The sequence below is a fragment of the Pseudomonas sp. Sample_22 genome (assembly GCF_004307635.1).
Classification (GTDB): domain Bacteria; phylum Pseudomonadota; class Gammaproteobacteria; order Pseudomonadales; family Pseudomonadaceae; genus Aquipseudomonas.
The window spans coordinates 1-55848 of record NZ_RCNY01000060.1 but is presented as its reverse complement, the minus strand read 5'-3'; the positions used below and the strand labels follow the sequence as shown (position 1 = coordinate 55848).

General features: G+C 60.0%; 53 protein-coding genes and 2 pseudogenes (1 of these 55 only partly in view). 35 read left to right on the top strand and 20 right to left on the bottom strand.

Features of this window, described 5'->3' with window-relative positions; all coding sequences use genetic code 11:
• The 10 genes from D8U73_RS15510 to D8U73_RS15465 all read left to right on the top strand — a co-directional run.
• Window positions 1-1078: the 3' portion of an MATE family efflux transporter gene (locus tag D8U73_RS15510; protein WP_130905008.1), read on the top strand. The gene continues 281 nt to the left of window position 1, outside the view; the window shows 1078 of its 1359 coding nt (coding positions 282-1359); its start codon lies beyond the left edge, outside the window; its stop codon occupies window positions 1076-1078.
• A 138-nt stretch (window positions 1079-1216) separates the two neighbouring features.
• A complete protein-coding gene (locus D8U73_RS15505) occupies window positions 1217-2182 on the top strand; it encodes an alpha/beta hydrolase (protein WP_130905007.1) in 966 nt (321 codons plus the stop codon).
• 161 nt (window positions 2183-2343) lie between these two features.
• Window positions 2344-3030: a phosphoribosyltransferase family protein gene (locus D8U73_RS15500; RefSeq protein WP_130905006.1), complete on the top strand. Its 687-nt coding sequence runs from the start codon at window positions 2344-2346 to the stop codon at window positions 3028-3030.
• 83 nt (window positions 3031-3113) lie between these two features.
• A complete protein-coding gene (locus tag D8U73_RS15495) occupies window positions 3114-3659 on the top strand; it encodes a sigma-70 family RNA polymerase sigma factor (RefSeq protein ID WP_056856766.1) in 546 nt (181 codons plus the stop codon).
• Entirely contained in the window at window positions 3656-4615 is a 960-nt protein-coding gene (locus D8U73_RS15490) for a FecR family protein (protein WP_130905005.1), read from the top strand. Before D8U73_RS15495 ends, D8U73_RS15490 begins: the two co-directional genes overlap by 4 nt.
• 192 nt (window positions 4616-4807) lie before the next feature.
• Complete coding sequence (locus tag D8U73_RS15485) at window positions 4808-7303, top strand: TonB-dependent siderophore receptor (RefSeq protein WP_130905004.1); 2496 nt, start codon at window positions 4808-4810, stop codon at window positions 7301-7303.
• 122 nt (window positions 7304-7425) lie between these two features.
• Window positions 7426-7995, top strand: coding sequence for a YceI family protein (locus D8U73_RS15480; RefSeq protein WP_130905003.1), 570 nt, complete (start codon window positions 7426-7428; stop codon window positions 7993-7995).
• A 101-nt stretch (window positions 7996-8096) separates the two neighbouring features.
• A complete protein-coding gene (locus tag D8U73_RS15475; RefSeq protein ID WP_056856914.1) occupies window positions 8097-8606 on the top strand; it encodes a sigma-70 family RNA polymerase sigma factor in 510 nt (169 codons plus the stop codon).
• A 3-nt stretch (window positions 8607-8609) separates the two neighbouring features.
• Complete coding sequence (locus D8U73_RS15470) at window positions 8610-9563, top strand: FecR domain-containing protein (RefSeq protein WP_130905002.1); 954 nt, start codon at window positions 8610-8612, stop codon at window positions 9561-9563.
• A gap of 117 nt (window positions 9564-9680) precedes the next feature.
• Complete coding sequence (locus D8U73_RS15465; RefSeq protein ID WP_130905001.1) at window positions 9681-12167, top strand: TonB-dependent siderophore receptor; 2487 nt, start codon at window positions 9681-9683, stop codon at window positions 12165-12167.
• 156 nt (window positions 12168-12323) lie between these two features.
• Here D8U73_RS15465 and paoC read toward each other — a convergent pair whose 3' ends face one another.
• From paoC to paoA, 3 genes are read right to left on the bottom strand one after another with little or no spacing between them, the layout of a single operon-like run.
• Window positions 12324-14519, bottom strand: a complete 2196-nt coding sequence (paoC, locus tag D8U73_RS15460) for an aldehyde oxidoreductase molybdenum-binding subunit PaoC (protein WP_130905000.1) — start codon at window positions 14517-14519, stop codon at window positions 12324-12326.
• Window positions 14516-15472 carry a xanthine dehydrogenase family protein subunit M gene (locus D8U73_RS15455; RefSeq protein WP_130904999.1) on the bottom strand — a complete coding sequence of 319 codons (957 nt, stop codon included), beginning with the start codon at window positions 15470-15472 and terminating at the stop codon, window positions 14516-14518. The genes paoC and D8U73_RS15455 overlap by 4 nt, the downstream gene beginning before the upstream one ends.
• Complete coding sequence (gene paoA, locus D8U73_RS15450; RefSeq protein WP_130904998.1) at window positions 15469-16092, bottom strand: aldehyde dehydrogenase iron-sulfur subunit PaoA; 624 nt, start codon at window positions 16090-16092, stop codon at window positions 15469-15471. Before paoA ends, D8U73_RS15455 begins: the two co-directional genes overlap by 4 nt.
• A gap of 215 nt (window positions 16093-16307) precedes the next feature.
• Here paoA and D8U73_RS15445 point away from each other — a divergent pair, with 215 nt between their 5' ends.
• On the top strand, window positions 16308-17030 hold the full coding sequence (locus D8U73_RS15445) for a GNAT family N-acetyltransferase (protein ID WP_130904997.1): 723 nt from the start codon (window positions 16308-16310) through the stop codon (window positions 17028-17030).
• A 428-nt stretch (window positions 17031-17458) separates the two neighbouring features.
• Here D8U73_RS15445 and D8U73_RS15435 read toward each other — a convergent pair whose 3' ends face one another.
• Together D8U73_RS15435 and D8U73_RS15430 are read right to left on the bottom strand one after the other, a co-directional pair.
• Window positions 17459-18589, bottom strand: a complete 1131-nt coding sequence (locus D8U73_RS15435; protein WP_130904996.1) for a P1 family peptidase — start codon at window positions 18587-18589, stop codon at window positions 17459-17461.
• Window positions 18590-18636: 47 nt separating this feature from the next.
• Complete coding sequence (locus D8U73_RS15430; protein ID WP_130904995.1) at window positions 18637-19740, bottom strand: extracellular solute-binding protein; 1104 nt, start codon at window positions 19738-19740, stop codon at window positions 18637-18639.
• Between the two features lie 110 nt (window positions 19741-19850).
• Between D8U73_RS15430 and D8U73_RS15425 the strand changes: the two genes are divergently transcribed.
• Window positions 19851-20642, top strand: coding sequence for a helix-turn-helix transcriptional regulator (locus D8U73_RS15425; RefSeq protein ID WP_130904994.1), 792 nt, complete (start codon window positions 19851-19853; stop codon window positions 20640-20642).
• On the opposite strand, the gene D8U73_RS15420 is transcribed toward D8U73_RS15425, so the two are convergent.
• The gene (locus tag D8U73_RS15420; RefSeq protein ID WP_130904993.1) at window positions 20639-21574 is read right to left on the bottom strand and encodes a class I SAM-dependent methyltransferase; all 936 of its coding nucleotides are present in this window, start codon (window positions 21572-21574) and stop codon (window positions 20639-20641) included. The genes D8U73_RS15425 and D8U73_RS15420 overlap by 4 nt on opposite strands.
• A 281-nt stretch (window positions 21575-21855) precedes the next feature.
• Here D8U73_RS15420 and D8U73_RS15415 point away from each other — a divergent pair, with 281 nt between their 5' ends.
• The 5 genes from D8U73_RS15415 to D8U73_RS15395 all read left to right on the top strand — a co-directional run bounded on the left by D8U73_RS15415 (window position 21856) and on the right by D8U73_RS15395 (window position 25004).
• Window positions 21856-22473 (top strand): cytochrome b/b6 domain-containing protein, encoded by a 618-nt coding sequence (locus tag D8U73_RS15415; RefSeq protein WP_056856751.1) that lies wholly within the window; start codon window positions 21856-21858, stop codon window positions 22471-22473.
• Window positions 22470-23255 carry a molybdopterin-dependent oxidoreductase gene (locus D8U73_RS15410; RefSeq protein WP_130904992.1) on the top strand — a complete coding sequence of 262 codons (786 nt, stop codon included), beginning with the start codon at window positions 22470-22472 and terminating at the stop codon, window positions 23253-23255. The genes D8U73_RS15415 and D8U73_RS15410 overlap by 4 nt, the downstream gene beginning before the upstream one ends.
• A gap of 49 nt (window positions 23256-23304) precedes the next feature.
• Window positions 23305-23571, top strand: a complete 267-nt coding sequence (locus tag D8U73_RS15405; protein WP_130904991.1) for a pentapeptide MXKDX repeat protein — start codon at window positions 23305-23307, stop codon at window positions 23569-23571.
• Between the two features lie 233 nt (window positions 23572-23804).
• Window positions 23805-24212: a response regulator gene (locus D8U73_RS15400; protein WP_056856748.1), complete on the top strand. Its 408-nt coding sequence runs from the start codon at window positions 23805-23807 to the stop codon at window positions 24210-24212.
• A gap of 123 nt (window positions 24213-24335) precedes the next feature.
• The gene (locus tag D8U73_RS15395; protein ID WP_056856747.1) at window positions 24336-25004 is read left to right on the top strand and encodes an HAD-IA family hydrolase; all 669 of its coding nucleotides are present in this window, start codon (window positions 24336-24338) and stop codon (window positions 25002-25004) included.
• A 211-nt stretch (window positions 25005-25215) separates the two neighbouring features.
• Here D8U73_RS15395 and D8U73_RS15390 read toward each other — a convergent pair whose 3' ends face one another.
• Window positions 25216-26163, bottom strand: a complete 948-nt coding sequence (locus D8U73_RS15390; RefSeq protein ID WP_056856746.1) for a GlxA family transcriptional regulator — start codon at window positions 26161-26163, stop codon at window positions 25216-25218.
• A gap of 124 nt (window positions 26164-26287) precedes the next feature.
• Between D8U73_RS15390 and D8U73_RS15385 the strand changes: the two genes are divergently transcribed.
• Window positions 26288-27079 carry an SDR family oxidoreductase gene (locus tag D8U73_RS15385; protein WP_056856745.1) on the top strand — a complete coding sequence of 264 codons (792 nt, stop codon included), beginning with the start codon at window positions 26288-26290 and terminating at the stop codon, window positions 27077-27079.
• Between the two features lie 103 nt (window positions 27080-27182).
• On the opposite strand, the gene D8U73_RS15380 is transcribed toward D8U73_RS15385, so the two are convergent.
• The 4 genes from D8U73_RS15380 to D8U73_RS15365 form a co-directional block, all read right to left on the bottom strand.
• Complete coding sequence (locus D8U73_RS15380) at window positions 27183-27500, bottom strand: DUF2388 domain-containing protein (RefSeq protein ID WP_130904990.1); 318 nt, start codon at window positions 27498-27500, stop codon at window positions 27183-27185.
• A 99-nt stretch (window positions 27501-27599) separates the two neighbouring features.
• Window positions 27600-27950: a RidA family protein gene (locus D8U73_RS15375; protein WP_130904989.1), complete on the bottom strand. Its 351-nt coding sequence runs from the start codon at window positions 27948-27950 to the stop codon at window positions 27600-27602.
• 28 nt (window positions 27951-27978) lie between these two features.
• The gene (locus tag D8U73_RS15370) at window positions 27979-29223 is read right to left on the bottom strand and encodes an FAD-dependent oxidoreductase (RefSeq protein ID WP_130904988.1); all 1245 of its coding nucleotides are present in this window, start codon (window positions 29221-29223) and stop codon (window positions 27979-27981) included.
• Between the two features lie 4 nt (window positions 29224-29227).
• Window positions 29228-30646, bottom strand: coding sequence for a PLP-dependent aminotransferase family protein (locus tag D8U73_RS15365; protein WP_130904987.1), 1419 nt, complete (start codon window positions 30644-30646; stop codon window positions 29228-29230).
• Window positions 30647-31010: 364 nt separating this feature from the next.
• Between D8U73_RS15365 and D8U73_RS15360 the strand changes: the two genes are divergently transcribed.
• The 5 genes from D8U73_RS15360 to D8U73_RS15340 all read left to right on the top strand — a co-directional run bounded on the left by D8U73_RS15360 (window position 31011) and on the right by D8U73_RS15340 (window position 35609).
• Window positions 31011-32426, top strand: coding sequence for an amino acid permease (locus D8U73_RS15360; RefSeq protein WP_206663023.1), 1416 nt, complete (start codon window positions 31011-31013; stop codon window positions 32424-32426).
• Between the two features lie 91 nt (window positions 32427-32517).
• Window positions 32518-33483 (top strand): transporter substrate-binding domain-containing protein, encoded by a 966-nt coding sequence (locus tag D8U73_RS15355; protein ID WP_130904985.1) that lies wholly within the window; start codon window positions 32518-32520, stop codon window positions 33481-33483.
• 16 nt (window positions 33484-33499) lie between these two features.
• Window positions 33500-34276 carry an amino acid ABC transporter ATP-binding protein gene (locus D8U73_RS15350; RefSeq protein WP_130904984.1) on the top strand — a complete coding sequence of 259 codons (777 nt, stop codon included), beginning with the start codon at window positions 33500-33502 and terminating at the stop codon, window positions 34274-34276.
• A gap of 3 nt (window positions 34277-34279) precedes the next feature.
• The gene (locus D8U73_RS15345; protein WP_130904983.1) at window positions 34280-34960 is read left to right on the top strand and encodes an amino acid ABC transporter permease; all 681 of its coding nucleotides are present in this window, start codon (window positions 34280-34282) and stop codon (window positions 34958-34960) included.
• A 1-nt stretch (window position 34961) separates the two neighbouring features.
• Window positions 34962-35609, top strand: a complete 648-nt coding sequence (locus tag D8U73_RS15340; RefSeq protein ID WP_130904982.1) for an amino acid ABC transporter permease — start codon at window positions 34962-34964, stop codon at window positions 35607-35609.
• 25 nt (window positions 35610-35634) lie between these two features.
• On the opposite strand, the gene D8U73_RS15335 is transcribed toward D8U73_RS15340, so the two are convergent.
• The gene (locus D8U73_RS15335; RefSeq protein WP_130904981.1) at window positions 35635-36651 is read right to left on the bottom strand and encodes a helix-turn-helix domain-containing protein; all 1017 of its coding nucleotides are present in this window, start codon (window positions 36649-36651) and stop codon (window positions 35635-35637) included.
• 258 nt (window positions 36652-36909) lie between these two features.
• On the opposite strand from D8U73_RS15335, the gene D8U73_RS15330 reads away from it, so the two are divergent.
• From D8U73_RS15330 to D8U73_RS15320, 3 genes are all read left to right on the top strand, one after another.
• Window positions 36910-37848, top strand: coding sequence for a cyclase family protein (locus tag D8U73_RS15330; protein WP_130904980.1), 939 nt, complete (start codon window positions 36910-36912; stop codon window positions 37846-37848).
• Between the two features lie 158 nt (window positions 37849-38006).
• On the top strand, window positions 38007-39590 hold the full coding sequence (locus tag D8U73_RS15325; RefSeq protein WP_130904979.1) for an aldehyde dehydrogenase (NADP(+)): 1584 nt from the start codon (window positions 38007-38009) through the stop codon (window positions 39588-39590).
• A 72-nt stretch (window positions 39591-39662) separates the two neighbouring features.
• Window positions 39663-40592: a LysR family transcriptional regulator gene (locus tag D8U73_RS15320; protein ID WP_056856740.1), complete on the top strand. Its 930-nt coding sequence runs from the start codon at window positions 39663-39665 to the stop codon at window positions 40590-40592.
• Here D8U73_RS15320 and D8U73_RS15315 read toward each other — a convergent pair.
• The 3 genes from D8U73_RS15315 to D8U73_RS15305 form a co-directional block, all read right to left on the bottom strand.
• The gene (locus D8U73_RS15315) at window positions 40585-41568 is read right to left on the bottom strand and encodes a cyclase family protein (protein ID WP_056856739.1); all 984 of its coding nucleotides are present in this window, start codon (window positions 41566-41568) and stop codon (window positions 40585-40587) included. The two genes, D8U73_RS15320 and D8U73_RS15315, sit on opposite strands and share 8 nt — an antisense overlap.
• A 171-nt stretch (window positions 41569-41739) precedes the next feature.
• Entirely contained in the window at window positions 41740-42054 is a 315-nt protein-coding gene (locus D8U73_RS15310; RefSeq protein WP_130904978.1) for an NIPSNAP family protein, read from the bottom strand.
• A 12-nt stretch (window positions 42055-42066) separates the two neighbouring features.
• The gene (locus D8U73_RS15305; RefSeq protein ID WP_130904977.1) at window positions 42067-43233 is read right to left on the bottom strand and encodes an iron-containing alcohol dehydrogenase; all 1167 of its coding nucleotides are present in this window, start codon (window positions 43231-43233) and stop codon (window positions 42067-42069) included.
• A gap of 155 nt (window positions 43234-43388) precedes the next feature.
• Between D8U73_RS15305 and D8U73_RS15300 the strand changes: the two genes are divergently transcribed.
• The 4 genes from D8U73_RS15300 to D8U73_RS15280 all read left to right on the top strand — a co-directional run bounded on the left by D8U73_RS15300 (window position 43389) and on the right by D8U73_RS15280 (window position 47561).
• Window positions 43389-44177, top strand: coding sequence for an SDR family oxidoreductase (locus D8U73_RS15300; RefSeq protein ID WP_130904976.1), 789 nt, complete (start codon window positions 43389-43391; stop codon window positions 44175-44177).
• A gap of 266 nt (window positions 44178-44443) precedes the next feature.
• The gene (locus tag D8U73_RS15290) at window positions 44444-45757 is read left to right on the top strand and encodes an MFS transporter (RefSeq protein WP_056856735.1); all 1314 of its coding nucleotides are present in this window, start codon (window positions 44444-44446) and stop codon (window positions 45755-45757) included.
• A 1-nt stretch (window position 45758) separates the two neighbouring features.
• Window positions 45759-46880: an NAD(P)/FAD-dependent oxidoreductase gene (locus D8U73_RS15285; RefSeq protein ID WP_130904974.1), complete on the top strand. Its 1122-nt coding sequence runs from the start codon at window positions 45759-45761 to the stop codon at window positions 46878-46880.
• Window positions 46881-46967: 87 nt separating this feature from the next.
• Window positions 46968-47561 carry a DinB family protein gene (locus D8U73_RS15280; protein ID WP_130904973.1) on the top strand — a complete coding sequence of 198 codons (594 nt, stop codon included), beginning with the start codon at window positions 46968-46970 and terminating at the stop codon, window positions 47559-47561.
• On the opposite strand, the gene D8U73_RS15275 is transcribed toward D8U73_RS15280, so the two are convergent.
• The 5 genes from D8U73_RS15275 to D8U73_RS15255 all read right to left on the bottom strand — a co-directional run bounded on the left by D8U73_RS15275 (window position 47482) and on the right by D8U73_RS15255 (window position 53025).
• Window positions 47482-48402 (bottom strand): LysR family transcriptional regulator, encoded by a 921-nt coding sequence (locus D8U73_RS15275; RefSeq protein ID WP_056856732.1) that lies wholly within the window; start codon window positions 48400-48402, stop codon window positions 47482-47484. The genes D8U73_RS15280 and D8U73_RS15275 overlap by 80 nt on opposite strands.
• A gap of 198 nt (window positions 48403-48600) precedes the next feature.
• Window positions 48601-49668: an RHS repeat-associated core domain-containing protein gene (locus D8U73_RS15270; RefSeq protein ID WP_130904972.1), complete on the bottom strand. Its 1068-nt coding sequence runs from the start codon at window positions 49666-49668 to the stop codon at window positions 48601-48603.
• A 311-nt stretch (window positions 49669-49979) separates the two neighbouring features.
• A complete protein-coding gene (locus tag D8U73_RS15265; RefSeq protein ID WP_130904971.1) occupies window positions 49980-51026 on the bottom strand; it encodes an RHS repeat-associated core domain-containing protein in 1047 nt (348 codons plus the stop codon).
• 258 nt (window positions 51027-51284) lie between these two features.
• On the bottom strand, window positions 51285-51647 hold the full coding sequence (locus D8U73_RS15260; protein ID WP_130904970.1) for a DUF6124 family protein: 363 nt from the start codon (window positions 51645-51647) through the stop codon (window positions 51285-51287).
• A gap of 484 nt (window positions 51648-52131) precedes the next feature.
• A complete protein-coding gene (locus tag D8U73_RS15255; RefSeq protein ID WP_130904969.1) occupies window positions 52132-53025 on the bottom strand; it encodes a LysR substrate-binding domain-containing protein in 894 nt (297 codons plus the stop codon).
• 115 nt (window positions 53026-53140) lie between these two features.
• Here D8U73_RS15255 and D8U73_RS15250 point away from each other — a divergent pair, with 115 nt between their 5' ends.
• From D8U73_RS15250 to D8U73_RS15220, 5 genes and pseudogenes are all read left to right on the top strand, one after another.
• Window positions 53141-54157, top strand: a complete 1017-nt coding sequence (locus D8U73_RS15250; RefSeq protein WP_130904968.1) for an aldo/keto reductase — start codon at window positions 53141-53143, stop codon at window positions 54155-54157.
• A 2-nt stretch (window positions 54158-54159) separates the two neighbouring features.
• A complete protein-coding gene (locus tag D8U73_RS15245) occupies window positions 54160-54957 on the top strand; it encodes an SDR family oxidoreductase (RefSeq protein WP_130904967.1) in 798 nt (265 codons plus the stop codon).
• A 27-nt stretch (window positions 54958-54984) separates the two neighbouring features.
• Complete coding sequence (locus D8U73_RS15240; protein ID WP_130904966.1) at window positions 54985-55395, top strand: SRPBCC family protein; 411 nt, start codon at window positions 54985-54987, stop codon at window positions 55393-55395.
• 121 nt (window positions 55396-55516) lie between these two features.
• Window positions 55517-55642, top strand: a pseudogene (locus D8U73_RS15230) (SRPBCC family protein); the annotation flags it as partial.
• 121 nt (window positions 55643-55763) lie between these two features.
• Window positions 55764-55848 (top strand): annotated as a pseudogene (locus tag D8U73_RS15220) (SRPBCC family protein); the annotation flags it as partial.

The following is a 55848-nucleotide window of genomic DNA, read 5'->3' as shown; positions in this document are numbered from 1 at the left end:
GGCGACGTTGATGTTGGGGGTGTTGATCGGCTTGGTGGCGGCGGTGGTGGGGAGTGTGTTTGCGCGGTCTTCGCTGGGGTTGGGGACGCCGGCGGACGTGCTGGACGATGCGGTGGCGTATGCCCATGTGATGTTGTGGTTCATGCCGACGCTGCTGGTGTTTGTGTTGTTCACGCAGTTGTTGCGCGGGGTGAGCGATACGATGTCGCCGTTGTTGGCGCTGGTGGTGTCGACCGTTATTGGCCTGGCGCTGACGCCGGCGTTGATTCGCGGCTGGCTGGGGTTGCCGCCGCTGGGGATTCAAAGTGCGGCGTTTGCCGGGTTGGCGGGCAACCTGGCGGCGATGGGGTGGCTGGCATGGCGCTTGATTCGTCGGGGGCATCCGTTGGCGCCGGACCGCGAGTTTTTTGCGTCGATGAAGCTCGATTGGGGGATTCTCGGCAAGGTGTTGCGCATCGGTTTGCCCACCGGGTTGCAGATGGTGGTGTTGTCGCTGTCGGAGCTGGTGATCCTGGCGCTGGTGAACCAGCACGGTTCCCAGGCGACGGCGGCTTATGGCGCGGTGACGCAGATCGTCAATTACGTGCAGTTCCCGGCGCTGTCGATTGCGATCACGGCGTCGATCCTTGGCGCGCAGGCGATCGGGGCAGGGCGCATCGAACGCATCGGGCCAATTCTGAAGACCGGATTGATGATCAATGTATGCCTGACGGGGGGCTTGATCGTGCTCGGGTACGTGTTGTCGAGTTGGTTGCTGGCGTCGTTCCTCACCGAAGAAACGACGCTGAATATGGCTGAACACCTGTTGCACATCATGCTCTGGAGCCTGTTGGTGTTCGGCTTCCAAGCGATCATCGGCGGCATCATGCGCGCCAGCGGCACGGTAATGGTGCCGGTGGCGATTTCGATTGTGTGCGTGGTGGGCGTGCAACTGCCGGTGGCGTATTTGCTGGACGCGCGGTTCGGCTTGCCAGGGGTTTGGATGGCGTTTCCGGTGGCGTATCTGGGGATGCTGGCGTTGCAAACGCTGTATTACAAATTGGTGTGGCAGCATCAGAAGATTGAACGGTTGGTGTAGCAGGGCGGCAGGGCTTGTGTATCGCTATGTAAGATCGGCGGTGAAAATACAGGTCATTACAAATCCGGTACGGGGTGGATACATCGAGGTGGCACTGTTTACCCAGGTCACTTTTGCACCTTGAATCGGAGTTTTCTCATGAACAAATGGTTGCCTGCCCTGGCCCTCGGTTGTGCCATGGGCCTGTCGCTTTCCAATGCCGCCCACGCTGCCGAACCGGCCAGCCCTTCGGTGGAGCATATGACGGTTGCCTACCGCAGTATCAAGGTTGATGACCTGTCGATTTTCTATCGTGAAGCCGGGCGGCCGGATGCGCCAACTTTGTTGCTGCTGCACGGCTTTCCCAGTTCTTCGCGTATGTATGACCCGCTGCTGTCACGCTTGGCGCAGCACTACCACCTGGTGGCGCCGGACTATCCTGGGTTTGGTCACAGCGATGCCCCGGATGCGAAGTTGTTTGTTTATACCTTCGATCATCTGGCCAGTGTTATGGAGCATTTCACCGAAGCACTGGGCCTGAACAAATATGCGCTGTATGTGCAGGACTACGGCGGCCCGGTTGGATTCCGAATGATGCTCGCCCATCCCGAACGCCTGCAGGCACTGATTATCCAGAATGCGGTTGCACACGAGGATGGGCTCGGGCCGCTGTGGCAGAAACGGCGTGAGTTCTGGGCCAATCGAGCCCCGAACGAGGCGGGGTTGCGAGCGAGCTTTTTCTCGTTGGCGACCACCCGGCAGCGGCACGTCGGTGCCAATCCTGCGATAGAAGTTTTCAACCCGGATTTGTGGACCGACGAATACAACTTCCTGAATCAACCAGGACAAGCGGATATCCAAAGTGATCTGTTCTATGACTACCGCAACAATGTGGCCAGCTATCCGAAGTGGCAAGCCTGGCTACGCGAGCACCAACCACCGACGCTGGTAGTGTGGGGCAAGTTTGATCCGTCTTTTGACGTTGCCGAAACCGAGGCCTATCGACGGGATCTCCCGGCCGCGGACATTCATGTGCTGGAGGCCGGTCATTTTGCACTGGATGAAAAACCCGGGGAAATTGCGCGGTTGGTCGGGGATTTTCTTGCCAGGCATGTAGGGAAATAACCCTCAAGCGTCACGGTTGACTGGGCTGGCCCCATCGTGAGGAGGCTCGCCTGCAGGGGATCGGCGGTACGCAGGGAGGTCTTGATGACGGCCACCATCGCACCGACAATCAGGGGTGGGGGAAGTCACCGGCAGGCGCGATCGCCTGGGGAGGTTTTCCAATGAGCCCCTTGTCCCATTCCATCCTGCAGGATCGAGCAGCCGCAGGGCGGCGGTTGGTGGAGCCGTTGCTGCATTACGCCCATCGGCCTGATGTCATCATTCTCGCCTTGCCCCGTGGCGGTGTGCCAGTGGCCTATGAAGTGGCCAGGGCACTGGGTGTTCGCCTCGACTTGATGCTGGTGCGCAAACTCGGCGTGCCGTCCCGTCCCGAGTACGCCATGGGCGCGATTGCCAGTGGCGGCATTCAGATTCGCAATGAAGAAGCACTGCACTTTCATCCCATCGACAGGGCTGCTTTCCAGGCCGTGGTCGACCGCGAGAGCCGCGAGCTAAGGCGTCGAGAACAGGTCTATCGGGGATCGCGTGCGCCGGTGCAACTCAAGGACCAGGTGGTGATCCTGATCGACGACGGCCTGGCGACTGGCGCTTCGATGCGGGCGGCGGTGCAGGCGGTTCGATTGCAGGCGCCGTCGCGCATTGTGGTGGCCGTTCCGGTGGCGCCGGTTGAAACGGCCGAGGCGCTGCGCAGGGAAGTGGATGAACTGGTGTGCCCATTGTTTCCGGACTGGTTCACATCGATTGGGCACTGGTACGTGGATTTTTCCCAGACGTCGGACGCGGAGGTCATCGAGTTGTTGCAACGGGCGTGGGTGCAGGAGGCCGACTCGCCTGACGCCAAAGGTTGATCACCACGTCGCTTGCTCTGGTGAAGATTTGCTGTCATCGTTCGCGCTATTGGTAATCTTTCTTATTTGAGAAATTTTTTCGTATGCGCGATTTTTCCGTGGCCGGCGACGATCTTGCGCGTCGTCAGCAGACTTTCACTGAGCTCTACAGCAATCATCATTCATGGTTGCATGGCTGGCTGCGGAAAAAACTGGGCTGCTCGCAACGGGCGGCGGACCTCGCGCACGATGCCTTCATTCGGGTGCTGACCCTTGCCGAACCGCAGTCCATCAAGGAACCCCGGGCCTTTCTGGCGACGATGGCGGGGCGCTTGCTGATCGATGGCGCGCGGCGCCGACGGATCGAGCAGGCGTACCTTGAGGCGTTGGCGTTGCAGGCACAAGACGCCGGCATGCCCGATCCGGCGGCGGTGCACGCGGCGCTTGATGCGCTGGAAAAAATTTCCGCCATGCTCGCCGGGTTGCCGACCAAGACCCGCGAAGCTTTTCTGCTTAGCCGCCTGGACGGCCTGACCTACAGCGAAATCGCCATCGAACTGAAGGTGTCGGCCAGTACCGTGAAAAATTACGTCGCGAGTGTGTTGGTGCATTGCTACAACGCCTTGTACACCGAGGATTCGCCCGCGTGACGAGCCTCGATAAACCTACCGAGAAAATGATCGCCGAGGCCGCGCACTGGCTTGCGTTGCTGCACGACGAAGCAGTCACTGATCGCGACTGCGTGGCGTTCGATGCCTGGTGCAAGGCCGACCCGCGCCACGAACTGGCGCACACACGCATGCGGGCATTGTGGTCGAGCCTGGATGAGTTGCCGGCGGCACCGGCGCGGGTTGCACTCAAGCAGGCCTTTGCGCAACCGCGTCCGAAAGCCACAACCCGTGGCGCTCAGGTGTTCGGTCTGTTGAGCATGCTGTTCTGTGGGTGGTTCAGCCTGGAGAACTGGCCCCTGTGGTTTGCCGACCAGCGCACCGACGTAGGTGAACGGCGGGAGGTGGCGTTGGCCGACGGCAGCCGGGTGCAACTCAACAGCCATTCGGCGCTGGACGTGAAATTCGACGGCCAGCAACGGGTGGTCGAGTTGCTCACCGGGGAGATGTGGGTGGAGGTGGCCAAGGACGCCAAACGGCCGTTCGTGGTGCGCACCGAACAAGGCACGGCGACCGCGCTGGGTACGCGTTACCTGGTTCGTCGCACGGACGATGGCGCCACCGTGGTCACGGTTCTGGAGTCGGTGGTCGCAGCCAAAGCCAATGGTGCCGAGGCGATCAAGGTCATGGCGGGGCAGCAGACGCGGCTCAAGGACGGGCAGGCGCAAGCACCACAAGCCATTGGCAACGCTGAGCCGGATGCCTGGACTCGCGGTTTGCTCAAGGTCGACGATCGGCCGGTGAGCGAGGTGCTTCAGGCCCTCGCCGGTTACCGTCGCGGACTGGTGCGTTTCGATACGCAAGCGTTGCAGGGCATGCGCGTTTCCGGGGTGTTCCGCCTCGACGATACCGACGCGGCACTGGCGACATTGGCGGACAACCTGCCGATCAAGGTGGAGTACTTCACGGATCTGTTAGTGGTGGTCAAGCCGCTGTAGTTCGCCAAAATCAATGCAGGAGCGAGCCTGCTCGCGATTGTGGAGTGTCAGCAATCATCCTTTTGGCTGACACGGCTCTCATCGCGAGCAGGCTCGCTCTTACATTTTTAATGCAAATCAATCGTATTCGTTGTCCGTTTTCTCGACATGGCCGTCATGGATAGTAACGCTCCCCATTTCACAGGACTTTCCATGTCACGCTTTGCTCGTCCCTTGCATCCCTTGGCGCTGTCGGTCGCGATGGCTTTTGTCGCGGTGCCCCTGCACGCCGCTGAACCAACATCGCCCGAAACCGCAACCAGCGCAGTGCGCAGTTTCGCCATCCCGGCCGGGGATTTGGGCCAGGCGCTGAACAGTTTCGCCGAGCAAGCCGACCTGACGCTGGCGTTCGACCCGGCGTTGACGCGCGGTAAAACCAGCGCTGGCCTGAGCGGTCAATTCAGTGCGCCGCAGGCGCTTAGCCGATTGCTGCAGGGCAGCGGCCTGAGCGCCATCGCGCTGTCGGCCACGCGTTATCGCATCGAGCCGACCCCCGAGCCAGTGGCCGGTACGCTGATGTTGGGCGCCACCGATATCAACGGTGCCTGGCAAAGTGAAAGCCCTACCGGCCCGGTGGCAGGCTACGTCGCAACCCGCGCGCTGTCAGGGACCAAAACCGACACGGCGTTGATCGAGACACCGCAATCGATTTCCGTGGTGACCAAGGATCAAATGCGCGCGCAAGGCGCCGAGAGCCTCAATCAGATTTTGCGCTACACCGCTGCGGTGGTGCCGGAAACCCGCGGCTCCACGGCTTCGCGTCTGGATCAGATGACCATTCGTGGCTTCTCCCCGGCCACTTATCTGGACGGCTTGCGCATGCCCGGTAGCCGGGATGCTTCACCGCAAAAGGATGCCTTCGATCTGGAGCGGGTAGAGGTGCTGCGCGGTCCTTCTTCGGTGCTCTATGGGCAGGCCAGCCCCAGCGGCGTGCTCAACATGGTGAGCAAGCGTCCGCTGGATACGCCGTTCCACGAGATCGGCATCGAGTACGGCACCTTCAACAAAAAACGTACGACCTTCGACACCACCGGCCCGCTGGATGATCAGGGCGTTTACTCCTATCGCGTTGCCGGCCTGTACGACGAGGCCGACGGCCAGCTCGAACACACTGAGACCCAGCGTCAGGCGCTGTCGTCGGCTTTCACCTGGCGTCCAAGCGATGACACTTCGCTGACGTTGCTCGGGCACTTCCAGAAAGATCCGAAAGCCGCCTCGTACGGCTCGGTGCCGGCCTGGGGCTCGGTGTTGCACAGCCCGTTGGGGCGCAGCATCGACGTCGATTTCTACGACGGTGAAGAGGATTTCGAGAAGAGTGACCGGGAGTATTTCTCTCTTGGCTACCTGTTCGAACACCACATCAACGACGTGTGGACCGTGCGCCAGAATCTGCGTTACCTGCAAAGCGAAGGCGATTACCGCAGCATCTACAACAGCAATCTGCGGGCCGATTACCGCACGTCCAATCGCTCGACCATTGCCACAGATGTGAACCTCGATTCCTGGACCGTGGACAACCAGTTGCAGGCCAGATTCGACACCGGCGCGGTGCAGCACACGGTGCTGTTCGGCGCCGATTACCAGAACACCAGCACCCACACCAAGTCCGGTTTCGGCACCGGGCCGACCCTGGATATTTTTGACCCGGTGTACGGTGCGCCAGTCACCACACCGGCGTTCACCTCTGACGCCACGCAACGCAACGAGCAAAAAGGCCTGTACCTGCAAGAGCAGTTGAAGTGGGACAAATGGGTGTTGCTGTTGGGCGGTCGCTACGACTGGGCCGACAATAACAACAGCACCACCAACCTGCGTACCAACGGCAAGACCAAGACCTCGCTGCAAAGCGAAGCCTTCACCGGTCGCCTGGGCGTGGTGTACCTGTTCGACAATGGCATCTCGCCATATGCCAGCTACTCGGAATCGTTCGAGCCGCAATCAGGCACCGGCTACGGCGGTTCGGTGTTCGAACCCACCGAAGGCAAGCAGTACGAAGTGGGCATCAAGTACCAGCCGCCGGGCAGCAACAGTTTCATCACCGCTTCGGTCTTCGACCTGCGCCAGAGCAACGTGCCGACACTTGACCCGGACCCGACCCACATCTGCGGAACCGGTCGCTGTCAGGAACAGACCGGTGAAGTGCGCTCCCGTGGTTTCGAACTCGAAGGCAAGGCCAGCCTCAACGACAACCTGGACATCACGGCCGCCTACGCCTATCTGGATAACCGGATTACCCAGTCCAACAGTACCGTCAGCTACGCACCGTTGACCGACATCGCCGTCGGCCCGGCCGTGCCCGCCAAAGGCACCACGACCTATGGCGTACCGCGTCACACGGCTTCGGCCTGGGCTGATTACACCTTCCACGATGGCGTCGCCAAAGGTTTCGGCGTCGGCGCCGGTGCCCGTTACGTCGGTTCATCCTGGGGTGACACGGCCAACACCTTGAAGGTGCCGGGCTACACGCTGTTCGATGCTTCGTTGCACTACGACATCCCGCACCTCAACAGCCTCAAGGACAATCTGCGCCTGGCCTTGAACGCCAGCAACCTTGCCAACAAAGAGTATGTGGCGTCCTGCTATTCCTACTCCTGGTGCTGGTATGGGGCACAACGCACAGTGCAGGCGAGCGCGACTTATCAGTGGTAAACGTTTGACTGGCACACTGAAACGGGCTGCCCATGAGGTAGCCCGTTTTTTGCGGTGGCATAAACGGTGGTTCTTTGCTTTAGTCCACCTACTGTCAGCTTACCCGCACACCGGAGAGTCCCATGAGCTCTCGAGCATCACGTTTTATTGCATTGGCCTCCGTGCTTTTGTTCGGTGCGTTTCCTTGCGCCTATGCAGTCGAATACACCGACGTGAATCCCACGGCCAGTACCCTCAGTTTCACTTACAACCAAATGGGGTCACGGGTGTATGGCACCTTCAGCAAGTTCGTCGGGGTCCTCGATTTCGATACAACTCATCCCCAGGATGCACATGCGAAGTTGACCATTGACCTCGACAGTATTGAAGTGGATGACAGTGATGCCAGGACTGAACTTCCAAAGCCTGCCTGGTTCGACACGGCGACTTATCCGAAGGCAATCTTTGAGTCGACTCGGGTCAAAGACCTTGGCAGCAACCGTTATTTGATCACCGGCAGACTTACTCTACGGGGGCTCACTCGGGAGGTGGAAGTGCCGGTGCTGCTGAAAGCGGGAAGTGCCGTTGGCATTTTTGATGGCGAGTTAACGCTCAAACGCAGTGACTTCAAGATCGGTGCGGGTGAATGGGCAGACAGCGTTGTTTCCAATGACATTTACATTCGTTTCCGGATAGTTGCCCCCGAGCGCTGAAGTGGGGTGAGTTTCACCAAACGTGGGAGGTCTTGCCAAAGCGTGTCGGCCTGGAAGAAAATGAGAGTCATTATCAAATAAATCTGTATCGGGCCTTTTTCATGTCCTCCGCCGACCACTCGCTGCAACACGCCGTGCATACGCTTTATGAGGATCACCACAGTTGGTTGTGTGGCTGGTTGCGCAAGCGGCTCGGCTGCAACCACAGCGCGGCAGATCTGGCCCAGGACACCTTCATTCGTGTGCTCACCCAACGCAAGACCCAGGAGCTACGCGAGCCGCGCGCCTACCTGAGCACCATCGCCCGTAGCCTGATGATCGACATGTTCCGTCGCCGGGCGCTGGAGCAGGCATATCTTGAAACCCTGGCCAACATCCCGGAGCCGGTGGCGGTTTCCCCGGAAACCCGTTCGCTGATCATCGAAACCCTGATGGAAATCGACCGTTTGCTCGACGGTCTGGGTGAGCGCACTCGAGAGATTTTCCTGCTGGCCCAGCTCGATGGCCTGAGCTATGTCGAGATCGGTCGACGTCTTAATGTCTCGGTGACCACGGTGAAGAAACACGCAGTCCGCGCCCTGACGCATTGCCTGTTGCTGATCGAGGACTGAACCGTGGCCCGTGCACAACCGCTGGATTTCGCCACCCTCGAAGCCGCTGCGCGCTGGTATGTCGACTTACGCGGCGAGGGGCCGGACGATGGCTTGCGCGAAGCGCATCGGCGCTGGCTCGAGCGTGATCCTCGTCATGTGCAGGCGTGGGAGCGCCTCGCACGATTGCAGGACAAGCTCGGGCAGCTATCTCCCGCCGTCGCTCGCCCGACCCTGGCCAGCGCCCGGGCCAAACGCCGGGACGTGCTCAAGGTGTTGTCGATTCTGTTGATGGCGGGCGCCGCCGGGACACTGGCCTGGAATACCACGCCGCTGCCAACCTTGATGGCCGACCAGCGCACCGGTACCGGTGAACGTCGTCGGGTGCGACTGGACGATGGCAGCCAGCTGCAACTCAACACGGCGACGGCCGTGGACATCCGCTACAGCGCCCACTTGCGTGAAGTCCGTTTGCTGCAAGGCGAAATCCAGATCGAGACAGCGCGTGACGCATCGGCGCGGCCTTTTGTGGTTCATACCGCCGAAGGCAGCATCCGCGCACTGGGCACCCGTTTTGTCGTGCGGCATGACACAGAGCAAACACTGGTCAGTGTGCAGGAACATGCGGTCGAAGTGCGCAGCGCGGTTTTGTCCGGCCCGGCGGTACGCGTCGACGCCGGTCAGCAGGTGAGCTTTCGCCGCGATGCCGTCGACGCCGTGCAGCGAGCTAGCGCGCAATCCGATGCCTGGACCCGCGACATGCTAGTCGTCAATGACTGGCGCCTGGAAGACTTCGTCCGCGAACTGCAGCGCTATCGTCCGGGCCACTTGGGATGTGATCCGGCGGTGGCGGCACTGCGTATCTCTGGCGCTTTTCATCTGACCAGTACCGATACCATTCTGGACAACCTGACGTCGACCTTGCCCGTGCGCATTCGCCGGTTCAGCCGTTACTGGGCCAGTGTGGAGCCGGTCTGAGTGATTAACCGAAAAAACTTGCCGGAGGGGTTATTGATTTTGATTCTCGTTCGACTTGGTAGTTAGAGGCGCATTTAGACGCTGCCATTGACTGCCACACGGGCGAAAGGAAACTGCATGACCCCTCGCAATTCCCCATTGAGCATTTCTGCAATTGAGCCAACTGTCAGACCCTTGAGTCGCGCCGTGCATGTCGCATTGCTCGGTATGGCGCTGGTCGTCCCGTTGGGCATGACGGTGGTGACTCAACCGGCGTGGGCGCAAACCAGCACTGAAGCCGAATTCGATATCCCGCCAGGTCCGCTGGGCGCGGCATTGACCCAGTTTGCCGGCACCGCCGGGGTGACCGTGTCGTTCGAGCCGGCCTCTGCCAATGGTCAGAGCACCGCGGGGCTGCAAGGGCGTTATTCGGTGGAGGCGGGGCTGCGTCAGTTGCTCGCCGGGAGCAAATTGCAGGCTGTGCGTCACGACAACGGCAGCTATTCGCTATTGCCGTTGGTGGGTGATGGCGCAGCGCTGCAACTGGGGGCCACCAGCATTTCCGGCGCTGTGGTGGAGTCCGCTTACGGCCCGGTGGACGGCTTCGTCGCGACCCGCAGTGCCACGGGCACCAAGACGGACACGCCGATTCTGGAAATCCCGCAGACCATCAACGTGGTCACCGCCGACCAGGTCGAAGCCCAGGGCGCCCGCAACTTGACCCAGGCATTGCGCTACACGCCGGGGGTGAACACGGGCGGTTACACCGACCGCAACTCGATTGCCGATGAAATCACCAGCCGGGGTTTCGCACCGACGCCGCTGTACTTCGATGGCGCATACATCCCTTACGCCGGCAGCCTCGGCGGCGCGCCGCAGATCGATCCTTATACCCTGGAGCGCATCGAAGTGCTCAAGGGGCCGTCGTCGGTACTCTATGGGCAGAACCAGCCCGGCGGGCTGATCAACATGGTCTCCAAGCGTCCGACCACCGAGCAACGCAGCCAGATCAAACTGGGCGCAGGCAGCTACGACCGGGTCAACGGTGCCTTCGACACCAGCGGACCGATCGACGAACAGAAGCAGTTCACTTATCGCCTGATCGGTGTCGCTAACAAGGGTGGCGAACAAGTCGAGCACAACAGCAGTGAACGCATGCTGCTGGCGCCGAGCCTGACCTGGGCGCCAACCGAGGACACCTTCCTGACGGTGCTGGCGCAGGTCCAGCGCGATGACGGCGTGCCCGATTATCAGTCGCTGCCACGGATCGGTTCGCTCAACCGCGGCCCTGACGGCGAGAAAATCAATCGCGACTTTTTCTCCGGTGACACTGACTTCAACGATTACAAACGTGACCAGTACATCTTCGGATATGACTTCAGCCACAACTTCAGCGAAGACCTGAAATACCGCTCCACGGCGCGTTACACCGACGTGCGCGACCGCTACAAGGGCTTTTACCTGCGCAGTTTCGTCACTGATGCCGGCGTGACCGATTACACCCGGGCCAACCGCGCCAAGGTCGACTGGCACCAGCACAACATCGCCTGGACCGTCGATAACAACCTCGAATACACATTCAACACCGGTGCCTTGGAGCACACTACGCTGGCGGGGGTGGACTATCGGCATTTCACCCGCAAGTACGACGGCTACAACGCCAACAACGTGTTGCCGGTCAACCTGTATGGCAAGAACAACTACGACACCAGCAGCGTGACGCCAACGCTCACCACCCAATGGGACAACACCTTGCGCCAGACGGGTGTGTATCTGCAGGACCAGATCAAACTGGACCAGTGGATCCTGACCATCGGTGGCCGCCAGGACTGGGCGGAAATCGACAACAAGGATTTGCTGGCGTCGACCCGTGAATCCAAGCGCGACAACAAGTTCACCGGGCGTGTCGGCCTGACCTATGTCACTGATTTCGGCCTGGCGCCCTATGTCAGCTATTCCGAGTCGTTCCTGCCGACAATAGGCACCGGGGCGCCTGAGCGTGGCGGCAAGGCCTTCGAGCCGACCGAGGGTCAGCAATACGAAGTGGGTGTGAAGTACCAGCCGTTCGAGAAGACCCTGATCACCGCTTCGGTGTATGAGATCAAACAGAAGAACGTGCTGACCGGCGATGATGACTATCCGGAGTACATGTCCCAGGGCGGAGAGATGCGTTCGCGCGGTGTCGAGCTGGAAGTCAAATCCAGCATCGACAACGTCGATATCCTGGCCGCCGTCAGCTACATGGACTCGTTCTACACCAAGGACACCTGGGGCAACGAAGGCCACCGCAACGAAGCCCAATCGCCGGTTTCAGCGTCGATGTGGATCGACTATCACTTCACCCAGGCCACCCTCAATGGCCTGACCTTTGGCGCCGGCGCGCGCTACACCGGACGCAAGCCGGGGGATGCGGCCAACTCGTTCGACGTACCGTCCTGGGTCGTCTATGACGCTACCGTCAGCTATGACATGGGCAAACTCGACCCAAGCCTGCGTGGTTTGCAAACTCGCCTGAACGTGCAGAACATCTTCGACCGCGAGTACGTGTCGGACTGCAACTACTCGTTCGGTTGCTATTACGGGCAGGAGCGGGTGGCGTCGGTGGAGATGACTTACGACTTCTGATGTTCTTCGCTGCAACTGACTGTGGGAGTGTAGGAGCCGGCTTGCTGGCGATGGCGGTGTATCAGTCAACACAGATGTTGAATGTCAAGCCGCTATCGCCAGCAAGCCGGCTCCTACAGGAAAGGTGACCGCTGCGTTATTGTAAAAATGCAGCGCTCATATCATCGGCGGCAGTTTGTCGAGCATCTTGTCGAGGGTGATCGGGTAGTCCCGGACGCGAATCCCCGTCGCGTTGTACACCGCATTGGCGATGGCTGCGCTGACTCCGCAGATGCCCAGTTCACCCACGCCCTTGGCTTTCATCGGCGATGAAACCGGATCGTCCTCCTCGAGGAAAATCACTTCCTGATGCGGGATGTCGGCGTGCACCGGCACTTCGTATCCGGCCAGGTCATGGTTGACGAAAAAGCCCAGGCGCTTGTCGACCGCCAGTTCTTCCATCAATGCCGCACCGACGCCCATGGTCATCGCACCGATCACCTGGCTGCGTGCCGAGGTCGGATTGAGGATGCGCCCGGCGGCACAGACCGCGAGCATTCGCCGCACGCGGGTTTCCCCGGTAGCACTGTCGACGGCGACTTCAACGAAGTGCGCGCCGAACGTCGACTGCTGGAATATTTTACTCAGCTCGGCAAATTCGATCGAATCCTCGGCCACCAGTTCTCCGCCTCGCGCGGCCTCTTGAAGCGGCACACGTCTATCGCCGGTACTGACTTCGCCATCGGCGAATGTCGCCTCGTCCTGTTTCATGCCCAGGCGTTGCGCAACGGCTGCGCGAAGTTTTACGCACGCCGCATAGACCCCTGACGTCGAACAGTTGCCACCGAACTGGCCACCGGACCCGGCCGACACCGGAAAGCTCGAATCGCCGAGGCGCACCAGCACTTTGTCGAGGGTGACACCCATCATTTCTGCCGCGGTCTGGGCAATGATCGTGTAGCTGCCGGTGCCGATATCGGTCATGTCGGTTTCGACGGTGACGATGCCTTGATCATTCAGGCGAACCCGGGCTCCGGACTTCACCAGCAGGTTGTTGCGAAAGGCGACGGCCATGCCCTGGCCGATCAACCAACGGCCCTCGCGTTGCGCGCCCGGCTGCGCCTGACGACTGCTCCAGCCGAAACGCTCGGTCCCCGTACGCAGGCATTCGATCAAGCGGCGCTGCGAGAAGGACCGTTGCGTGTTCACCGGGTCGACCTGGGTATCATTGAATATGCGAAATTCGACCGGGTCGATCTTGAGCTTTTCCGCCATTTCGTCCATGGCGATTTCCAGCGCCATCATTCCCGGCGCTTCGCCGGGTGCGCGCATGGCGTTGCCCTCCGGCAGGTTGAGGGTCGACAAACGCATGGACACCCGGCGGTTTTCCCCGGCATACAGCAATTGACTCGGCTGCGAAGCGCGCTCGACCTTGCCACCCGGCAGGTCACCGGACCAGCCTTCGTGGGCTATGGCCGTGATCTTGCCGTCAGCCGTGGCGCCAATGCGGATGCGCTGAATGGTGGCGGGGCGGTGCGTGGAATTGTTGAACATCAGTGGCCGCGCGAGCGCGACTTTCACCGGCCGGCCGGCCAGTCGCGCACCGAGCGCCGCCAACACCGCGTCGCAGCGGATAAACAGCTTGCCGCCGAAACCGCCGCCGATGTACGGCGAGATCAACCGTACATTTTTTTTCGGTATGCCGAGGGTGGTGGCCAGATCGGTCACGGACCAGTCAATCATCTGATTGGAGGTCCAAACGGTCAGTTTGTCGCCGTCCCACGCAGCCATCGAGGCGAACGGTTCCATCATGGCGTGGGCCTGATCGGGGGTGGTGTAAGTGGCGTCCAGTTGCACCGGCGCGGCGGCGAAAGCCCCCTCGAAATCGCCATGCACGGTATCGGGCATTTCCTTGGTCTGTTTGGCCGAATCGCGGGTTGCCGCAAGATCGAACACGCCCTTGGCTCGCACATAGTCGACCTTGACCAATTCGGCGGCAGCCCGGGCCTGTTCAAAGGTCTGCGCTACGACCAACGCGACGGCCTGGTGGTAGTGCTCGATTTCAGGCCCACCGAGTAATTTGGCAGTGTTGTATTTGCCTTTGCCGAGCTTGCCGGCGTTGGCCGCCGTGACAATGGCCAACACTCCCGGCGCCGCTTGGGCAACCTCGAGGTCCATCGAGGCGATACGGCCCTTGGCGATGGCCGAACCGACCACCACGCCATACGCCTGATTCGGCACGGCGGTGTGATGCTCGTAGGCGTAGGGTGCCTGGCCAGTGGTTTTCAGTGGGCCTTCGATGCGCGTAGTGGCTTTGCCGATGACCTTCATCTGGTCGATCGGGTTGCTGGTGGCGGGCGTGTCGAATTTCATGCGTGCTCCTTCGCTTGGGCCATCACCGCAGCGAGCGTGCGCTCGACCAGGGTCAGCTTGAAGGCGTTTTCGTGGGTGGGTGTGGCGCCGGCGAGCAGCTTTTCGGTGAATGCTTTCGCGCCTTGGGGCATGACCGACTCCGCGCTCTCGACACGCCACGGCTTGTGCGCCACGCCACCCAGGGCGACGCGTCCGCTGCCGTTGCTCTGGATGATCGCGCCGACAGAAACGAGCGCAAACGCGTAGGACGACCGGTCCCTAACCTTGTGATAAATGTGGGTACCGCCGATCGGCGCTGGCAGGGTGACAGCGGTGATCAATTCATTGGCCATCAGCGTGGTTTCGATGTTCGGTGTGGTGCCGGGCAATCGATGCAAATCGGCCAGGGGAATGACGCGGATAGTGCCGTCGGGTCTCACCGTCTCGACCTCGGCATCGAGCGCGCGCATGGCCACGGCCATGTCGCTGGGATGGGTGGCGATGCAGGCCTTGCTGACTCCAATGATGCCCAGTTGCCGGCTGAAGCCGTCGATGGCCGAGCAGCCGCTGCCGGGCTGGCGCTTGTTGCAGGCCTGATGCGTGTCGTAGAAGTACGGACAGCGTGTGCGTTGCAACAGGTTGCCGCCAGTGGTGGCGACATTGCGCAGTTGCCCCGAGGCGCCGGCGAGCAGGGCGCGGGCAAGCAAGCCGTAATCTTCGCGCACCCGCGGATGGGCGGCGAGATCGGTGTTCCTCACCAGTGCTCCGATGCGCAAGCCACCCTCTGCCGTGACTTCGATGCGGTCGAGGCCGACATCGTTGACGTCGATCAGATGCGCGGGGGTTTCGATGTCCAGTTTCATCAGATCCAGCAGATTGGTGCCACCGGCGATGAACCGCGCGTTGCTGACCTGGGCTGCCAGCAACGCCGCTTGAGCCGGGGATTTGGCGCGCAAGTAGGTAAAGGGTCTCATGCGCTGGCCTCCGCGACTTCCGTGATCGCCTCGATGATGTTGGAGTACGCCCCGCAGCGACAGATGTTGCCGCTCATGCGTTCCTGAATTTCACTGGCGATCAGTTGGGGTGGTTTGGTGAGGCTGGGGCTGGCGTGACTGGGAATGCCATCACGAATTTCTCCCAGCACCGCGACGGCGGAACAGATCTGCCCCGGCGTGCAGTATCCGCATTGGTAGCCGTCGTGCTTGATGAACGCGGCTTGCATGGGGTGCAGCTTTTGCGGCGTGCCGAGGCCTTCGATGGTGGTGATCTTCGAGCCTTCGTGCATGACCGCCAATGTCAGGCACGAATTGATCCGCCGGCCATCGGCGATCACCGTGCAGGCGCCACATTGGCCGTGGTCGCAGCCTTTTTTGCTGCCGGTCAGTTGCAGGTTTTCCCGCAGGGCATCGAGCAGGGTCGTACGGGTGTCCAGGTCGAGGTTGCGTTGTTGGTCATTGACCCAGAACTTCACGGAGGCTTTGACCGGCCGCGCGGCATTGGCGGCGGATGCCTGCGCAGAAATGAACGGCGGCAGTGCCACGCTCGCCGCCGTCACTGCACCCACAATCAGAAATGTACGTCGGGAAATCGTCATCAGGTCTATTCCTTTGCGTAATTTGCGAGTGCAGTGCACTGCGGTACTTTTGCAGTTCACATCAACAAGAGTGACCATCGGATCGAGAAAAAGGTTTATGCGGTTTTCGGCTATAGACTCATGCGCTTAGTTCATGAATCCAGAAATGGCGCGGAACGGGTTAAGATGTCCGCCCGCATCGAACGCTGCACACCGCCCCGGAGCCACCCCCCGCAATGCCCCAGATCACGCACTTCAAAACGTCGTGCCCCGAGCACATCAACAGCCAGATCCTGCAGATGGTGGTCGACAACCTGACCGACATCAGCATGGTCGCGATACCGCCGAGCAACCTGCTGTACAACGTCTATCAGTACGCGATTGGCTACGAGGTGCACCTTTATCTGGAAGCGTTGAACGGCGCGAAGGGCATTGATGTGGAGTTGATCGTCGCCACCGATCCTGACGATCCGGACCAGATCATCGGCTTCTTGCTGTACTTGCCGGTCAAGGATGATCCCGACGCCTGCGGCGTGGCGTACATGGCGGTCCAGGCCGAACATCGGCGCCAGGGCATTGCGCGCCGGATGCTGCGGGAAATGGTCGGCCGTTATCCGCACGCCGAACTGACCTGCGCGGTGGCCAAGGTGCCGTACTTCGAAGCGATGGGTTTTCAGGTGATAGGCGTGCGCGCGACCCAGGTACTGATGAACACCCGTGACCATGGCAGCGACGGCTTGATGGCGCTGCTGGATGTGGCACCGATCTACAGCTCGCTGGAGGTGCGGCAGATTCATACGTATTTGCTGCAAAAACACGGCAAGCGGGCGATGGTCGATGCGGAAAAACAGCGCGACCGGCACCTCGATCAGTTGACGTTCAAGGCCCATGCGTTCGTGCGTGAGCGGTTGGGCGACGACGCAGTGCCGACCAGCGGTCCACGGCTGCGCCTGGTCTGATCGAGCTCTCCAGGCATGACATAGCACTCTGTGGGAGCTGGCTTGCCAGCGATGGCGTCCTTGAGATCGCCATCGCGAGCAAGCTTTGCTCTACAGGGGATCTTTATTGGTCAAAAATCCCGATCACACCGGGATCCACAGTGGGAGCTGGCTTGCCAGCGATGACTGAGTATCGGCCGACACATTCATTGACTGACTCACCGCCATCGCTGGCAAGCCAGCTCCCACAGGGTAAAGTGGTGATTCTGGAGGTAAAAAAAGAGCCTCAAAGCTCTTTGATGGGGAGGAAGTAGAGCCATTGAGGCTCAAGATGCGCATGAAGCAAGCGGTGAGCTTGTAGGGGTTCAGTGCACTCACCGCTTACGCAACGGCTTGTTGAGCAAACAAGCGGCTGCGTAAGTTCATCCTAGAAAGACCAAGTGTTTCACTCAAGTACCACTAGTCGCGTCCCCCGGCCACCCGGCCCGACGCAGTGCTTGCAGCAACGTTTCGGCATCCAGCCCCGGCACCGCGTGACCATTGCCTTCGGCGGTTTCAGCGGCCAGTACGGCATTGATGATGGCCTCTTCCACGGCTTCGGTTGCGGCCAGGAACAGCTCGCTGATGTGGTCATTGTTGACCATGCACAGACCATCAGTGGTGGCGGCTTTTTTACGCTCGTACGCCGCCGGGGGAACGTGCAGGTTGCCGGTGGCGAAGGCGATGAAGATGTCGCCACTGTGGTCTTCATTGCCGCCGCCGGTGCGGGCAAGGCCGAGGCTGGCACGCTGCGCCAGCCGAGTGCACTGGTGCGGCAGCAACGGCGCATCGGTGGCCAGGCAGACGACGATGGAACCCATGCCCGGATGCGGCAACGCGGCCTTGAGAAACGGCGAGTCGACCTGATCCATGTAGCGCCCGACCGGGTAGCCATCGACGCGCAATTCCTGCCGGATGCCGTGGTTGGCCTGCACGATGGCACCCACCGTCCAGCCACCCTGGGCATCGCTCAAGCGCCGCGAGGCGGTGCCGATGCCCCCCTTGAATTCGTGGCAGATCATGCCGCTGCCACCGCCGACATTGCCTTCTGTCACAGGGCCGCTCTTGGCACTGCGCACGGCTTCGGCGACGTGCTCGGGTTTCACGTGAAAGCCGTTGATGTCGTTGAGCAAACCGTCATAGGTTTCCAGCACCACCGGCATGTTCCAGTAGAGCCTGCCGTCGTCCGGTTGCTGCTCACGGTCCACGGCGATCAGCGCATCGCGCACCACGCCCAGGCTATGGGTGTTGGTGAAGGCGATCGGGCTGGTCAGCAAACCGGCCTCGCGGATCCATTCAAGCCCCGTGGCGTCGCCATTGCCATTGAGCACATGGACCCCGGCGAAACACGGTTGCTGGCTGGTGGAACCGGCACGCGGTTCAATCACGGTTACCCCGGTGAGGATGTCGCGACCCTTGGCGGTGCGTCCTCGCACATTGCTGTGGCCGACCCGTACACCGGGCACGTCGGTAATGGCGTTGAGCGGGCCGGGTTGCAGTTGGCCGAATCGAATGTTCAGGTCGCGGGCACGTGGTTTCATCGGTTTTCTCATCTTCAGAAGTCGCGGGTGGAAAGGTGGGGCGTGGGTTATTGACCGTTCTTGACCTTGCTCCAGATCCGCGTCCGTACCCGTTCGGTAGCCGGCGGCAAAGGTTGCAGAGTGAACAAAGTGGCCAGGGCTGCGGCTGACGGGTAGACCGCAGGGTTGTTGCGGGTCGCCTCAGCCACCAGCGCCGTGGCATTGCGGTTGCCATTGGGGTAGTTGAGGTGATTGCTGACCGGGGCGATGACCTCGGCGCGCATCAGGTAATCGATGAAAGCCAACCCTTGTTGGGGATGCGGCGCGTCCTTGAGCAACACCAGCGTGTCGAACCACACCGGCGCGCCTTCCTTGGGCAAGCTGTAGGCGATCTTCACGCCGTTGCCGGCTTGCTCGGCGGTCGCCTTGGCTTCCAGCATCGCGCCGGACCAACCGACCGCCACACAGATGTTGCCGTTGGACAGATCACTGATGAATTTCGACGAGTTGAAATAGGCGATATGCGGGCGCAGCTTAAGCAGCAGCGCTTCGGCCTTCTTGTAATCCTCGGGGTTGGTGCTGTTGGGCGGCAGGCCAAGGTAGTGCAGGGCGACCGGGAGCATTTCCGACGGCGAGTCGAGCATCGCCACGCCGCATTCGCCGAGTTTGGCCAGGTTTTCTTCCTTGAACACCAGGTCCCAGGAATCCACCGGCGCTTTGTCGCCAAGTACCGCCCGCACTTTGTCGATGTTGTAGCCGATGCCGTTGGTGCCCCACAGATACGGCACGGCGTACTGGTTACCCGGATCGTTGTGGGCCAGTTTCGCCAGCAGGTCGCTGTCCATGTTCTTGAAATCAGGCATATCAGCGCGGGGCAGCGGCGCCAGGGCACCGGCCTTGATCAGCGTTGGCAGGCTGAAGTTGCTGGCCACCACCACGTCGTAGCCACTGCGGCTGGTCAACAGTTTGCCTTCGAGCACTTCGGCGCTGTCGAAGGTGTCGTAGACGGGCTGGATACCGGTGTCACGCTTGAAGTCATGCAGGGTGTTCGGGCCGATGTAGTCATACCAGTTGTAGACGTGAACGGTTGGGGCCTCGGCCGCCACCGCCGACAGCGAAACCGCCAGACAGGCGCCAAACCCCAGATTGAAATACGAGCGATGACCACTCATGATGCGGCACTCCTGGCCTGCTGCGGCCGGTGATGTTCAGGAGCTTGCAGGGTATCGACGGGGCTGGCCGTTACCCATTCCCATCATGGGTTACTCGAAAGGGGTAGGGCGTGGACGCGTTGTTGAAAGAGTTGCCGCTGCACCAAGGGCTGGCGCGCGTGTTTGCCACGTTGGGCGAGGAAGGGTTCTGGCGTGCGCTGGTCGACACCCTGCGCCTGCTGGTGCCGCTGGACAACGCCCTGGTCGCGGTGATGAGGCCGGGTCGGGTACCGCGCCTGCTCATTGATTTCGACGCCAAAGGCAGCGGCGAGGAGCACGAAGACCTGGCAGATTACAGCGCCGGCATGTACTTGCTCGACCCGTTCTATCAAGCGGCCTGTGCCGGCATTGCCGACGGCTTGCACAGCCTCGAATCGGTGGCCCCGGACCAGTTCCAACACAGCGAGTATTACTTGAGCTACTTCCGCTCGGTGGTCGGCGGCGACGAGTTGCAGTTCATGGTCAACGTCGATGGCGCGGTGCTGGGCCTTTCTCTCGGGCGCTCGACACGCTTCAGCCTCGAAGAGCAGGGCCGTCTGTTGTGCGTGCGCGACTGGGTGCTGGCCGCCATGCGCCGACACCTGCGATTGCTGCCGCCGGAAGGGCCAGTCGCCGAGGCCGTGGCCGGAGATCTGGCAACGCTGCTCGATCGCTTCGATGCGCGCCTGTCAGTGCGCGAGATCGAAACCGCGCGGCTGATCCTCCAGGGCTTCTCCAGCAAGGCCATCGCCCAGCAGATGGGCATTTCACCCGAGACAGTGAAGGTGCATCGGCGCAACCTTTATCACAAGCTCAATGTGAACGGGCATGGGGAGTTGTTTGCGTTGGTGCTGCAACCACAAACAGGGCCAACCCGGTCTTAAACTCGGAATACCAACGCCTTCAAACCTGCCTCAACATCCGCATCGGGAAACTCCGGAGGGTTCTCCAGGCGTTGTTCAAAGCGCAGGCTCGGCGCCTCGCGCGTCACGCCGTCGATGAGGAAATCGGCACCGAATGCCGGGTCGTTCATGCAGGCCAGCACCGTGCCGTTTTCAGTCAGCAGTTCCGGCAATCGGCGCAGCACCCGCTGATAATCCTTGGTCAGCAGGAAACTGCCTTTCTGGAACGACGGCGGGTCGATGATCACCAGGTCGTACGGGCCTTTGCCGATCACCTTGCCCCAGGACTTGAACAGGTCGTGGCCGAGGAACGTCACCTGGCTCAGGTCATGGCCATTGAGCCGGTGATTGTCGCGGCCACGGCTCAGCGCCGGGCTGGACATGTCGAGGTTGACCACGTGCGTCGCACCGCCTTCGATGGCCGCCACCGAGAAGCCGCAGGTGTAGGCGAACAGGTTCAGTATGCGTTTGCCGGCGGCGTTGGCCCGGACCCAGTCACGGCCATAGCGCATGTCGAGGAACAGCCCGGTGTTCTGCTTGCGGCCCAGGTCCACCCGGTACTTCAAGCCACCTTCGGTGATGGTCATTTCTTCGATGACATCGCCCAGTAGCCATTCGGTGGTGCTTTGCAGCAGGTAGCGGTGCTGCAGCAACAATGTGTGCGCCCCGGATTGTGTCCACTGCGGTGATTGGGTGATTGCCATCAGCCGTTGCTTCAAGTCCTCCAGTTGCGCCGCTTCCGGCTCCTTGAACAGTGCCACCAGCACCACGCCTTGCAGCCAGTCCACGGTCACCTGCTCCAGCCCCGGCCAGCAGCGGCCACGGCCGTGGAACAGCCGGCGGGTTTCGTCGGGAGGCGTGGCCAGTGCCGTCAGCAAGTGGTCGTGGAGGATGGAGAGGGCGTCTGCGTTCATGGGTCTGGGTCGGCAAGTTGCGGGGGGCGGCATTTAACCATAGTTGCGCGTTCGGCGGGCTACCACCGCCCCCTGTAGGAGCGAGCCTGCTCGCGATAACGGTTTCAGATTCAACATCAATGTCGGCTGACTTGATGCCATCGCGAGCAGGCTCGCTCCTACAGGGTTTTGGGTGGCTGTGAGTGAGCAGTTATCACATTAAATTTAACTTTGCGTGAGGATTTGGCGATCTTCCGGCTCCCATACTCGGCTCCAACGAACAACCACATCGGGAGCCGGACATGTCGCAGTCATCTGCCTCACCCAAGGCCAGTCATCCACGCTGGCTGCGCCTGACCCATTGGCTCAACGCCCTGGCGGTGTTGGTGATGGTCACCAGTGGTTGGCGCATCTACAACGCCTCGCCACTCTACGATTTCAGTTTTCCCACGTCGATCACCCTCGGCGGCTGGCTCGGTGGGGCGCTTCAGTGGCACTTCGCGGCGATGTGGTTCCTGGCGATCAACGGCCTCGTCTACCTGCTCATCAATGTCTTCAGTGGTCGCTTGAAACGGCGCTTTTTCCCGGTTTCGCCCAATGGTGTGCTGCGCGACTTGTCGGCGGCACTGCGCGGAAAACTCGGGCATGCCGACCTCAGTCATTACAACCAGGTGCAACGGTTTGCGTATTTGTTCGTGATTATCGACATCACCCTGCTGGTGCTCTCCGGGCTGGTGTTGTGGAAGTCGGTGCAGTTCCCGCTGCTGCGTGAATTGCTGTGGGGTTACGAAGGGGCGCGCCGTGTGCACTTCTTTGCCATGGCGCTGTTAGTGGCATTCGTTGCGGTGCATCTGGTGATGGTCGCGCTGGTACCTAAAACGCTGTTGGCCATGATCGTTGGCCGCAAGGAGCACGTATGAAAAAGCGTATTCAGGTCCCCGGGCTGGATGAGGCTTCGATCCTCGCGGATGCCCGCAAAATCCTTGCACCACAGATCGAAGACCGCTCGCGTCGATCGTTCCTCTTGCGTGGCCTGACCCTTGGTGGCGTGGCGATGTTGTCGGGTTGCAACATCACCGACAACGACAGCGTCGAGACCGCATTGTCATCGATGTCGCGCTTCAACGACCGGGTGCAGGGCTGGCTGTTCAACCCCAACGCCATGGCCCCGACCTATCCGGCGTCGATGATCACCCGGCCATTTCCGTTCAATGCGTTCTACGGCATCGACGAAGCACCGACGGTGGAGGAGGAGAGCTATCGTCTGGAAGTCACCGGACGGGTCGCCGACAAGCGCAGCTGGCGCCTCGAAGAGCTGCGCGCCATGGCCCAGACCGAGCAGATCACCCGGCACATCTGCGTTGAAGGCTGGAGCGCGATCGGCCGTTGGGGTGGCGTACGCTTCAGCGACTTCCTCAAGCGCATCGGCGCCGACACCGACGCCAAATACGTCGGCTTCAAATGCGCCGACGACTACTACACCAGCATCGACATGGCCACCGCGCTGCATGCGCAAACCCTGTTGGCGCTGACGTACGACGGCGCGGTGCTGCCGCGTGAATACGGCTTCCCGATGAAGCTGCGCATGCCCACCAAGCTTGGCTACAAGAACCCCAAACACATTCAGGCGATTTTCGTCAGCAACACCTACAGCGGCGGCTACTGGGAAGACCAGGGCTACAACTGGTTCGGTGGCAGCTGATGAACCCCCGCAACCTACCCATCAAACCTGTGCTTCAAGGAGTTTCATCATGAAAAAGCTGACCACCGTTGTTCTGTCTTTGTGCCTGGCCGTCGGCGCCGCCAGTGTTTTTGCTGCTGACACCATGAGCAAAGACAGCATGAGCAAGGATTCGATGTCCAAGGATGCAATGTCCAAAGACGCGATGAAGAAAGATTCGATGTCCAAGGACGCGATGAAGAAAGACACGATGTCCAGGGATTCCATGAGCAAGGACGGCATGAAAAAAGACGCCATGTCCAAAGACGCCATGAAAAAGGACGCCATGTCACAGTAATCCCAAAAATCCCGTGCCCCTGTAGGAGCTGAGCTTGCTCGCGATGGCGGTGTATCAGTCAACCTGTAATGGCTGACACAGCGCCATCGAGAGCGGGCTCAGCGCCTGCAGGAAGCATGAATTCGTCGCCTGACTGTATCAAAAATGAATTTCCGCCGAGTCCGCTGCTCCTACTTGTAGGTAGCGGATTCAAGCCCGCGAAATCATAGGTGCAATCAGGGAGCAGCAAGGTCATGAGTCGAGTAACGACAGCGGGCGGATATCTTCCTGAGGGGTTGATCCTGGTGGTTGAGGACGACCCGTTGATCCTGGAATTTCTCTGCGAAATTCTGCAGGACGAAGGCTTTGTGGTGGAACCGCAGATCAGTGCCGATGCGGCTGCGGCGTATCTGGAGCAGCATGCCGCGCAGGTCAGGTTGTTGCTCACGGACATCACCATGCCCGGCAAACTCAATGGTGCAGACCTGGCCAATCAGTTTGGCGATCGCTGGCCGGACAAACCGATCATGATCATGTCCGGCTACGAAACCCCGGAAAGCTCGGGCGTCCGGCATGAGGTGACATTCATCAAGAAACCCTGGGCGTTGGGGCAACTGCTCGATTGTGTGCAAGGAGCCTTGAAATCACGCCCTGCCTTGTAGGGGCTGGGGCAGGCTGCGATCTTTTGATTTTGCTTTTTCAGGATCAAAAGATCGCAGCCTGCGCCAGTTCCTGTGGGGATCGTGTAAATTGGCGCAAATGTCCGCTGAGATAGGAAGGACCCTTTGCCCGTGCCCACGTCTGTTTTCAACGTCCCTTACCGTGCCTTCCTGTTCGACATGGACGGCACCATCCTCACCTCGATTGCCGCCGCTGAACGCGTCTGGACCACTTGGGCCTTGCGCCACGGTGTCGATGTTGAAACCTTCCTGCCGACCATTCACGGTGCCCGAGCCATCGACACCATCACACGTCTGGGATTGCCCGGTGTGGATGCCGAGGCTGAAGCGGCGTGGATTACCCAGGCGGAAATCGAAGATGTCGAAGGGGTTGCCGAGGTGCCTGGCGCGGCGGCGTTCCTCAAATCGCTGCCGGCTCATCAATGGGCCATCGTCACCTCGGCGCCGAGGACGCTTGCCTTGCGGCGAATGGCAGCGGCAGGGATTCCCGAGCCGGACGTGATGATCACCGCCGAAGACGTCAGCCTCGGCAAACCCGACCCGAGCGGTTATCGACTCGCGGCGACACGGCTGGGGGTGGACATCACTCAATGCCTGGTGTTCGAAGATGCCACGGTGGGGATCCTCGCCGCGCAGGCGGCGGGGGCGGGTTTGTTGATTGTGACGGCGACGCATGACGTGCCGATCGAAACGGATCATGCGACGTTGGCTGATTATGATTTGGTTGTGGCGCAGGCAAGCGCCGACAATTTGATTCGCTTACAGCCTTTGTAATCGACATCAGACCCCTGTGGGAGCTGGCTTGCCAGCGATGGTGGTGTGTCAGGCAGCGTGGATGGTGAATGTGCCGACGTCATCGCAGGCAAGCCACGCTCCCACAGTATTTGAAGTCTCCGCAGTTTTTGTGCTTGGCATAAAGCCCCTGTGGGAGCTGGCTTGCCAGCGATGGCGGCCGCCAGGATTGACGCCGGTCGGCGGTTCGCTCCTACATTGACATCTCGGATCGCGCGCTGCGCCGTATCACCTGCGGCGGCTGCCCGAATGTTCGCAAGAACGCTTCGCGCATGCGGCGGCGGTCGCTGAAGCCGGTTGCCAGGGCGATCTGGTCAAGGCTCAGGCGCCCGCGTTCGAGCATCTGCCGTGCCGTTTCCAGACGCAGGTTTTCGATGGCCTTGGCCGGTGACTGGCCGGTTTCCGCGCGAAATGCCCGGCTGAACTGCCGTGGGCTCAGGCGTGCCACCTCCGCCAGTTGCTCTACCGAAAGCACTTGGTCGAGGTGTTCCCGGGCATAGGTCAAAACGCTCTGAATGCGATCGGATTTCGGCTCCAGTTCCAGCAGCGCCGAATGTTGCGACTGGCCACCCGCGCGACGGTGGTACATCACCAGTTTTTGCGCCACTGAACGGGCGAGGTCGGCGCCGTGATCTTTTTCGACCATGGCCAGCGCCAGGTCGATACCGGCGGTCATGCCGGCTGAAGTCCAGATCGACCCGTCGATCACGTAGATCCGGTCAGCCTCGACGTTGATCCCCGCAAAACGCTCTTGCAGTTGTCGCGCATAGGCCCAATGAGTGGTTGCCCGCTTTCCCTCCAGCAAACCGGCCTGGGCCAGGACGAAAGCCCCGGAACAGATCGACGCCGTGCGTCGCGCGGTCTTGACGCCAGCTCGCAGGTAATCGAGCACCGCTTCGGGCGCCTGTTCGAGAATCGCATCGCCTCCGACCACGATCACCGTATCGAACACACGCTCATCGAATGCCTCGGTGCCGACACACAAGCCGCCGGAGGCCCGCAACAAGCGACCCCCTTCGGACAGCACACGCACGTCGTACAGCGTTTCGCCAGCGCTGAAGTTGGCGTATTCGAACACCGGCATCGCCGCCAGCGCCATGGACTGGAAGCCGTCGAAAACCACAAACGCCACGGTAATCATTGATCTGCCCTCAAACGGCGATGTCCGAAAAACGTACTTTAAACGTCATTTGCGACACCAGCGAGCGGATTTATAACGGTACACAACCGGCGAACGTCTCGCCCAACCGTGAAGGAAACCGATTATGGCGCTCTCATCCAAAGGTACTGCATTGATCACCGGTGCATCGTCGGGCATTGGCGCTGTGTACGCCGACCGCCTCGCTCGCCAGGGTTATGACTTGATTCTGGTGGCCCGTAGCCAGGGCAAGCTCAACGCCCTGGCCCGGCATCTGAGCGACCAGACCGGTCGCACCGTGGAAGTGGTCGCCGCCGACCTCAAGGACAAGGCCGATGTGCGACGGGTAGAAGACATCCTGCGCAACGATGCCAGCATCACCTTGCTAGTCAACAATGCCGGCGTCGGCGCGGTCATGCCGCTGCTCGCCAGCCCGGTGGATGAAATGGAAGACATGATCTCCCTCAATGTCACCGCGTTGATGCGCCTGGCTTATGCCGTGGTGCCTGGCTTCGTCGCGCGCGGCACCGGCACCGTGATCAACATTTCTTCGATCGTTGCCATCGCTCCGGAAATTCTCAATGGCGTTTACGGCGGGACCAAGGCGTTCGTGCTGGGTTTGAGCCAGTCGATGCATCGGGAACTGGCCGACAAAGGCGTGCGCATCCAGGCCGTGCTGCCGGGCGCCACCGCAACCGAGTTCTGGAGTGAAGCGGGCAACCCGGTGGAAAACCTGCCGCAGGAAATCGTCATGTCTGCCGAGGACATGGTTGATGCAGCACTGGTTGGGTTGGCGAATGGAGAAGTGGTGACCATCCCGGGCTTGCACGACGGGGCGCAGTGGGACCGTCATGAAACTCAACGCCAGGTGTTGAGCGGGCTGTTCGGAAATTCAGAATCGGCGCCGCGCTATCGCTGATCACTGCCCGTTCAAGTGGAGCAGGTGGCGGTCAACCGACAGCAAGGCAGGGCTGGAAACGCAATCCGGGTGTCACGAGCCCCACCGCTGAGGTTGGTCGTCTTCAGTGATCGGCAGCAACGCCTTGCTGGACAAGAATGGCTCGCGCCAAGTCTTCATCGCTGGCATTGAGACCGGGGTTTTCCTGGCGGATCCGCTGCAACACCTGCTCCAGATAAACGCCACGAATCGCACCGCCACTGGCGACGAAGCTGGACGCGTCGTCACGGGCGGGAATCATCATTTTGTCATCCTTGAACGTCGAGTACAGCGAAGCGGAAACACCGGCCGAAGTGGCAACATCACCTGCATCCACTTTGGCCATGGCAGAGCCGAACGGTAAGCACAGTACAAGGGAAGAAATGATAATCAGACGGCGCATGACGGAGTCCTCAAAGCCTGCATAAAAAGGAAATACCTCACCATTTAGGATGCACGACGGCCGCCGAGAGTTCCCCGTCGATGCGCTTTGAGTTGAATTTCAACCCTTGGCCGCGCAGACAATCACTTCGACCAGCAGGCTAGGATCAGCCAGTTTTACCTCGCCGCACGCACGGGCCGGGGCATGCCCGGCCGGGACCCAAGCGTCCCACACGGTGTTCATCGCCGCGAAATCCGCCATGTCGGCAAGCCAGATGGTGGTCTGCAACAGTTGTTGCCTCGACGACCCAGCCTGCTCGAGCAGTGCATCTACTCGCGCCAGCGCATCACGGGTCTGGCCGGCAACGTCGTGATGGGGTTCGCCGACTTGCCCAGCCAGATACACGGTATTGCCGTGGATGACGATTTGGCTCATGCGTTGGCTGGTCTGTTTGCGCTCGATGGTTTGCATCCTTGGTTCTCCTGTCGAAAAGTGTTGCTCAGAAGCGTTGAACGGAAAAACTGTCCAGCCATGGTGGCGTCTTGCCGGCGATGCAGTCGGCGACCAGTTGGCCAGTGGCTCCGGCCAGGGTCAGGCCCAGGTGCTGGTGACCGAAGGCGTAGATCAAACGCGGTTCGTTCGGTGATGGGCCGATGACCGGCAACGAGTCGGGGAGGGAAGGACGGAACCCCAGCCACCTGCGAGCGACCGGTTGGGTCAGGCCCATGACACGGCGTACGTGTCGCTCCAGGTAGTCGAAGCGTTTTGGATTCGCCGGGTCGTTGATCGAGCCAAGTTCCACTGTGCCCGCAACCCTCAGCCGACCTGCCATGGGTGTCATGTAAAACGCGCTCTCCACCGGGCAAACAGGGCGGTTGAGCAGGGCGTCTTGCAGATCGAATTCGATGTGATAGCCGCGTTCGGTATCCAGCGGAATGTGATCGCCCACCTGACGCGCCAACGCCGCTGACCAGGCGCCGCCACACAGCACGACGCGGTCGGCTCGCCAACTTTTCCCTTCGGAACTGCCCAGGTACAGGCCGTCACTCTTGCGTTGCACCGTTGTGATCGTTGCCTGGTGTAGCGCGCCTGCGGCGACCAGTGGCGCGGCCAGCGCTTCAATGAAGGCTCGAGGGTCATCCATGTGCGAGGACTCGGGAAACAGAATGCCTCCGATCGCTTTGCCTGCCATCGCAGGTTCCAGTTGTTCGATGTCCGCTGCGTTCAACACTTGCTGTGCAATGCCCAGAGAGCGGCGTAGTTCGATGGCCGCTTGCGCGCCGGCCAAGCCTTGCTCGGTGCCGTAGGCATAGATGCAGCCATTGTGACGCAAATGCTGATCGGCCAGCGGTGCGTCTGCCAGCAGCGGCGCATAGCCGCTATAGGTGTGCTGGAGAATGTTGCTCAGTGCCTGGGTGTTGGTTTCGCAGCGTGAGGTACGACACTCATTGAGAAAGCGCAGCAGCCATGGCATCAACTGTGGCAAGCGTGCCCAGTTGATGACGAAGGGGGATTCCTTCGAGAACAGCAACGATGGAATTGCCTTCAGCAGCGACGGCTGGGCAATCGGCATCACACCATACGGTGCCAGGGTGCCGGCATTGCCGTAGGACGCGCCGCTGGCAACCGCATCGCGCTCCAGCAAGGCAACCTGATAACCCTGGCGTCGCAGCCAGAGTGCCGTGGCAACCCCGACGACGCCGGCACCGACAACGGCGATTTCGCAATGAACGGGTTGTGTCATGTCCTCAGATCCGGTTGTGCATGTGAAGGTGGCCCTGACGCGCCAGTTGGCTGATGACAGTCAAGGCTTTGGTCAGCTGCTCCCGAGATAGGGCTGCAGAGATATTGATGCGCACCGCTTGCGGTGAAAGTTCCGGACGCAAAGTGAAGGCGCCGCCGGCCAGCACCACCACCCCACGGTCCTGGCACAGGCGGGCGAATCGCGAGCCGGTCCAGGGTTCCGGCAGCACTAGCCAGGCGTGGGTGCCGGTGGCGCTGTGCTGGAATTCCAGGCCTTCGAAGTGCGTGGCGAGCAGCGCCTGGCGCAGTCGCAACTCTTCGCGCTGTTCGCAAACCAGTTGCTCAGCATGCCCGTCCTCGATCAGCCGAGTGGCGATCAGTGCACTGAGTGGCGATGTGCTCCAGCAGTCGATACGTTGCATGGCTGCGATGTCCTGCACCAGCGACATCGGGGCCATGACAAAGCCCATGCGCAATCCCGGGGCGATGCATTTGGACAGAGCCGAAATGTAGATCGTGCGCTCCGGCATCAGCGCCGCGAAAGGTGCTGGTGACTGATCGAGCAGCGGGCGATAAACATCGTCTTCGATAACCAGCAGGCTGGTTTCGCGGATCACGCTCGCCAGTTCTGCCCGGCGCTCGGTATCCAGGGTAATGGCGGTCGGGTTGTGAATCGACGGCACCAGAAACAACAGTCGCGGTTGATGTTCAGTGCAGGCCTGGCGCAGGGCTTCGGGGGACATGCCGCGTTCATCGGCGTCGACCCCAACCAGAATCAGCCCCAGCGAACGGCACAAGGCATTGATGCCTTGATAGGTCACGCTGTCGGCCAGCACGGTATCGCCACTGTTGGTCAAGCTGCGCAAGGTACTGGCGATGCCATGTTGCGCGCCTTCGACGATCAACATCTGCGAAGCCTGGGCCTCGACGCCGGTGTGGCGTAGCCATTGGGCCGCGGCTTCGCGAGCCCACAACGGCCCCTCGGACGGGTGATAGTCCTTCATGTCGCCAAAGCGCGGGTCGCTGGAAAGTCGCGGCAGTAATTGCGCCAATACCCTGTTGAAACCACCGGTTGCCGGGCGATTGACACTCAGGTCGATGGTGCCCGGATCATTGCTGGGTGCCGACTGAAATTGCGCTGCCGGATGGCGTGGTTGCGCGACTTGGGTGCCACGCCCCGGGCGGCTTTCTACCAGGCCTTTTTGCTGCAACACAGCCATGGCTTTGGTCACCGTGGTGATGTTCACCCCCAGTGCACTCGCGAAGTCGCGATGCGGCGGCAGGCGCTCCCCGGGTTTGAGCTTGCCGTTGCCTATCGCTTCGGCCAGTGAATCGGCCAGTTGCGCGTAAAGGGTTTCCGCTTTATCACGCTGCAACGCCGCACTGGCCTTGAGTTCATCCAGCAGTTGTTCGAATTGACTCATGGTGCTTTATCCCTGTTGTCATGCTCTAAGCAGGACAATGAGCAAGTTTGTATTGCTTTTTATCCGATACAAGGCCCATTGACAAGCTAAAAATCCGTGATTAGTGTGTGTATTGTAATGCTTGTCATGCAACACAATAAGAAAATGCTGCCATGCGCAGTTCAATGGGTACGCACATGACTATCGAAACGTTCCAGCCGGGATTGCTCCTGGCGTCCCACCTACATCGACACTCGTGCCTGACATCGGGCTGCACAGAGTATCCGGTGTGTTGTCCCCCTCGCGCAAAGTCTTCGAAGAATTTATCCGGTCGATCGACCCCCTACCGAGCCGCGGAGGTCATCCAATGAAAAACGCTCAGTCAATGAACTCAAATTCGGGCCAGCAGCGCCTCAGTGGCGCCTTGCGCCAGCGCCACATCACCATGATTTCCCTGGGCGGCATCATCGGCGCCGGTTTGTTTGTCGGCAGCAGTGCAACGATTCAGGCGATCGGACCCGCCGCGTTTCTCAGTTATCTCGCTACCGGCATCGTGGTGATGCTGGTGATGCGCATGCTGGGGGAAATGGCCGTTGCTTTGCCCGGTGTCGGTTCTTTTACCGAGTACGCCCGGATAGGCCTGGGCAATTGGGTCGGGTTCACCAGTGGCTGGTTGTACTGGTACTTTTGGGTGATCGTGGTTGCGGTCGAAGCGGTGGTCGGTGCCAACATCCTGGAACAGTGGATACCACTGCCCGCGTGGGTGATCGGGCTGAGCCTGTTGGCGATCATGACCGCCATCAATTGCCTGTCGGTCAAATCCTATGGCGAGTTCGAGTATTGGTTCGCTTCATTGAAGGTTTTCGCGATCATCGTCTTCATCTTTGTTGTCGGAGCTTACCTGTTCGGTTTTGCACCGAGCACCAGCGACCTGCTGGGTAACCTGGTGAATGATCGTGGCTTCATGCCTTATGGTGTGAGTGCGATTCTGGCGGGAGTGCCGACAGTGATTTTCGCCGTCGGCGGCGCCGAGATCGCAACGATTGCCGCCGCCGAGTCCGACGACCCGTCGAAGAACGTGGCGAATATGACCCGTTCGGTGATCTTCCGCGTCATCACCTTTTATGTCGGCTCGATTTTCCTGATTGTCTGCGTGGTGCCTTGGGGTCAGATCGTCGCCGGCCATTCACCCTTCGTGGCTGCACTGGAGGTGATGCGCATTCCCGGCGCGGGGATGATCATGCAGGCGGTGGTGCTGGTGGCTGTGCTGTCGGCACTGAACTCCGGGCTTTATGTGTCTTCGCGGATTCTGTTCGGCCTCAGCCAGCGTGGTGATGCGCCAGCAAAACTTTCAGTCCTGACCGGTCGGAAAGTGCCCCGGGCGGCAGTGCTGTTGAGCAGTGTGATCGGATACATCGCCATCATGGCAGCGATCATTTCTCCGCAAGGCGTGTTCCTTTTTCTGGTCAACGCTTCCGGCGCAGTAATGCTGTTTGTCTACCTGGCGGTGGCGTTGGCGCAGATCAGGGTGCGGCGTCAGGTCGAGGCCACGGCACCGGCGCGACTGACCCTCAAGATGTGGCTGTTTCCATGGCTGTCCTATGCTGTGGTGGCAGTGATTGCGGGTGTTTTGGCCGCCATGGCGTTTCAGGAATCCTTGCGTACACAGTTCCTCGCCAGCCTTGTCAGCCTCGCTGTGGTATCTGCCGCTTACCTGATCCTCAGGCGCCTGCGGCAGCAAGCCCGCCAACCTCACGTCAATGCCATCGACATCCTCGCAAGGGTACCGACCCAGTCATGAATCACAGGGAGCAATCAGCCACGGACGGCGATTGAGCAACAAGGCTTGTAACGGTCAAAAACAATAAAATTTGCCTCTATATAGGTGATCTATGTCCGACTTCAAGTTTGATACCCAGGGTTTCTCCCGTCGCAGTTTGCTTAAAGCAACCGGCTACGGTTCATTGGCGGCTGCTTTGGGCTGCGCGATGGGTCCGATGTCGTTTGCATCGGCGGCCGACAAACCTATCAAGACCGTGCGTCCCGGTTATCTCACCGCCGCATGTCTGGGCGACATGCCCCTCGGTGCGCTACGCGAAGGCGTGCCGATTGGCACCGATCTGGAACTGCTCAAACTCATTGCTGATCGTCTCGAACTCAAGCTCGATGTGCTGACCATGGGCTTCCCGGCGGTGGTCGAAGCGGTGAGGTCTGGACGTGCCGACTGGTTCGGCGGCAACTTCGCCTGGAACCCGATGCGTTCGAAGATTCTGCTGCTGACCGACCCGGTGTTTTACACCGGTGCCTACGTGATCATGCGCGATAGTGAGCCGTTCGACACCTCGATCACGGTCAACGATGTGAAAGGGCGCACCATCGGCGCTATCACCGGTTATTTCACCATCCCCGATATGAAGAAAATCGATGGTGTGAAGGAGGTCAAACTTTACGACAACACCGATTCCTGCCTGCGTGACGTGCGCGCCGGGCGCCTGGACTTTGCCGTACTGGATGCGCCGACCATTGACTACATGATTCTTCAGGACCCTAGCCTGAAGCTCAAACAAGTCCCCATGTCTTACGATGAAAGATTCCCCAGCCTGACCGCTAAATTCGAAGCGATCTGGGGCGTTCATCCGCAGAACCAGGACTTGTTCGACGGAGTGAACCAAGGGCTGCGCTGGTTGAAGGCCACGGATCAGATCCGTCCGATCCTCGCCAAGTACGGGATCAAAAACCCCGACTACCTCGAACCTCCCGCCAACAACCCTCGCATCGGCGTGGACCGCGACGAAAAGGGCAATTTGATCGGGCCGTTCGCGCATCCTCCGCGTGATTTCAGTCCGGCCTTTGCCTGAGTCGAGGACGTGAATCATGGCGCAATCAACTCCGCTGGTGCGAATCGAAGGGCTGCACAAATCCTTCGGTAGCCTGGATGTCCTCAAGGGCATTGACCTCAATGTGCAGCAGGGCCAGAAGATCTCACTGATCGGCCCCAGCGGCTCCGGCAAGACCACCTTGCTGCGCTGCGTCAATTACCTGGAAGAGCCAACCAAGGGCGACATTTACATTGATAACGAGCTCATAGGCCAACGACTGGTGGGCACCCGGAAAGTGCCCATGAGCGACAAGGAATTGGCACGCATGCGCGCCGAGATCGGCATGGTATTCCAGCGCTTCAATCTGTTTCCGCATCTGTCGGTGCTGGAGAACATCATCCTTGGCCCGCTCAAGGTGCAACAGCGCAACCGCGCCGAAGCGGTGGAACTGGCCGAGGACTTGCTGAACAAAGTCGGCATGTTTGCCAAGCGCGATGCGTTTCCCGAGCAACTGTCGGGCGGGCAGCAACAACGCATTGCCATCGCCCGAGCGCTGGCGATGAAACCCAAACTTATGCTGTTCGACGAGGCGACCTCGGCACTCGACCCGGAACTGGTTGGAGAGGTTCTGGGGGTTATGCGCAGGCTGGCGGAAGAGGGCATGACCATGATCATCGTGACACATGAAATGAGCTTCGCCGAAAGCGTGTCCGACCAAGTGATCTTCATGGCCGACGGTAACATAGTCGAGCAGGGACCACCCCGGCAGATCTTCCGCGAGAGTCAGGTCGAACGTACCCGTTGCTTCATCCGTGCCGTGCAGGAGCATTGATCGATGTTCGATACAACTGCGCTGCACAAAACCATCGAGATGTTGCCGTACTTCCTGAACGTACTGGGCATCGGTGCCCTGACTACTTTGGGCCTGACCCTGGCGGCCTTTATCGTGGCGGCGTTGCTGGGTTTTTGCCTGGCGCTGATGCGGCTATCCCGCAGCCGCTTCCTGAGCCTGATCGCCAGTGTGTACCTGGAGGTTTTTCGCAACGTACCGATCCTGACCCAACTGTTCATCCTGTATTTCGGGCTGACCTACATCGGCATTACCTTGCCGGCAATCGGCGCGGCGATCATCGGTTTCGGCCTGAACGGCGCGGCGATACTGTCGGAAGTGTTTCGGTCGAGTATCCGCACCATCGACCGCGGTCAAAGTGAAGCGGCGTTTTCGATCGGCATGACCCGGTCGCTGGCGATGCGCCTCATCGTATTGCCGCAAGCGTTCAAGGTCGCGATTCCCGGGATGGCCAACTTCGCCATCGGCTTGCTCAAGGACACGTCCCTGGCATCGGCGGCGGCAGTGCCTGAACTGACATTCAAGGCAAGAATGCTGGTCAGCGAAACCTACCAGACCAATTTGATCTACTTTCTGCTGGCGGTCATCTACCTGGTGTTGAGCCTGGTGCTTTCCCATTGGGCGGCGCGTACCGAGCGCCGCCTCAAAGTCGTCAAGGAGATCTGATATGGGCTATGCCGAGCTGTGGGAAGCCACCCATGTCGAGTTCCTGGCGGCGGCCTGGGCTACGCTGCAATTGGCATTTGGCGCGTTGGTCATTGGTCTTATTGTCGGCTTGCTGGTAGCGCTGGCACGACTGTCGAAGAACCGGCCATTGCGCCGGGCGGCATTGACTTACATCGAGGTATTTCGCGGTACCCCGGCATTGGTGCAGTTGTTCATCGTTTATTTCAGCCTGACGGAAATCGGTGTCCACTTCAGTTCGTTCCAGGCCGCCATGATTGGCCTGGGGCTGAACGCGGCGGCGTACCTGGCGGAGATTTACCGGGCGGGACTGGAGGCGGTACCCAAGGGCCAAGTGGAAGCGGCAAAAGCGATTGGCATGCCGCACTTCAAGATATTGCGTTGGGTCGTGTTGCCCCAGGCTATCCGTATCGTGCTGGCACCGATCGGCAACGTCGCGATCTCGCTGTTGAAGGATACGTCCGTAGCTTCACTGATTGCGGCACCTGACTTGATGCTGAGGGCGCAGGATTTGAGTTCGGTGTATTTCATGCCGCTGGAGATCTACATTCTGGTGGGGGCGATTTACTTTGCTCTGTGTTATCCGTTGTCGCTTGGAGTGCGGTTGCTGGAGCGACGGACGCGGCATTGAGCATGAAACGCTATTGACCTGCCGTTCACCGCGAAAACCGGTTGCGATAGTCCCGTGGCGAAACCCCCAGGTTGCGCTGGAAAGTCAGGCGCATGCGTTCTTCGTCACCAAAGCCGCACAGTCGGGAAATCTGATCGATGTTGCGCTCGGATTCTTCCAGCAGGCGCCTGGCGGCTTCGACCCGCAGCACTTCCACGGCTTTGGCCGGGGTGCGGCCGGTCTTGAGTTTGTAGACCCGGGCGAAGTTGCGCGGGCTCATCTGCACTTGTTGGGCGAGCCGGTCGATGGTGAGGTTTTCACCGGCCAGGTTTTGCGTGATCCACAAGTGCAGGTCGTCGAAGGCGGCGCCTTCGCTGGTTTGCGATTGCAGCAGTTGGCTGTACTGGGCCTGACCACCAGGGCGCTTGAGAAACACCACCATCTCCCGCGCCACCAGCAACGCCAGTTCGCGGCCGCAATCTTCTTCGACCAGCGCCAGGGCCAGGTCGATGCCGGCACTGACCCCGGCAGAAGTCCAGACCGAACCTTGCTGGACAAAGATCGCATCGTTGTCGACTTCGATCGACGGATGCCGCTCCTTGAGCATGCCGCACATCGCCCAATGGGTGGCGGCACGACGACCGTCGAGCAATCCGGCTTCGGCCAGCAGGAACGTGCCGCTGCACACCGAGGCGGTACGCCTGACCTTGGTCGAGGCGACCTTGAGCCATTCGACAACCTCAAGAGAATTGTTCATTGCCATGATAATCACCGGCGCACCAGGCACGATCAGCGTGTCGATCGAGTGCTCGGTGAAAGTGCTCAATGGCACAGTGTCGACGGCCAGGCCTTCGGCGGTCTGGATCAGGCCACCGGTGAGGCTGGCGGTTTGCAGTTTGTAACCCGGCAAGTTGCTGCTGTTGAGATAGCGCGAGGCCGCCCAAAATACGGTTTGTGCGCCGGTCAGGTCCAGCAGGCCCATTTCGGGGTAGGCGAGGAAGACGATCAAACGCGGTGAATCGGATTGGATTTCGCGGGCGGCTGGAGGGTTTGCGATGTTCATAGGTTTCTGTATCAGCGAGATGGAATAATCATAATTCGCAAACGTTCTAAGCGTTATCGCAATTGGTCGACTGTCAGGATTTCAGGGTTTTATGTCAGTTGACCCACCGGTTCCACTCTAGCACTGCCGACTGTTTGTGCAGATATCGATGCAAGCACTCGTGAAAATCCAGAACAAATGTATTGTCGAGGGCTGGCTGTTTCTGCACAAAACCGCTGAGTACCGTGGGGTCCATCAAAAACAGACAAGGACTCCAACATGCTCAAGCGCCTGGCTTTGCCATTTGCCCTCCTGTTCACCCTCAACGCCGCCCACGCCGCCGAGGGCGAAAAATGGTATCCGTCCAAGTTTGGTGCCAACGATGAAATCGGTGCACTGAACCTGCTTGACGCCGATTCGGTGCTCAACGCTGCCAAGTTGATCAAGACAGGCAAGACTTATCCGCTGGCCGTGCCCATCGACAAGAACCTGCCGGCGTTCCGTCACCGCAGTTTCCACCTGACCAATGTCCAGCCGGGCGAAGCGGGCGGCACCACCATGGGGCCGAACAAATTCACCTTCAACGATGAATTGGTGGTGGGCTGGACCGGTGTCGGCACCCAGCTCAACGGCATCGGCCACATTGGCATCGACAACGTCTACTACAACGGCAATCGCGCGGCGGACTTCGTGACCGTGGAAGGGGTGCAGAAACTCGGTATCGAGAAAGTCCCGCCGATTGTCACCCGTGGTGTGGTGCTGGACATGACCGCAGTCTACGGCCGCGCCATCGTGCCGGAAAAAACCGAATTCACCGTTGCCGATATTCAGAAGGCCCTGCACCGGCAAGGCATCAGCATCGAGAAGGGTGACGTGGTGCTGTTCAACACCGGTTGGCTGGAACTGCTGGGCAAGGACAATGAAAAATTCCTCGCGGTGGAACCGGGCATCGGCATGGCCGCGGCGAAATGGCTGGCGGACAAACAGATCGTCGCTTTCGGTGGTGACACCTGGGCTTCGGAAATCTATCCCGGCACCGATGGCCAGGAGTTCCCGGTCAACCAGTTCATGCTGGCCAAGAACGGCATCTACAACCTGGAACTGATCGACAGCCGTGCACTGGTCCGGGACAAGGCCTGGACGTTCATGTTCGTACTCGGCCAGCCGCTCTACAAAGGCTCGACCCAGGTCAACATCAACCCGGTAGCGATTCGCTGAGGCGACTGACGGGCCGGGGGATGACAAATGCTCATCCCCCGGCCCGTTGTTGTCATTTGTTCGCCCCTGATCCCGACCCCTAGAGTGGGCGCTGCGCCGGTCGGCGCATTCCTTCAATTCGAGTGTTCGCCTGCCGAAACCAGGCGAGGGAGTTTTTGATGTCCGATATTCTCGGCCAGCAGTTCATTGACGGGCAACGCAGTGCCCTGGGCCGCGAGACGCTGCACAGTGTCGACGCCAGTAGCGGTCAGGCATTGCCTTATGTTTTTCATCAGGCCACTGAGCAGGAAGTCGCTCTGGCCGTTGTTGCCGCCACCCGTGCCTTTGCTCCGTTTCGTCAATTGCCGCCGGGGCGTCGTGCGGATTTTCTTGAGGCGATCGCCGACGAGATCGATGGGCTGGGCGAGGAGTTCATTGCACTGGTCTGCCGGGAAACGGCGCTGCCCGAAGGCCGGATTCGGGGTGAGCGCGGCCGCACCAGCGGTCAGTTGCGACTGTTTGCACAGGTGCTCAAGCGAGGGGATTTCCTCGGTGCGCGGATTGATCAGGCGTTGCCTGAACGGCTACCTCTGCCGCGAGCGGATATCCGCCAATACCGCATCGGTGTCGGCCCCGTCGCAGTGTTCGGTGCCAGCAATTTCCCCTTGGCCTTTTCCACTGCCGGTGGTGATACCGCGTCGGCGCTGGCCGCCGGGTGCCCGGTCGTGTTCAAGGCCCACAGCGGGCACATGGCAACGGCCGATTGCGTGGCCAGCGCCATCGTTCGCGCGGCGCAGCGCACGGGTATGCCGTCGGGGGTATTCAACATGATTTACGGCGCCGGTGTCGGACAGGCGCTGGTCAAGGCTGAAGGAATCAAGGCCGTGGGGTTTACCGGGTCGCTGAAGGGTGGCCGGGCGTTGTCCGATCTGGCGGCCGCGCGGCCGCAGCCGATACCGGTGTTCGCCGAGATGTCGAGCATCAATCCGGTGATCCTGCTGCCGCACGCCTTGAGCACTCGGGGCGAAAAAATCGCCGCAGAGCTGACGGCGTCGGTCAATCTGGGCTGTGGTCAATTCTGCACCAGCCCCGGTCTGATCATTGGCCTGCGTTCAGCGCAGTTCAGCGAGTTTCAGCAACACTTTGCCCAGCACATGGGCGACCAACCGGCCCAGACCATGCTCAATGCCGGAGCGCTGAACAGCTACAGTGCCGGGCTCAAACACCTCGACAGGCATGCCCAGGTCGATCACCTGGCCGGTCAACCGCAAGGCGACCGCCAGGCGCAACCGCAGTTGTTCAAGGCCGATGTGCAACTGTTGCTCGAGGGCGATCCGTTGTTGCAGGAAGAGATCTTCGGCCCGGCGACGGTGCTGGTGGAGGTGGACGATTCGCAGCAACTGCGCGCTGTACTCGACAGCCTGCACGGTCAGCTGACCGCCACCCTGATCGCCGAGCCGGCGGACCTTGAGCGCTACAGCGACCTGTTGCCCTTGCTCGAAGACAAGGTCGGACGCTTGCTGCTCAATGGCTACCCGACCGGCGTCGAAGTCAGCGATGCGATGGTCCATGGCGGACCGTACCCGGCGACTTCCGATGCACGCGGAACCTCCGTCGGCAGCCTGGCCATCGATCGCTTCCTGCGCCCGGTCTGCTACCAGAACTATCCTGATGAGTACCTGCCCGAGGCGTTGCAAAACCATAACCCGTTGGGCCTCAATCGACTGGTCAATGGCCAGTGGAGCAGGGCTTCGCTGATTTGAATACCGGCCCGCGCCGGTATTCGCCGGCGCGGCACTTCACGGATCCGGCCCTTGAAACGAGCACCTACCGACATGGTTCCCTCCCTTGGCAGCATCGCTTCACGTCTGCGTCTGAAACAACTGCGGTTGCTGATCGCGCTGGATGATCGCGGCTCCCTGCACAAGGCCGCCGAGCAGATCTCCATTTCCCAGTCCGGCGCCACCAAGGCCTTGCATGAGGTCGAATCGTTGCTTGGCATGCCGTTGTTCGAGCGTCAGCCCAAAGGTCTTGTGGCCAATGAAATGGGGCGCTGCATGATTCGTTATGCGCGGCTGATCTACAGCGATGTCGAACACTTGCGTGAGGAAATGCTCAGCATCATGCAGGGGCAGGGCGGGCGACTCTCGGTCGGGGTGATCATGGGCGCGGTGCCATTGCTGACCCGAGCCTTGACCGAGCTGCGCCTCAAACAACCGGAGTTGTCCGTTGAACTGGTGGAAAACACCAGTGCGACCTTGCTCGGATTGCTCGATCAGGGTCGGCTGGACCTGGCGATCTGCCGCACCAGTGTCGGCCAGCGCTCGGACGCTTACGACTGCATCGAACTCAGCGAAGAGCCCCTGGCAGTGGTTGCCAGCCAGCGTCATCCACTGGCCAGTGCCCAATCCCTGCAATTATCGCAGCTCAGCGATTACCGCTGGGTGGTCTACCCCAAGGACATGCCCATGCGCCAGGCCCTGGAGCGTGAACTCAATGAGGCGGGGCTGGAAATTCCCCGTTACCCACTGGAAACTTCGTCCACCTTCGCCACCATTTTGCTGGTGCAACAAGATCCAACCTTGCTCGCGGTGATCCCGGTGGAAGTGGCCGAGTTCTGCGAGCAGTTCGAGTTGCTGGTGAAACTGCCGGTGTCGTTGCGCGCCCTGATCGAACCCTATGGGGTGATCAGCCGGGCCGGCGCCGATTTGTCTCCGGCGGCGACCCTGCTGATCAATGAACTCAAGCAGGATCTGGTTACTTGATCACGATCGGGTTCACCGGCGCCCCGGTGCCACCGACGATTTTCAACGGTGCAGCGGTGTAGAGAAACTGCCACTGGCCGTCTGCCGCGCAATCGTCGGCCAGCGCATCGAGCATCGCCACTTCGGTAAAGGTCACGCCTAGGTTGCGCATCAAGGCGTTGTGCAGCGGAATCAACACACCTGAAGTCGGGTCGACCGCCACTTCGTTGGCCATGGTATCGGTGACCAGGTTGGGGATTTCCATCTGGTGAAACCATTCCACCAGCTCGCGGCTGAAGGTCAGGCCCGGCTCGGCGAAATCCTTGTAAAACTCTTGCGGCTCGCGCGCGTAAAACGATCCGATCCAGCCAGTACGGATGATCAGGATGTCGCGCTTGTGGATCTCGATGCCCTGAGCTTTCGCGGCGGCCAGCAGGTCGTGGTGATTGAAGGTTTCACCCTTGTCCAGCACCGCTTTGCCGCGATGGCGGGCCATGTCGATCAACACCGCACGGCCGACGATGCCGCGCTCGGCAATCGGCAGGATGCTGGCCTTGTCCATGCCGCCGATGGTGCTCATGGCGTCGTAGCCGTTCCACAGTTTGTTGTCATGCCAGACATGGCCCAGCGCGTCGTATTGGGTCGAGCCTTGCAGGTGCATGAAGATCACGTCGTCGGCATATTCGACGTGACCGTCGAAGTGAGTTTTACCCGCGAGAAAGTGCCCCTTGTCGAGCACGTTGACCCGCATCGATGGACGACGTCCGGGCCACAGCGGCTCACCTTTGGGGTGACCGATTTGCACTTGCAGGGTAAAGGTCTTGCCTTGGCGCACAGTGGCGATACCACGAAGGATCTCGGCGCTTTGCAGGTAGTTCAGGGCGCCGACTTCATCGTCCGGGCCCCACTTGCCCCAGTTGGTCGGCAGGCCTTCGAGCAGGGCTTTAATGTCGGGAGAACGGTCGGCGGCGGTGTTGTTGGTGTTGTGGTCGCACATGGGGTTGTCCTTGGGTTTGGGCAGTTCAACAGTCCACCAAAGTCCCCTGTGGGAGCTGGCTTGCCAGCGATAGCGGTGTGTCAGACAACAACGATGTCGACTGATACTCCCTCATCGCTGGCAAGCCAGCTCCCACAGGTTGTTTGATTGTCTTTCGAGCTCGAACAGGGATTATTTGATCGGCGAGAACTGCGCTGGCATCAGCAGTTTCGATTCCATCTTTTCCAGCATCGGGAAGGCGATCGGCACGAAACCTTCGAGCCAGTCCGGGTCCTGGTACAGCGCGGCGCGTTTCTTGATGCGCTCATCCAGGCTCTCGTAGGCCCAGATGTGGATCACCTGGTTCAGCTCGCCGATTTCGGTGTACCACCAGCCCACCAGCGTGGTGTAGCGGGAGATCACCGGCAGACCGTTGTCCTCGAAGTGTTTGAGGTAGGTCTGCATTTTTCCGATTTGGATCGTGTAGGTGCGCATTTCATAAAACATGCTGTTCGTCTCTCAGGTATGAAGGCCGTGGAAGGCATTGCTGATGATTCGCTCGACGTCGGCAGCGGTCGTCAAACGTGGATTGACCAGCACGTTGCCGCTGCGCATCGAATCGCTGACCATTTGCGGCATGTAGTCCAGGTCCACGCCCAGGTCCTTGATGTTGTCGGGAATGCCGATGGCCTTGTTCAGTGCCATCACGTGCTCCACGACTTTGTGCCCGGCGCGGGCAGGGCTCAGGCCGTCGACGTTTTCGCCCATGGCCAGGGCGATTTCGCGGAACAATTCAGGGCAGGCTGGCAGGTTGTATTCGATGACGTAGGGCAACAGCGTGGCGTTGGCGATGCCATGGGGAATGTTGAACACGCCGCCGAAGGTGTGGGAGATCGCATGCACGTTGCCGAGTTTCGATTGGGCGAACGCCACGCCGGCGAGAAAAGAACCGAGCAACATCTGCTCCCGGGCGTGCAGGTCGGAGCCTGTGAAAAACGCTTTCGGCAGATACGTGCAGATCATCTTGATCGCTTGCAGCGCCAAAGCCTGGCTGATCGGGTTGGCCTGCTTCGACACGTAGGATTCGATGGCGTGGGTCAGGGCGTCCATGCCGGTGGCGGCGGTGATCGAGGGCGGCAACTTGAGGGTCAGTTCGGCATCGAGAATCGCCAGTTTCGGGAACAGTGCCGGGCTGATGATCACCGTTTTGAACAGGGTCCGGGTGTTGGTGAACACCGTCGATGCCGTGCATTCGCTACCGGTGCCAGAGGTGGTGGGGATGGCGAAAATCGGCAACGGCGGGTGCAGCAGTTTGTCGTAGCCCTCGTAGTCGAGGATGTTGCCGGGGTTGGTGGCCATGGCCGCGACACCCTTGGCGGTGTCAATGCTGCTGCCGCCACCCACGCCGATCACCGCATCGCACTCGTGGTTCTTCAGGAACCCTACGGCGCGCTCGAGCACATCGGTAGTGGGGTTGGGTTCGACGCCGGCAAACACTTCATAGGCGATTTCACTGTCCGTCAGCGAAGCAAAAAACGCATCCAGCACGCCCGACGCCATCAGTCCATTGTCGGTGACCACCAGCAGTTTTTCTCGGACATGGGGTTTGAGCAGCGCACCGGCCTGACGCACCAGGCCGTTGCCGCTTTTCAAGGTCGTGGGGAAGTAAAACTGGAACGGGTTCATGGGTGTCTCCGGTTTCTTGTTGGTTGCGCAACAGTAATCAGCCGCGTGGGCAGCCGATAATGAAAAGGCTTGATACTGCGATCACCCTTTGTCATCCCCCGGATAGCCGCTGGGCGGTGGTAACTTAGGGCTTTTGGATCGCGAGGAGCATCGACATGGATTTGGGTATTTCGGGGCGCTGGGCGATTGTCTGCGCCGCCAGCAAAGGCTTGGGTCTGGCGTGTGCACGGGCCTTGGCAAAGGAAGGCGTGAACCTGGTGATCAACGCCCGGGGAGATGAAACCTTGCAGGCGGCGGCCGTGCACTTGCGCCAATTGGCACCGGCCATCGAAGTCCGCACCGTGGCCGGGGACATCAGCCAGCCGGGCGTGCGCGCGCAAGTGCTGGCGGCCTGTCCGCAGGTGGATATTCTGGTCAACAACGCCGGTGGCCCACCGCCCGGTGACTTCCGCGACTGGCAGCGCGAAGACTGGCTCAAGGCGCTGGATGCCAACATGCTCACGCCCATCGAGCTGATCAAGGCCTGCGTCGATGGCATGGCCGAGCGCGGTTTCGGGCGCATCGTCAACATCACCTCCGGCGCGGTGAAGGCGCCGATTGATGTGCTGGGGCTGTCCAACGGTGCCCGTAGCGGCCTCACCGGTTTTATCGCCGGGCTGGCGCGTCAGGCGCGATTGGCGGGCAACAACGTCACCGTCAACAATCTGCTGCCCGGGCCATTCGAGACCGAGCGCTTGCACAAGACCCTCAATGCCGCCGCCGAGGCCAACAGCACCAGTGTCGAAAGCATTGCCGAGCAACGGCGCAAAAACGTTCCCGCCCAGCGCTTCGGCCAACCTGATGAATTCGGCGCGTATTGCGCATTCATTTGCGGTGCGCAATCCGGTTTTCTGACCGGGCAGAACCTGTTACTGGACGGCGGCAGCTATCCGGGGACTTTCTGATCGCTGCTGGGGGATGACATTCGGTGATCCCCCAATCAGATCCCATCATTATTCAGCACGCGGGGGCGTGATTAGAGTGGGGCCGCTTGCCTGAAACCGTCAGTCAAAACGCAATACCTGCAGGAGTGAGCCTGCTCGCGATAGCGCAAGTGCAATCAACATTGATGTTGGCTCGTACTGCGCCATCGCGAGCAGGCTCGCTCCTACAGGGAGGGTTGACTGGCAGGCATCAGGCCGCTTGTTTCCACAACAATAAGAGCCCCCACATGAACAATCCAAGTGCCGAAAGCCTGGCGTTGCCAGCCGCGAACGCAACCGAACGCGCCACAAACGTCCGTTGGCGAATCTTCCTCATCATGTTGTTGCTGACCGCCATCAACTACATCGACCGCGCCTCGCTGTCGGTGGCCTTGCCGCTGATTTCCAGTGAATTCCAGATCCCGCCGGCCCTTGAAGGCCTGATGCTCAGTGCGTTTTTCTGGTCCTACGCATTGATGCAAATTCCCGGCGGCATGCTGCTCGACCGCTTTCACACCCGTCGTGTGATCGTCGTCGCGACCGTTGCCTGGGGTGCATTCCAGGCGCTGGCGGCCGGTGCGCACAACTGGATCACCCTGATGATCACCCGCATGGGTCTGGGTGTCGCCGAGTCGCCAATCATGCCCGCTGGGGCCAAGCTCAACGGTGCCTGGCTGACCCCCAACGAACGCGGGCGCGGTGCGGTGCTGGTCGACGGCGGCGCGCCTTTGGGCAGTGCTTTCGGCGCAATCATCATTGCCGGGCTGATCGGCTGGTTCGATTCCTGGCGCATCGCCTTCGTGATTGCCGGCGTCGGCACCATGCTCGCCGGTGTGCTGGCCTGGAAGTACATCCGCAACCATCCCAGTGAACACCCCGGTGTCAACGCCGCTGAGCTCAAGCACATCACCGAGGGCAACGCCACGGTCAGCCAGCCCGGCGCGGTCACCAGCATCGGCTTCAAGGAACTGCTCAAGGACCGCTCGGTGCTGGCGATGTTCGCCGGTTACTGCTGCATTCTCAGCGTGTTCTATGGTCTGCTGACCTGGATGCCGAGCTATCTGCACCAGACCCACGGCCTGAACATTTCCGGCATGGGCGGCGCGACCTTCCTGATCTTCATGTGCGGTTTTGTCGGCGAACTGGTTGGCGGTTACCTGGGGGATAAATGGAAATCCAGCGGCGCGTCGCCGAACCTGGTGATGCGCAGCATGTTCAGCGGCTCGGCGCTGGTCGCGGCCCTGTGCATGCTCGGCACCGCTTACACCGCTGACGCGACTCAAGCCATTGGCCTGCTCTGTGTGGCGATGTTTTTCATTCGCTGGTGCGGCATGTACTGGTGCATTCCGTCGATCCTCGGCGGCACGTCGAAAACCGGTGTGCTGGCCGGCACCATGAATTTCTGCGGCAACATGGCCGGGGTGATCGTGCCGATCCTGATCGGCTTGATCGTGCAGTTCACCGGTTCGTATTTCCTGGTGCTGATCTTCTTCGTGGTCATGGCCATGCTCCTGGCGATATTCTCCAGCCTGATCGATTACCGCGAGCGAGGGTTGGTTTGACATGAGCGCAGGGCAGGGCAGCGTCGATATCGATTGTGTGGTGGTCGGGGCCGGGGTGGTCGGGCTGGCAGTGGCCAGGGCATTGGCCTTGAGCGGGCGCGAGGTGATCGTGCTCGAGGCTGGCGAGGGCATCGGTACGGGCATCAGTTCGCGCAACTCCGAAGTGATCCACGCCGGCATCTACTACCCCAGCGGCAGCCTCAAGGCGCAGTTGTGCGTGGAGGGCAAGCATCGCCTCTACGCCTATTGCGATGAACGCGGCATCAGCCATAAGCGCCTCGGCAAACTGATCGTCGCCACCGATGACGCGCAGCGTTCGGCCTTGCAGGGGTTACTGGAGCAGGGGCTGCGCAACGGTGTTGATGATCTGCAATGGCTGGACGCCGCTCAGGCGCAGCAGCTTGAGCCAGCTCTGTCCTGCGTCGCCGCGCTGTGGTCGCCGTCCACCGGGATTATCGATTCCCATGGGTTGATGCTGGCATTGCAGGGCGATCTCGTAGCCTGCGGCGGGTCGCTGGCCTTGCACTCGCCGCTGCTGTCGGCACGCTGTATCGACCAGGGGTTTGAACTGCACGTCGGTGGTAGCGAGCCGATGACCCTGAGCTGCCGCGAGTTGATCAATTGCGCCGGTTTGTCTGCGCCTGAAGTGGCGAGCCGTATTGCCGGCCTGCCTGCGCAGCACGTTCCGCCAGCCCGTTTGTGCAAGGGCAGCTATTTCAGCTTCAGTGGCCGCGCGCCATTTAGGCATCTGGTGTATCCGGCACCGGAGAGCGCCGGGTTGGGGGTGCACATGACCCTCGACCTGGGCGGCCAGGCGCGATTCGGGCCGGATGTGGAATGGGTCGATGCGCTGGATTACCGTGTCGACCCCGCACGGGCCGACAGTTTTTATGCGGCAATTCGGCGTTATTGGCCGGGCTTGCCGGATAACAGCCTGCAACCGGCCTACAGCGGCATTCGCCCGAAAATCAGTGGCCCGGGCGAGCCGGCCGCCGACTTTCGCATCAGCGGTCCGGTCGAGCATGGGGTGGCCGGTCTGGTCAATCTGTTCGGCATTGAATCACCGGGCCTCACCAGTTGCCTGGCACTGGCCGAGCGGGTGCTGGATGCGCTGACGCGGTAACGGCCGTACCGATGATCAGCGCCTGCATCATTGCGCGTGGTTAGCGCTATCCTTTGGAGATGCGCTATTCGCCATCGGAGAATTTCGATGATCAATGTACGCACTGCCCGCATGCTTGCCGATTACAAACAATGGGCCAACCAACGGCTGTTCGACAATCTGGCGCAACTGCCCCCGGGCGAAGTCGAAAAGGAACGCGCCGGAATCTTCAAGAACATGATTGGCACGCTCAACCACATTTATGTGGTGGATTGTCTTTGGCAGGCTCATCTGGAAGGCCGAGGGCACAGCTTCAAGACGTCCCATGATCTGGTCTATCCGGCATTGCCCGACCTGCGTCTGGCACAACAAAACGTTGATCACTGGTACTGCGACTGGAGCGCCCGACAGTCCGATGCCTCGCTGGACAAACCCATGCGGTTCACCTTCCTTTCCGGTGAAAGCGGCACGATGAGTGCCGGCGCGATGCTCATGCATGTGGTCAACCACGCCAGCTATCACCGGGGCTGGGTGATCCAAATGTACTTTGAAATCCCCGCCATGCCGCCAATGACCGACCTGCCGATTTACCTGCGCGAGACCGACCCGAACTTCAATTCGCTCAATGCGTCGACGGTGGAGCCGACATGTGTTGCGCAATACGCGAGCGCAACCAACGTTCTGCCGGATCGTTATCGCTGACGCCGTTCCAGACCATCGACAGTTCCGACAAGTTGATATCGAACGGCGGGTCATCGGCCCGCAACTGGTCGCTGCCTTCAATCAGCGCCGCCGCCGCATAATCGGGCACCGAAGCCAGCATGTCGGTGCCTGCCAGCAAGGCCCGCAGGCCTGAAAACTGCGGCACCGCCAATACCACTCGACGCGAACGGCCGATACGCGCCAGGTCATTGTCGATGGCGCCGCTCAAGTCCCCGGAAAACGACACCAGCGCATGGGGACGCTCGCAGAATTCATCCAGTGTCAGCGGGCCGGGTCGATTGTCACCACGCAAAACCTTGACGCTCAGGTCGCGCAGTTTCTTGCGCTTGGCATTGGCCGGCAACTCGGTGGTGTAACTGATGCCCACGGAGATTTCACCGCTGGCCAGCATCGACGACATCAACAGATAATTGACCCGCCGCACCACCACTACAACGTTCTGCGCTTCCTCGCGGATCTGCTTGAGCAGCGGCGGAAACAGGCCAAACTCGGCATCATCGGACAGGCCGATGCGAAACACATCGCGGCTGATGGACGGATCAAAATCCTTGGCCCGGCTCACCGCGCCGGAAATGGTATCCATCGCCGGCTGCAACTCCTTGAGAATCGCCAACGCCCGTGGCGTCGCCTCGAGGATCCGCCCGTTGCGCACCAGCAACGGGTCATCAAACAAATCCCGCAACCGCGCCAGCGCCGCACTGACAGCAGGTTGGCCGAGAAACAGCTTCTCCCCGGCCCGGGTCAGGTTCTTCTCGAACATCAGCGTTTCGAAGATCACCAGAAGGTTCATGTCCACGCGGCGCAGGTCGTTGCGGTTCATTAGAGCAGGCTCAGAGGTTTCGGATCCTTTTAGTAAAGCAGCAAAGCGCTAGCGATGTGCGGGTGAATCAGGAGCGCTGAAACTTCGGATCTTGCTGCGCTCCAGCTGCTACTGCCTGAACTATTATTCAGTCTGTCACTATCCTGAAAATGAGATGGTGCGAAATGTTCCTGAGTTTGATTTGTCGTTAAGGCTTTTTCATTTTCTTAAGTTAACAGATTTGTTGTATTTCTCTTTTAGGGCTTCTGCTTTGGCGATATTTCTATAGTGTTTAGGGTTTTTGATTGATTGTAATTTTTTTAGGTAAGCATCGATATTCATGAAGTTGATTCCACGAATTTCTTCAGGAAGCTGGGTTTTTTCTTTTATTGCTTTGTTTAAAATACCAAAGCTTCTGTGACTGAGTGTGATCGTGTTCGAGTATTGGGGGGCTGATGAAAGATACTCGTATAGAGGAAGTAGCTCTCGGGCTTTTTTACTATATACAACTCCTTGCAAGTAGTGCGGAAGAGAATCAAGTTGATCTATGGTTAAATTAGCAGCTATGTCCGAAGGTTTTTTAATTTCATAGCGTGGAAGGGGTGGGGTGTTTAGAGCGGTTCGGTAGTCCCTGAGGAAAGCTTTATTCATTAACTCGTAATTAAGGTTGTCATTTTTTTTGATTATTTTATCCGCTTCATCCAAATAATCTGGAGTTTTAAATTTCCGGGACAGTATTTTTGGAAACTTAGGTATATGTCCCGACGGGTCATGGCCGTTGATTGGGTCTCCAAGACAATATCCATAGGCGTTTAAGCCACCCTTGCCAAACGGGCTGAAACTATCCGGGCTATTAAAGCGCATTAGTGCTGGATTAAAAGTTCGATACCCATTCCCCAACAAATAGTGCCCGGTCACCGGATCCTGCCGTTCGCCATTGAATCCCAGTAAACTCAATAGTCCATTTTCAATAGCACGGTATCCATAAGGGGAATACGCCATGGCTTTGCGCTGTTGATTGTCTTTGCAGGTGTGCAGTACTGACCGTTGCTGGTCGGTCGCCAATAACGAGGTGTCGATTGCGACGTCGCTACTTCGCTGTTGTGCCAGCAGCAGGTCGCCCTGTTGGAAGATGGAATGGCGCATCGTTCCTTGAATTTCGGTTGCAAGGCGGCTTTGGTTGTAGAAACGCTGGTGCTCTGGTGTAGTCGCGGGAATTTGGCCGACTAAGCGGTCGAGGGCATCGTAGCGATACTGGCAGAGTACGGTTTCGTGGGGTAACGTCATGTGAGGAACTCCGAAGGCCTGCAGTGCTGGCATTCAGTATTGCTGGTATCGCAACTATTGGGAACTATCAGAACTGATAGGTGAAATTGTAGGGATGTGGGAAGAACTGCCGAAGAATATGTGGGAGCAAACACAAGTCTTGCATACGACACCCATCACCTGTAGGAGTGAGCCTGCTCGCAATGGCGGTGAGCCAGGCACCGGGGATACTCAATATGCTGGGCGTTTCACCGGCCCAGCCGGAGCAGGTTCATTCAATGCGATCCACAGCGGACTTTCGAGGAGTCTTGAGTCAGTGACCATTCCCAAGATCAAGGAATGTCACGAATCTCGCGAAGAATTCTATCTGGACGGTTTTCCCGTAGCGCTCTTCCCTCCATTTGCTGATGGGTGCGCCTATGCGTTTCGAAGGCAGGGGTATGTCGATTGGAGTTGCCACTTAACGCTATTGTTCGAGCGGCTTCTTCAGTCGGCGTTGGAAGACGGACCGCGGTTAACGACGACTCGCCCATATTGCCAAGTGCAACTCTCATCGCTGGATTCAGTTGAGCACGCCTATCCGGCGATCGGGAAGCGGATTCGAGAGCCCCTATAAACTCACGTCCATTATCGACTGTGTGCAGTCGAAGGGTATTCGTCACGTTGAGAGATGCAACTTCTGAAACTGGGGGAACAGCTAGTATGGGCTCTACTGCCGCCACGGCACGATTCAATCGCGGGGGAGGTGCATCCGGCAACATCGTTGGATCAAATCCGGGCCAGGGAGTTGGGCGGGGCACTCGCCTGACGATGCTATTGCGTACCCACCCCCATCCAAGTGAAGTGGCATGTCCTGTCGGATCTGTCTGGTTCACAGGAGCGCCTTGGCAATATGCGTATGGATTCACTCCACCTTCCCGAAACGGACTCAAACTGTCCGGACTGTTAAACCGCATCAGCACCGGATTGAATGCCCGATACCCATTACCCAAAAGATAATGCCCGGTCACTGGGTCACGCCGCTCACCGTTGAAACCCAACAAACTCAGCAATCCATTTTCAGCAGGACGGTGCCCATAAGGCGAATAAGCAATGGGATTTCGTTGTTGATTGACTTTGCAGGTGTGCAGTACTGACCGCTGCTGGTCGGTTGCCAATAACGAGGTGTCGATTACACCGACGCTATTTCGCTGTTGCGCCAGCAGCAGGTCGCCCTGTTGGAAGATGGAATGGCGCATCGCTCCTTGAATTTCGGTTGCAAGGCGGCTTTGGTTGTAGAAACGCTGGTGCTCTGGTGTAGTCGCGGGAATTTGGCCGACTAAGCGGTCGAGGGCATCGTAGCGATACTGGCAGAGTACGGTTTCGTGGGGCAACGCCATGTGAGGAACTCCGAAGGCCTGCATTGCTGGCATTCAGTATTGGTGGTATTGCGACCATTGGGAACTATCAGAACTGATAGGTAAAACTGTAGGGATGTGGGGAGGACTACCGAGGAATTGTAGGAGCAAACACAAGTGTTACGTACGACACCCATCACCTGTAGGAGTGAGCCTGCTCGCGATAGCGGTGTGTCAGTCACAGGAATGCTCAATGTGTTGACCGCATCGCGAGCAGGCTCGCTCCTGCCGGCTCATCGTTTACTCAGGCGGATCGAGTCGATCCAGTGCCCGATTCACCGCCAACTCGCCCAGCATGATGACCTGAGCAATGCCCAGCAGCGTGTTGCGATGCGAGCCTTCCAGAAAACCGGCCAGATCGGTGGTCATGACGCTGGCCGAGGCCAGTGATTCGCAGGCGTGAGCCAGCAGGGTTTCGGTGTCGATGTCGGGGTTGATGGTGAACATCGTGGTGGGTGTGCGGGGCGTGGCCATGATGTTGGCGGCGGGGTTGAGGTAGTGATTCAGGGCGCGCTCGGCCGCTTCGTGGAACTGCTTGGAATCGGGGCTTTCGTAGGGGGAGGCTGGATCTGATTCTGGCGGGTTGGGGGATGGTTTGATCATTGATAGAACTCCAGTACTAGCAAAATGGGAGCCATCACTTTCGCTACCAAACGAATGGGTGGTGACCATGCACAGGTTGGTAGACCGGAGTACTGGAACCGGCGCCTCCGAAAAGGCCCTGCGCATGGCGACCATAAAAGCAGTTATTGCTTGAAGTGGCGCTACGCGCAGTACTCCGGGCTACCAAACCCGATCGCTGTTTTTTTCAGCGACCGGCTAAGGATAAGGCCCGGACCCAAGGCGCGTAAGCCGGCGGATTCTGGCGTAACCGTAGGCAATGACGCAAGGTGTTGTAGCTTTCATCAAGTTTCGCTGACAGTCGTTAAACATATGCTTTAAACAGATGCCGCCATCGCGAGCAGGCTCGCTCCCACACGGATCTTCAACACGACATCAATCAATTGTAGGAGCACAGCTTGCTGGCGATGGCGCCTTTGAAATCGCCATCGCCAGCAAGCTGTGCTCCTACAGGACGGGTGTGTGATCAGTCGGCCGGGTGTGTCAGGACTTTCCTGAATGTCTCCACCAACGGCCGCAAATTGATCCGGTGCCATGCGGCCCACAGCGGTGTGGTGTAGGCGATCCACGGCACATCCCGCAGCAGCACGCCCGGCGGTGCGTTGCGGCTCAAGCCTTTCTGAATCATCGCGATGCCCAGCCCCGAGGCCACCAAACCCAATGCGGTGAACGGCTCGGTCGCTTGCATGCGAATGTCCGGGGTGAAACCGGCGCGGATGCAGGCGCTGACGAAGTCGTCGTGGCCATTGGCATTCTGCCGATGTTGAACGCCGATCCATTCCTTATCGGCGAGGTCGGCGGCCGTCAGTGTCGATTGCTGCGCCAGCGGATGATCTTCGGGCAAGGCCAGCAGCATCGGATCGTCCAGAACCTGAAAACCCAGCAAGTCCGGGTCGTCATCGGTCGGCGGCTCGCTGACCAGAGCGATATCCAGACTACGCTGACGCAGGCCTTCGAGTTGTTCGGCGGAACTCAGGTTGTACAGCGCGACATGCACGTTCGGCCGGTCGACCCGCAGCACGCGCAGGGCATTGGGCAGCACACCGGCGTGCATGGCGTTTTCGATGTAGCCGATGCACAAGCCGCCTTCTTCGCCGCGCCCCAGGCGCTTGCCCAGGGATTCCAAGCGATTGGCGTGGGTCAGCAGGGCGCGGGTTTCGGCGAGGAACGTCTGGCCGTCGCGGGTCAGGCGGATGCGTTGCTGGCTACGCTCGAACAAGGTCAGGCCCAGGCGCTCTTCGAGCTGGGCGATCTGCCGGCTCAGGGGCGACTGGGAAATATGCAGGCGCTCGGCGGCGCGACCGACGTGTTCTTCTTCGGCGACGGCAACGAAGTAGCGCAATTGGCGGATGTCGATCATGTCAGACCTCTGGGGACTCAAGTGCTGCACATTATGTCTTGGACGGTCCGAACGCCGCAATCTAGGATCTGCTCAACGGTCAAGCACTGGCCACTGAAACGATGAGGATTGAATCATGAGCTTGAAAGATAAACTGCCCGGCGCGCTGGGCTTCGGTACTGCACCACTGGGCAACATGTTCCGCGCCATTGCTGAAGAAGAAGCGCAAGCCACCGTTCACGCCGCCTGGGATGCCGGCGTGCGTTACTTCGACACCGCGCCGTTCTACGGCTCGGGCCTGTCGGAAATCCGCCTCGGCGCCGCAGTGTCGCGCTACAACCGCGACGACTATGTGCTCAGCAGCAAGGTCGGCCGGGTGATTCTCGATGAAGTCGAAGACGCTGCGGCCCGCGATCTGGGCGAGAAGAGCGGGGTGTTCGAGCACGGTCGCCCGAACAAGATCGTCAACGACTACAGCGCCGACGCGACCCTGCGCTCCATTGAAGATAGCCTCAAGCGTCTGCAAACCGATCGCCTGGACATCGTCTGGGTGCATGACATCGCTCAGGATTTCTACGGCGATCAATGGTTGGAATACTTCAACCAGGCCCGCACCGGTGCTTTCAAAGTGCTGACCCGCTTGCGCGAAGAAGGCGTAATCAAAGGTTGGGGCCTGGGCGTGAACAAGGTCGAGCCGTGCGAATTGACCCTTGATCTGAGCGAAGCGCAGCCGGACGGTTTTCTGCTGGCGGGTCGCTACACTCTTCTCGACCATGACCGCGCATTGCAACGCTTGATGGACGCCGCCCTGGCACAGAACGTCGAAATCGTGGTCGGCGGCCCTTACAGTTCGGGCATCCTCGCCGGTGGCGCGCACTTCGAGTATCAGAAGGCCAGCCCGGCCATCGTCAGCAAGGTCGAGCAGATCAAGCGTATTGCCGCGGCCCATGGTGTCGACATCAAAGCGGCGGCGTTGCAGTTCTCGTTGGCCAACCCGGCTGTGGCGGCGGTTATTCCAGGTGCCAGCCGACCAGAGCGAATCGCCGAAGATGTGGCCGCGTTGTCGGCGGTGATTCCTGCAGCCTTCTGGCAAGCGATGCGCGACGCAAAACTGGTGTCCGAGCGCGCCCCGTTGCCAATCATTGGAGCCTGAAAATGAAAATCGATTTGAGTGGAAAACTGGCGATTGTCAGCGGCAGCACCGCGGGCATCGGCCTGGGCATCAGCCGGGCGCTGGCCGAATCCGGCGCCACCGTGGTGGTGATCGGCCGCGAGTCGGCCAAGGTCGAGCAGGCTTTGGCAAGCATTCGCCAGAGCGTGCCGAATGCACAGTTACGCGGGCTGACCGCAGACCTGGGCACCGCCGAAGGCGCCGAGAAACTGTTTGCCGCCGAACCGCGGGCCGACATTTTGGTGAACAACCTCGGGATCTTCAACGCGGTGGATTTCTTTGACACCCCCGACAGCGAGTGGACGCGTTTCTATGAGATCAACGTGATCTCCGGTGTGCGCCTTTCACGGCATTACGTGCCGGACATGGTCAAGCAAGGCTGGGGGCGGGTGATTTTCCTGTCTTCGGAATCCGGGATCGCGATTCCGGCTGACATGCTCAACTATGGCGTGACCAAAAGCGCCAACCTGGCGGTTTCCCACGGCCTGGCCAAACGGCTGGCGGGCACCGGGGTGACGGTGAATGCGATTCTGCCGGGTCCGACGTTGACCGATGGCGTGGAGCTGATGCTCAAGGATGCCATGGCCCAATCCGGTCGCAGCTTGCAGGAGGAAGCCGACGCCTTCGTGCGCACCGCCCGACCAACCTCGATCATCCAGCGCGTGGCGCATGTCGAGGAAGTCGCCAATCTGGTGGCGTACATCGCTTCGCCGTTATCCTCGGCCACCACCGGCGCGGCCCTGCGAGTCGACGGCGGTGTCGTCGACAGCATGGCCATCTGAAACCTGTTAATTGAGAGAGAGCTTTACATGGCAACTGCATCAGCATTCATCGACATCCCGGCCTCGGCCGATCAGGTCTGGCAATTGATCGGTGGCTTCAACTCGCTACCGGACTGGCTGCCGTTCATTCCCAAAAGCGAGCTGAGCGAAGGCGGGCGCGTGCGCAGCCTGCAAACGGCAGACGGCGCAGTGGTGGTCGAGCGCCTGCAAGCGTTCGACAACGCTGCCAGGACTTACAGCTATTCGATTTTGCAGGCACCGTTTCCGGCCACTGACTATCTGGCGACGATCAAGGTTGAAGCGCAAGGGCAGGGCGCGCGGGTGACCTGGTCTGGTCGCTTCGAACCGGTGGGTGTGAGTGATGAGGAGGTGGTGGCGCTGTTCACCGGGATTTATCAGGGCGGGCTTGAGGCCCTGCGGGCCAATTACCCGGCTTGACTCGTCGATCGTTCCCACGCTCTGCGTGGGAATGCTTCAAGGGACGCTCCGCGTTCCAGCTTCCGAAAGGGACGCGGAGCGTCCCAGGCTGTATTCCCACGCGGAGCGTGGGAACGATCAGGGCGCGCGGGTGACCTGGTCTGGTCGCTTCGAACCGGTGGGTGTGAGTGATGAGGAGGTGGTGGCGCTGTTCACCGGGATTTATCAGGGCGGGCTTGAGGCCCTGCGGGCCAATTACCCGGCTTGACTCGTCGATCGTTCCCACGCTCTGCGTGGGAATGCTTCAAGGGACGCTCCGCGTTCCAGCTTCCGAAAGGGACGCGGAGCGTCCCAGGCTGCATTCCCACGCGGAGCGTGGGAACGATCAGGGCGCGCGGGTGACCTGGTCCGGTCGATTTGAACCGGTGGGTGTGAGTGATGAGGAGGTGGTGGCGCTGTTCACCGGGATTTATC

What these genes read in the sequence shown, in the direction of transcription:
- D8U73_RS15270 (WP_130904972.1), bottom strand. Translation starts at nt 49,668, where the DNA reads ATGACGTTACCCCACGAAACCGTACTCTGCCAGTATCGCTACGATGCC.
- D8U73_RS15405 (WP_130904991.1), top strand. Translation starts at nt 23,305, where the DNA reads ATGAAAAAGCTGACCACCGTTGTTCTGTCTTTGTGCCTGGCCGTCGGC.
- D8U73_RS15245 (WP_130904967.1), top strand. Translation starts at nt 54,160, where the DNA reads ATGAAAATCGATTTGAGTGGAAAACTGGCGATTGTCAGCGGCAGCACC.
- D8U73_RS15320 (WP_056856740.1), top strand. Translation starts at nt 39,663, where the DNA reads ATGGTTCCCTCCCTTGGCAGCATCGCTTCACGTCTGCGTCTGAAACAA.
- D8U73_RS15345 (WP_130904983.1), top strand. Translation starts at nt 34,280, where the DNA reads ATGTTCGATACAACTGCGCTGCACAAAACCATCGAGATGTTGCCGTAC.
- D8U73_RS15380 (WP_130904990.1), bottom strand. Translation starts at nt 27,500, where the DNA reads ATGCGCCGTCTGATTATCATTTCTTCCCTTGTACTGTGCTTACCGTTC.
- D8U73_RS15325 (WP_130904979.1), top strand. Translation starts at nt 38,007, where the DNA reads ATGTCCGATATTCTCGGCCAGCAGTTCATTGACGGGCAACGCAGTGCC.
- D8U73_RS15335 (WP_130904981.1), bottom strand. Translation starts at nt 36,651, where the DNA reads ATGAACATCGCAAACCCTCCAGCCGCCCGCGAAATCCAATCCGATTCA.
- D8U73_RS15355 (WP_130904985.1), top strand. Translation starts at nt 32,518, where the DNA reads ATGTCCGACTTCAAGTTTGATACCCAGGGTTTCTCCCGTCGCAGTTTG.
- D8U73_RS15375 (WP_130904989.1), bottom strand. Translation starts at nt 27,950, where the DNA reads ATGCAAACCATCGAGCGCAAACAGACCAGCCAACGCATGAGCCAAATC.
- D8U73_RS15390 (WP_056856746.1), bottom strand. Translation starts at nt 26,163, where the DNA reads ATGATTACCGTGGCGTTTGTGGTTTTCGACGGCTTCCAGTCCATGGCG.
- D8U73_RS15445 (WP_130904997.1), top strand. Translation starts at nt 16,308, where the DNA reads ATGCCCCAGATCACGCACTTCAAAACGTCGTGCCCCGAGCACATCAAC.
- D8U73_RS15305 (WP_130904977.1), bottom strand. Translation starts at nt 43,233, where the DNA reads ATGAACCCGTTCCAGTTTTACTTCCCCACGACCTTGAAAAGCGGCAAC.
- D8U73_RS15250 (WP_130904968.1), top strand. Translation starts at nt 53,141, where the DNA reads ATGAGCTTGAAAGATAAACTGCCCGGCGCGCTGGGCTTCGGTACTGCA.
- D8U73_RS15385 (WP_056856745.1), top strand. Translation starts at nt 26,288, where the DNA reads ATGGCGCTCTCATCCAAAGGTACTGCATTGATCACCGGTGCATCGTCG.
- D8U73_RS15260 (WP_130904970.1), bottom strand. Translation starts at nt 51,647, where the DNA reads ATGATCAAACCATCCCCCAACCCGCCAGAATCAGATCCAGCCTCCCCC.
- D8U73_RS15485 (WP_130905004.1), top strand. Translation starts at nt 4,808, where the DNA reads ATGTCACGCTTTGCTCGTCCCTTGCATCCCTTGGCGCTGTCGGTCGCG.
- D8U73_RS15465 (WP_130905001.1), top strand. Translation starts at nt 9,681, where the DNA reads ATGACCCCTCGCAATTCCCCATTGAGCATTTCTGCAATTGAGCCAACT.
- D8U73_RS15240 (WP_130904966.1), top strand. Translation starts at nt 54,985, where the DNA reads ATGGCAACTGCATCAGCATTCATCGACATCCCGGCCTCGGCCGATCAG.
- D8U73_RS15310 (WP_130904978.1), bottom strand. Translation starts at nt 42,054, where the DNA reads ATGTTTTATGAAATGCGCACCTACACGATCCAAATCGGAAAAATGCAG.
- D8U73_RS15505 (WP_130905007.1), top strand. Translation starts at nt 1,217, where the DNA reads ATGAACAAATGGTTGCCTGCCCTGGCCCTCGGTTGTGCCATGGGCCTG.
- D8U73_RS15275 (WP_056856732.1), bottom strand. Translation starts at nt 48,402, where the DNA reads ATGAACCGCAACGACCTGCGCCGCGTGGACATGAACCTTCTGGTGATC.
- D8U73_RS15315 (WP_056856739.1), bottom strand. Translation starts at nt 41,568, where the DNA reads ATGTGCGACCACAACACCAACAACACCGCCGCCGACCGTTCTCCCGAC.
- D8U73_RS15280 (WP_130904973.1), top strand. Translation starts at nt 46,968, where the DNA reads ATGATCAATGTACGCACTGCCCGCATGCTTGCCGATTACAAACAATGG.
- paoC (WP_130905000.1), bottom strand. Translation starts at nt 14,519, where the DNA reads ATGAAATTCGACACGCCCGCCACCAGCAACCCGATCGACCAGATGAAG.
- D8U73_RS15300 (WP_130904976.1), top strand. Translation starts at nt 43,389, where the DNA reads ATGGATTTGGGTATTTCGGGGCGCTGGGCGATTGTCTGCGCCGCCAGC.
- D8U73_RS15410 (WP_130904992.1), top strand. Translation starts at nt 22,470, where the DNA reads ATGAAAAAGCGTATTCAGGTCCCCGGGCTGGATGAGGCTTCGATCCTC.
- D8U73_RS15415 (WP_056856751.1), top strand. Translation starts at nt 21,856, where the DNA reads ATGTCGCAGTCATCTGCCTCACCCAAGGCCAGTCATCCACGCTGGCTG.
- D8U73_RS15255 (WP_130904969.1), bottom strand. Translation starts at nt 53,025, where the DNA reads ATGATCGACATCCGCCAATTGCGCTACTTCGTTGCCGTCGCCGAAGAA.
- D8U73_RS15480 (WP_130905003.1), top strand. Translation starts at nt 7,426, where the DNA reads ATGAGCTCTCGAGCATCACGTTTTATTGCATTGGCCTCCGTGCTTTTG.
- paoA (WP_130904998.1), bottom strand. Translation starts at nt 16,092, where the DNA reads ATGACGATTTCCCGACGTACATTTCTGATTGTGGGTGCAGTGACGGCG.
- D8U73_RS15365 (WP_130904987.1), bottom strand. Translation starts at nt 30,646, where the DNA reads ATGAGTCAATTCGAACAACTGCTGGATGAACTCAAGGCCAGTGCGGCG.
- D8U73_RS15340 (WP_130904982.1), top strand. Translation starts at nt 34,962, where the DNA reads ATGGGCTATGCCGAGCTGTGGGAAGCCACCCATGTCGAGTTCCTGGCG.
- D8U73_RS15350 (WP_130904984.1), top strand. Translation starts at nt 33,500, where the DNA reads ATGGCGCAATCAACTCCGCTGGTGCGAATCGAAGGGCTGCACAAATCC.
- D8U73_RS15370 (WP_130904988.1), bottom strand. Translation starts at nt 29,223, where the DNA reads ATGACACAACCCGTTCATTGCGAAATCGCCGTTGTCGGTGCCGGCGTC.
- D8U73_RS15435 (WP_130904996.1), bottom strand. Translation starts at nt 18,589, where the DNA reads ATGAAACCACGTGCCCGCGACCTGAACATTCGATTCGGCCAACTGCAA.
- D8U73_RS15455 (WP_130904999.1), bottom strand. Translation starts at nt 15,472, where the DNA reads ATGAGACCCTTTACCTACTTGCGCGCCAAATCCCCGGCTCAAGCGGCG.
- D8U73_RS15330 (WP_130904980.1), top strand. Translation starts at nt 36,910, where the DNA reads ATGCTCAAGCGCCTGGCTTTGCCATTTGCCCTCCTGTTCACCCTCAAC.
- D8U73_RS15495 (WP_056856766.1), top strand. Translation starts at nt 3,114, where the DNA reads ATGCGCGATTTTTCCGTGGCCGGCGACGATCTTGCGCGTCGTCAGCAG.
- D8U73_RS15285 (WP_130904974.1), top strand. Translation starts at nt 45,759, where the DNA reads ATGAGCGCAGGGCAGGGCAGCGTCGATATCGATTGTGTGGTGGTCGGG.
- D8U73_RS15400 (WP_056856748.1), top strand. Translation starts at nt 23,805, where the DNA reads ATGAGTCGAGTAACGACAGCGGGCGGATATCTTCCTGAGGGGTTGATC.
- D8U73_RS15360 (WP_206663023.1), top strand. Translation starts at nt 31,011, where the DNA reads ATGAACTCAAATTCGGGCCAGCAGCGCCTCAGTGGCGCCTTGCGCCAG.
- D8U73_RS15265 (WP_130904971.1), bottom strand. Translation starts at nt 51,026, where the DNA reads ATGGCGTTGCCCCACGAAACCGTACTCTGCCAGTATCGCTACGATGCC.
- D8U73_RS15290 (WP_056856735.1), top strand. Translation starts at nt 44,444, where the DNA reads ATGAACAATCCAAGTGCCGAAAGCCTGGCGTTGCCAGCCGCGAACGCA.
- D8U73_RS15500 (WP_130905006.1), top strand. Translation starts at nt 2,344, where the DNA reads ATGAGCCCCTTGTCCCATTCCATCCTGCAGGATCGAGCAGCCGCAGGG.
- D8U73_RS15430 (WP_130904995.1), bottom strand. Translation starts at nt 19,740, where the DNA reads ATGAGTGGTCATCGCTCGTATTTCAATCTGGGGTTTGGCGCCTGTCTG.
- D8U73_RS15420 (WP_130904993.1), bottom strand. Translation starts at nt 21,574, where the DNA reads ATGAACGCAGACGCCCTCTCCATCCTCCACGACCACTTGCTGACGGCA.
- D8U73_RS15475 (WP_056856914.1), top strand. Translation starts at nt 8,097, where the DNA reads ATGTCCTCCGCCGACCACTCGCTGCAACACGCCGTGCATACGCTTTAT.